The 57,671-nt window shown below is 36.7% G+C and carries 46 protein-coding genes, 3 tRNA genes and 3 pseudogenes (1 of these 52 running past the window's edge); 8 read left to right on the top strand and 44 right to left on the bottom strand.

All coding sequences use genetic code 11. The annotated features are described in order from the left end of the window. From ACFIMW_RS00005 to ACFIMW_RS00015, 3 genes and pseudogenes are all read right to left on the bottom strand, one after another. Positions 1-76 (bottom strand): annotated as a pseudogene (locus ACFIMW_RS00005) (elongation factor Tu); the annotation flags it as partial. A gap of 181 nt (positions 77-257) precedes the next feature. Continuing rightward, positions 258-331: transfer RNA gene (locus tag ACFIMW_RS00010), tRNA-Gly, on the bottom strand. 31 nt (positions 332-362) lie between these two features. Beyond that, positions 363-446: transfer RNA gene (locus tag ACFIMW_RS00015), tRNA-Tyr, on the bottom strand. Positions 447-651: 205 nt separating this feature from the next. Between ACFIMW_RS00015 and ACFIMW_RS00020 the strand changes: the two genes are divergently transcribed. Further along, positions 652-1,482 carry a TrmH family RNA methyltransferase gene (locus ACFIMW_RS00020; protein WP_375607649.1) on the top strand — a complete coding sequence of 277 codons (831 nt, stop codon included), beginning with the start codon at positions 652-654 and terminating at the stop codon, positions 1,480-1,482. On the opposite strand, the gene ACFIMW_RS00025 is transcribed toward ACFIMW_RS00020, so the two are convergent. The 6 genes from ACFIMW_RS00025 to ACFIMW_RS00050 all read right to left on the bottom strand — a co-directional run bounded on the left by ACFIMW_RS00025 (position 1,479) and on the right by ACFIMW_RS00050 (position 7,452). Then, on the bottom strand, positions 1,479-2,210 hold the full coding sequence (locus tag ACFIMW_RS00025) for a rhomboid family intramembrane serine protease (RefSeq protein ID WP_375606234.1): 732 nt from the start codon (positions 2,208-2,210) through the stop codon (positions 1,479-1,481). The genes ACFIMW_RS00020 and ACFIMW_RS00025 overlap by 4 nt on opposite strands. 872 nt (positions 2,211-3,082) lie before the next feature. Further along, entirely contained in the window at positions 3,083-3,508 is a 426-nt protein-coding gene (locus tag ACFIMW_RS00030) for a DUF2155 domain-containing protein (protein WP_375607827.1), read from the bottom strand. Positions 3,509-3,599: 91 nt separating this feature from the next. Then, entirely contained in the window at positions 3,600-3,998 is a 399-nt protein-coding gene (locus ACFIMW_RS00035) for an NADH:ubiquinone oxidoreductase subunit NDUFA12 (protein ID WP_375606235.1), read from the bottom strand. A 181-nt stretch (positions 3,999-4,179) separates the two neighbouring features. Next, positions 4,180-5,679 (bottom strand): Asp-tRNA(Asn)/Glu-tRNA(Gln) amidotransferase subunit GatB, encoded by a 1,500-nt coding sequence (gene gatB, locus ACFIMW_RS00040; RefSeq protein ID WP_375606236.1) that lies wholly within the window; start codon positions 5,677-5,679, stop codon positions 4,180-4,182. A 128-nt stretch (positions 5,680-5,807) separates the two neighbouring features. Further along, positions 5,808-7,235 carry a trigger factor gene (gene tig, locus ACFIMW_RS00045; protein WP_375607650.1) on the bottom strand — a complete coding sequence of 476 codons (1,428 nt, stop codon included), beginning with the start codon at positions 7,233-7,235 and terminating at the stop codon, positions 5,808-5,810. A 134-nt stretch (positions 7,236-7,369) separates the two neighbouring features. Beyond that, positions 7,370-7,452, bottom strand: a tRNA-Leu gene (locus tag ACFIMW_RS00050). Positions 7,453-7,585: 133 nt separating this feature from the next. Between ACFIMW_RS00050 and trmFO the strand changes: the two genes are divergently transcribed. Next, a complete protein-coding gene (gene trmFO / locus ACFIMW_RS00055; protein ID WP_375607651.1) occupies positions 7,586-8,995 on the top strand; it encodes a methylenetetrahydrofolate--tRNA-(uracil(54)-C(5))-methyltransferase (FADH(2)-oxidizing) TrmFO in 1,410 nt (469 codons plus the stop codon). 1,156 nt (positions 8,996-10,151) lie between these two features. Here trmFO and ACFIMW_RS00060 read toward each other — a convergent pair. From ACFIMW_RS00060 to ACFIMW_RS00095, 8 genes are all read right to left on the bottom strand, one after another. Next, the gene (locus ACFIMW_RS00060; protein ID WP_212112126.1) at positions 10,152-10,430 is read right to left on the bottom strand and encodes an HU family DNA-binding protein; all 279 of its coding nucleotides are present in this window, start codon (positions 10,428-10,430) and stop codon (positions 10,152-10,154) included. A gap of 233 nt (positions 10,431-10,663) precedes the next feature. Beyond that, complete coding sequence (lon, locus tag ACFIMW_RS00065; protein ID WP_375607652.1) at positions 10,664-13,090, bottom strand: endopeptidase La; 2,427 nt, start codon at positions 13,088-13,090, stop codon at positions 10,664-10,666. A gap of 183 nt (positions 13,091-13,273) precedes the next feature. Further along, positions 13,274-14,548: an ATP-dependent Clp protease ATP-binding subunit ClpX gene (gene clpX, locus ACFIMW_RS00070; protein WP_375607653.1), complete on the bottom strand. Its 1,275-nt coding sequence runs from the start codon at positions 14,546-14,548 to the stop codon at positions 13,274-13,276. A 183-nt stretch (positions 14,549-14,731) separates the two neighbouring features. Continuing rightward, on the bottom strand, positions 14,732-15,364 hold the full coding sequence (clpP, locus tag ACFIMW_RS00075) for an ATP-dependent Clp endopeptidase proteolytic subunit ClpP (RefSeq protein WP_375607654.1): 633 nt from the start codon (positions 15,362-15,364) through the stop codon (positions 14,732-14,734). 147 nt (positions 15,365-15,511) lie between these two features. Next, positions 15,512-16,321, bottom strand: coding sequence for a hypothetical protein (locus ACFIMW_RS00080; RefSeq protein ID WP_375607656.1), 810 nt, complete (start codon positions 16,319-16,321; stop codon positions 15,512-15,514). Positions 16,322-16,331: 10 nt separating this feature from the next. Next, complete coding sequence (trkA, locus tag ACFIMW_RS00085) at positions 16,332-17,708, bottom strand: Trk system potassium transporter TrkA (protein WP_375607657.1); 1,377 nt, start codon at positions 17,706-17,708, stop codon at positions 16,332-16,334. A 5-nt stretch (positions 17,709-17,713) separates the two neighbouring features. Then, on the bottom strand, positions 17,714-19,072 hold the full coding sequence (locus tag ACFIMW_RS00090) for a sigma-54-dependent transcriptional regulator (RefSeq protein WP_375607658.1): 1,359 nt from the start codon (positions 19,070-19,072) through the stop codon (positions 17,714-17,716). 1 nt (position 19,073) lies between these two features. Continuing rightward, a complete protein-coding gene (locus ACFIMW_RS00095) occupies positions 19,074-21,338 on the bottom strand; it encodes an ATP-binding protein (RefSeq protein WP_375607828.1) in 2,265 nt (754 codons plus the stop codon). Between the two features lie 177 nt (positions 21,339-21,515). On the opposite strand from ACFIMW_RS00095, the gene rirA reads away from it, so the two are divergent. The 3 genes from rirA to ACFIMW_RS00110 are packed head-to-tail and all read left to right on the top strand — an operon-like array spanning position 21,516 to position 23,662. Next, positions 21,516-21,959, top strand: a complete 444-nt coding sequence (gene rirA, locus ACFIMW_RS00100; RefSeq protein WP_375607659.1) for an iron-responsive transcriptional regulator RirA — start codon at positions 21,516-21,518, stop codon at positions 21,957-21,959. A gap of 27 nt (positions 21,960-21,986) precedes the next feature. Continuing rightward, positions 21,987-23,177 carry a bifunctional 2-C-methyl-D-erythritol 4-phosphate cytidylyltransferase/2-C-methyl-D-erythritol 2,4-cyclodiphosphate synthase gene (locus tag ACFIMW_RS00105; RefSeq protein ID WP_375607829.1) on the top strand — a complete coding sequence of 397 codons (1,191 nt, stop codon included), beginning with the start codon at positions 21,987-21,989 and terminating at the stop codon, positions 23,175-23,177. Next, positions 23,174-23,662 (top strand): CinA family protein, encoded by a 489-nt coding sequence (locus tag ACFIMW_RS00110; protein ID WP_375607660.1) that lies wholly within the window; start codon positions 23,174-23,176, stop codon positions 23,660-23,662. The genes ACFIMW_RS00105 and ACFIMW_RS00110 overlap by 4 nt, the downstream gene beginning before the upstream one ends. A 600-nt stretch (positions 23,663-24,262) precedes the next feature. Here ACFIMW_RS00110 and ACFIMW_RS00115 read toward each other — a convergent pair. The 14 genes and pseudogenes from ACFIMW_RS00115 to tpiA all read right to left on the bottom strand — a co-directional run bounded on the left by ACFIMW_RS00115 (position 24,263) and on the right by tpiA (position 38,473). Continuing rightward, positions 24,263-24,724 (bottom strand): type II toxin-antitoxin system RatA family toxin, encoded by a 462-nt coding sequence (locus tag ACFIMW_RS00115; RefSeq protein WP_375607661.1) that lies wholly within the window; start codon positions 24,722-24,724, stop codon positions 24,263-24,265. A 2-nt stretch (positions 24,725-24,726) separates the two neighbouring features. Next, on the bottom strand, positions 24,727-25,689 hold the full coding sequence (gene lipA / locus ACFIMW_RS00120; RefSeq protein ID WP_375607662.1) for a lipoyl synthase: 963 nt from the start codon (positions 25,687-25,689) through the stop codon (positions 24,727-24,729). A 67-nt stretch (positions 25,690-25,756) separates the two neighbouring features. Then, positions 25,757-27,217 (bottom strand): dihydrolipoyl dehydrogenase, encoded by a 1,461-nt coding sequence (gene lpdA / locus ACFIMW_RS00125; RefSeq protein ID WP_375607663.1) that lies wholly within the window; start codon positions 27,215-27,217, stop codon positions 25,757-25,759. 225 nt (positions 27,218-27,442) lie between these two features. Then, on the bottom strand, positions 27,443-28,786 hold the full coding sequence (locus ACFIMW_RS00130) for a pyruvate dehydrogenase complex dihydrolipoamide acetyltransferase (RefSeq protein ID WP_375607664.1): 1,344 nt from the start codon (positions 28,784-28,786) through the stop codon (positions 27,443-27,445). A gap of 14 nt (positions 28,787-28,800) precedes the next feature. Beyond that, positions 28,801-30,168 carry a pyruvate dehydrogenase complex E1 component subunit beta gene (locus tag ACFIMW_RS00135; RefSeq protein ID WP_375607665.1) on the bottom strand — a complete coding sequence of 456 codons (1,368 nt, stop codon included), beginning with the start codon at positions 30,166-30,168 and terminating at the stop codon, positions 28,801-28,803. A gap of 16 nt (positions 30,169-30,184) precedes the next feature. Continuing rightward, positions 30,185-31,225 (bottom strand): pyruvate dehydrogenase (acetyl-transferring) E1 component subunit alpha, encoded by a 1,041-nt coding sequence (gene pdhA, locus ACFIMW_RS00140; RefSeq protein ID WP_375607666.1) that lies wholly within the window; start codon positions 31,223-31,225, stop codon positions 30,185-30,187. A 136-nt stretch (positions 31,226-31,361) separates the two neighbouring features. Continuing rightward, positions 31,362-31,673 carry a septum formation initiator family protein gene (locus tag ACFIMW_RS00145; RefSeq protein ID WP_012754998.1) on the bottom strand — a complete coding sequence of 104 codons (312 nt, stop codon included), beginning with the start codon at positions 31,671-31,673 and terminating at the stop codon, positions 31,362-31,364. A 182-nt stretch (positions 31,674-31,855) separates the two neighbouring features. Continuing rightward, positions 31,856-32,298 (bottom strand): annotated as a pseudogene (locus ACFIMW_RS00150) (TM2 domain-containing protein). A 384-nt stretch (positions 32,299-32,682) separates the two neighbouring features. Continuing rightward, entirely contained in the window at positions 32,683-33,090 is a 408-nt protein-coding gene (locus ACFIMW_RS00155; protein WP_375607667.1) for an NINE protein, read from the bottom strand. Between the two features lie 115 nt (positions 33,091-33,205). Beyond that, positions 33,206-34,474 (bottom strand): phosphopyruvate hydratase, encoded by a 1,269-nt coding sequence (gene eno, locus ACFIMW_RS00160; RefSeq protein ID WP_375607668.1) that lies wholly within the window; start codon positions 34,472-34,474, stop codon positions 33,206-33,208. Between the two features lie 69 nt (positions 34,475-34,543). Further along, positions 34,544-35,380, bottom strand: a complete 837-nt coding sequence (kdsA, locus tag ACFIMW_RS00165) for a 3-deoxy-8-phosphooctulonate synthase (protein ID WP_375607669.1) — start codon at positions 35,378-35,380, stop codon at positions 34,544-34,546. 36 nt (positions 35,381-35,416) lie between these two features. Continuing rightward, positions 35,417-37,045, bottom strand: a complete 1,629-nt coding sequence (locus tag ACFIMW_RS00170) for a CTP synthase (RefSeq protein ID WP_375607670.1) — start codon at positions 37,043-37,045, stop codon at positions 35,417-35,419. A gap of 128 nt (positions 37,046-37,173) precedes the next feature. Beyond that, positions 37,174-37,626: a preprotein translocase subunit SecG gene (gene secG, locus ACFIMW_RS00175; protein WP_375607671.1), complete on the bottom strand. Its 453-nt coding sequence runs from the start codon at positions 37,624-37,626 to the stop codon at positions 37,174-37,176. An 82-nt stretch (positions 37,627-37,708) separates the two neighbouring features. Then, the gene (gene tpiA, locus ACFIMW_RS00180; RefSeq protein ID WP_375607672.1) at positions 37,709-38,473 is read right to left on the bottom strand and encodes a triose-phosphate isomerase; all 765 of its coding nucleotides are present in this window, start codon (positions 38,471-38,473) and stop codon (positions 37,709-37,711) included. 154 nt (positions 38,474-38,627) lie between these two features. Between tpiA and ACFIMW_RS00185 the strand changes: the two genes are divergently transcribed. Further along, positions 38,628-40,517 (top strand): peptidyl-prolyl cis-trans isomerase, encoded by a 1,890-nt coding sequence (locus tag ACFIMW_RS00185; protein ID WP_375607673.1) that lies wholly within the window; start codon positions 38,628-38,630, stop codon positions 40,515-40,517. Between the two features lie 1,207 nt (positions 40,518-41,724). Here ACFIMW_RS00185 and ACFIMW_RS00190 read toward each other — a convergent pair. The 13 genes and pseudogenes from ACFIMW_RS00190 to tatA all read right to left on the bottom strand — a co-directional run bounded on the left by ACFIMW_RS00190 (position 41,725) and on the right by tatA (position 54,547). Further along, entirely contained in the window at positions 41,725-42,585 is an 861-nt protein-coding gene (locus ACFIMW_RS00190; RefSeq protein ID WP_375607674.1) for a phytoene/squalene synthase family protein, read from the bottom strand. 644 nt (positions 42,586-43,229) lie between these two features. After that, on the bottom strand, positions 43,230-43,877 hold the full coding sequence (locus ACFIMW_RS00195) for a DUF6990 domain-containing protein (RefSeq protein WP_375607675.1): 648 nt from the start codon (positions 43,875-43,877) through the stop codon (positions 43,230-43,232). 81 nt (positions 43,878-43,958) lie between these two features. Continuing rightward, the gene (locus tag ACFIMW_RS00200) at positions 43,959-44,867 is read right to left on the bottom strand and encodes a DUF6990 domain-containing protein (protein ID WP_375607676.1); all 909 of its coding nucleotides are present in this window, start codon (positions 44,865-44,867) and stop codon (positions 43,959-43,961) included. A gap of 436 nt (positions 44,868-45,303) precedes the next feature. Further along, positions 45,304-45,876 (bottom strand): annotated as a pseudogene (locus ACFIMW_RS00205) (DUF6990 domain-containing protein); the annotation flags it as partial. Positions 45,877-46,023: 147 nt separating this feature from the next. After that, the gene (locus tag ACFIMW_RS00210; protein WP_375607677.1) at positions 46,024-46,491 is read right to left on the bottom strand and encodes an SMI1/KNR4 family protein; all 468 of its coding nucleotides are present in this window, start codon (positions 46,489-46,491) and stop codon (positions 46,024-46,026) included. Positions 46,492-47,488: 997 nt separating this feature from the next. Then, on the bottom strand, positions 47,489-47,875 hold the full coding sequence (locus tag ACFIMW_RS00215) for an Mth938-like domain-containing protein (protein ID WP_375607678.1): 387 nt from the start codon (positions 47,873-47,875) through the stop codon (positions 47,489-47,491). 463 nt (positions 47,876-48,338) lie between these two features. Then, the gene (gene yajC / locus ACFIMW_RS00220; RefSeq protein ID WP_375607679.1) at positions 48,339-48,800 is read right to left on the bottom strand and encodes a preprotein translocase subunit YajC; all 462 of its coding nucleotides are present in this window, start codon (positions 48,798-48,800) and stop codon (positions 48,339-48,341) included. A 681-nt stretch (positions 48,801-49,481) separates the two neighbouring features. Beyond that, entirely contained in the window at positions 49,482-50,663 is a 1,182-nt protein-coding gene (locus ACFIMW_RS00225) for a peptidoglycan DD-metalloendopeptidase family protein (RefSeq protein WP_375607680.1), read from the bottom strand. Between the two features lie 168 nt (positions 50,664-50,831). Further along, positions 50,832-51,491, bottom strand: a complete 660-nt coding sequence (locus ACFIMW_RS00230) for a protein-L-isoaspartate(D-aspartate) O-methyltransferase (RefSeq protein ID WP_375607681.1) — start codon at positions 51,489-51,491, stop codon at positions 50,832-50,834. A gap of 134 nt (positions 51,492-51,625) precedes the next feature. Next, on the bottom strand, positions 51,626-52,903 hold the full coding sequence (gene serS / locus ACFIMW_RS00235) for a serine--tRNA ligase (protein WP_375607682.1): 1,278 nt from the start codon (positions 52,901-52,903) through the stop codon (positions 51,626-51,628). Positions 52,904-52,964: 61 nt separating this feature from the next. Next, positions 52,965-53,747, bottom strand: a complete 783-nt coding sequence (gene tatC / locus ACFIMW_RS00240) for a twin-arginine translocase subunit TatC (protein WP_375607683.1) — start codon at positions 53,745-53,747, stop codon at positions 52,965-52,967. Beyond that, positions 53,744-54,181: a Sec-independent protein translocase protein TatB gene (tatB, locus tag ACFIMW_RS00245; protein ID WP_375607684.1), complete on the bottom strand. Its 438-nt coding sequence runs from the start codon at positions 54,179-54,181 to the stop codon at positions 53,744-53,746. The genes tatC and tatB overlap by 4 nt, the downstream gene beginning before the upstream one ends. 54 nt (positions 54,182-54,235) lie before the next feature. Continuing rightward, positions 54,236-54,547, bottom strand: a complete 312-nt coding sequence (gene tatA, locus ACFIMW_RS00250; RefSeq protein WP_375607685.1) for a twin-arginine translocase TatA/TatE family subunit — start codon at positions 54,545-54,547, stop codon at positions 54,236-54,238. A gap of 1,107 nt (positions 54,548-55,654) precedes the next feature. Here tatA and ACFIMW_RS00255 point away from each other — a divergent pair. Together ACFIMW_RS00255 and uvrC are read left to right on the top strand one after the other, a co-directional pair. Next, on the top strand, positions 55,655-56,518 hold the full coding sequence (locus tag ACFIMW_RS00255; RefSeq protein WP_375607686.1) for a 23S rRNA (adenine(2030)-N(6))-methyltransferase RlmJ: 864 nt from the start codon (positions 55,655-55,657) through the stop codon (positions 56,516-56,518). Between the two features lie 358 nt (positions 56,519-56,876). Further along, positions 56,877-57,671, top strand: the 5' end (the start) of a protein-coding gene (gene uvrC, locus ACFIMW_RS00260) for an excinuclease ABC subunit UvrC (protein WP_375607687.1). Its footprint extends 1,185 nt past the window's final position; 795 of the gene's 1,980 nt are visible here — the first part of the coding sequence; its start codon is at positions 56,877-56,879; the stop codon falls past the right edge of the window.

The raw sequence follows: 57,671 nt of genomic DNA on the forward strand, positions 1-57,671 counted from the left end.
TCTTCCCATGATCAACGTGACCAATCGTACCAATATTAACATGCGGTTTTGTTCGTTCAAACTTGCTCTTCGCCATTGCTATTAATCTCTTGTTTTATTCCCTATTTTTATTAGCACCTAGGGACAGTTCTGCAAAACTTAAATCTGACCAGACTGTAAACAGCCCAATCACCACAACTCTTAGACGGAAAACCCCACAAAATCTATAAATGGAATATCCTCCATCATACCTATTTGCCCAATCATCAACAACCATTTGGAGCGGGTAGCGGGAATCGAACCCGCATATTCAGCTTGGAAGGCTGCTGCTCTACCATTGAGCTATACCCGCATGACCCACGTACTAACTCTCCTTCGATGAATGGTGGAGGGGGTTGGATTCGAACCAACGTAGCATACGCAACGGATTTACAGTCCGCCCCCTTTAACCACTCGGGCACCCCTCCATTACACCGATAAAGTCGCGCAATGAGACATCACGACAACCATCTTGAATACCCATTCAATTCAATCTGATTGCGAAGTGGTTATGACGATTACTATTGTATCTGTCAACAGAATAAATACAATTCTGTACAAATTTCCTGCTCATAATTTTAAATCATAGATTTTTTCTCTCTATTTTTCTTATTAACACGTTATAAAGAAGCTATGAAAGAAAAAACATCACAAAATTCTCATTATGCTCGTTTGCGTCGCCGATATCGCGATACAAAAGGCTCTCCTTCTCAATCTTTTACATACCCAAAGAAGAAAGCTGCTTCTTTACAGCAAGAGATCATCCATCTTTATGGCATTCATTCTGTTCAGGCTGCTTTAGAAAACCCAAAAAGAATTTTAAAATGTCTTTACGTTACACAAAATGCCTTAAAACGATTAAATATATCCGAATCAGATTATCCTTGCTCTGTTACATTATGCACGCCCAAATATCTTGATTCGCTTGTTGGAAGTGAAGCAGTTCATCAAGGTGTTGTGTTGGAAACTCTCCCCCTCAAACCATGCAAACTGTCGGAACTAACCAATACTGATCTGGTCATTGTCATGGATCAAATTACCGATCCACATAATGTTGGCGCTATTATGCGCTCTGCAGTCGCATTGAAAGCTAAAGCGCTTATTACAACTTGCCGTCACTCTCCCCACGAAAGCGGTGTTCTTGCGAAAGCAGCATCTGGAGCTCTGGAAATGATTCATTATATTACCGTACGAAACCTTGCTGAAGCTCTTCAAGAACTTCATCAAACAGGTTTCACAAGCTTTGGTCTCGATTCAGAAGGTGAACAACCTCTAGAAACAGCATTAAAAGGAAATAAAATTGCTCTTGTTTTAGGAGCAGAAGGTAAAGGCTTGCGTAAAAAAACACGCGAAACCGTTTGCGCTTTAACACGCCTTGATATGCCTGGACATATTAAATCATTAAATGTTTCAAATGCAGCAACAATAGCTCTTTATGTGGCACATCAATATCTTAGATTCTAGTTTTTAATTTTTTGTGAAACATCAAAAAAACCAACCAACAAAAAACCCGCAAGAAATCCGCCAATATGAGCTTCCCATGCTATTGAGATGCCATTTTCTTCAAACAAAATAGAAGAAATACCTATGATAAAATCAGTCGTCAGCCATACACTCATATAAACAAGAACTCCCTTAGAACACAGAGCTTTTTTGACAGACAATAAAGGTCCCAAAAGTTTTTCGTTCTGCGCATTGACAGCTAGATTACCACTAGGAAAACCGTAACGTGCAATAGCACCCATCATTCCAGATACGGCACCTGACGCCCCAATAAGTGATATGGTACTTTCTTGATGAAATGTAAAATAAGTCAAAACAGAAATAACTGCCGTTAACACCCAAAAAATTAAAAAACGTAAAACACCAAAATGCCTTGCTAAAGGAGAGCCGAAAACCAAAAGCCAAACCATATTAAGAGCAACATGTTTAAAACTACTATGCATAAATGAATAACTTACCATGGTATAACAAAATGCTACAGGATGCCTCTTAAACAATGCTGGTATAAATGAAAAAAACTCAAGGCTTTCAACATAAACATGATGAGAAAAAAAATACTGAGAAATGCAATAAAGACAAAAACAAAATGCTATCAAAACAACTATAATAAATGGAACATTCAATAAGGGTTCTTTAGGTTGTTTCGGCAATCGGGAAACATCATTATGTTGGTGACTAGAAACTTTCATTGTATAAAATCTCGTATTTTTTAGAAAATGGGTTATTCTTTATACAAAATAAATATACCATTCCCAGTGATGCAGAATCTTCTCAACGCCTCCGAAGCCCCTTTTTAAATTTTCAATAGCTCTACATGAAAACACGTGTATTTTATACAAAAGATTTTAAAAAGTATGGATATCAAGAATATGATTTACAAACTTAGTGGTATCCTGCTTACTTAAATGTGAAATTACCATGCAATATACAAGAACTTACGAATAGACAAACTCACTTATGAGGTGGTGTATAATAAAAATATATAAACATTCTTTTCTTACTAGAAATATATTGATTATTGCATTTCTTAAACAAGCTATACCTCGATTGATAAACTTTAAAGAATCTTAAATCTCAATTTTTCCATTAATATGGCCTGCATTGCTTCTACGCTTTGAACGAAAAACGACATCTCTATGAGAAAAAATACCAATACAGCGTTCTCTAGATATAATAATTGGTGTTTCATGATGAATTACTTACTTGATAGTCTGTTTCCCTCATACATGCAAAAGCGTCAGTTCATCTCTTTAACAAATATAAACAAGCCTTTCATTTCAACCTTTAACAGATATAATTCAAGAACTATCTCTTATGAAACACTGAAAAAACATGTTGATTCTAATGATGCATCTTTGAATTTAAACAGTTCATGACGGAATTTTTTATTCCTTTCTCAGACAGTCTTATTGACACATCCGCCACTTGTAACGCGCAAGAGAATAGTTTGGATTATTTAATATAAAAAATTAAATGAGGTAATCATAGGAATTTGCTATTAAGTTGTAAAATGATAAAGGACTATTATAAATCAATGTATTATAAATAGATAACACACTAATTATTGAAGAGAACGATCTTGAGAACTCTGCTTGCAATCCTTTAACCACACATCATAAATAGGATGCTCAACAGCGTTCAAACCAGGACTATCTGCAAACATCCATCCTGTAAAAATACGCCGTATTTTTTTATCTAATGTTACTTCATTGACTTCAACAAAACCAGTTGTACGCGTGGGTTCATCTTTAGAACTCGTATAACATGCACGTGGTGTTACCTGTAATGCGCCGTACTGATAAATTTTACCAAGAGTAACTTCAAAACGTGTGGTCCGTCCCGTGATTTTGTCAAGACCTGCAAAAACAGCAATTCCATTGCTAATACGCTCAGCCCGCACTCCATTATTTAAGGATAAAAACACTAAAATTCCCATAAAAAAAATATATATAAAATGCTTCACCCCTAACAATAAAAAAAATCTCATCATATCAAAATCAATCGCACCTTAAAAAATAATTCTTTTCATAACATAGAGTCAAATAAGACAAAAATACACACGTACATTAAAAAACATGTTATTTTTTAGGTGACCAAGCATCATAATCTTCATGCACACAAGAATGCTCTCCATTGAAAGTGATAGCCCCCTTTGGTCGATAGCCCTCACTTGTTCCTGTCATATTTGCAACATGAGGCTTTTCCCATTCATAAGGATGATAATCCTCTTGTGTTGGTGGACACTCACAGCGATGATGAATCCAGCCGTGCCAACCTGGTGGAATAGTAGAGGCCTCAGAATAGTCTTTATAGATAACCCAACGATGCGGATAACCATCCTTATGAAGTCCTCCTTCATAATATATATTTCCAAACTGATCTTCCCCTATCCGCTTACCTTTGCGCCATGTGAAAAAACGCGTACCAATGGTATTGCCATTCCACCATGTGAAGATTTGCTTTAAAAAACGAGCCATCTGCTATTCCATTCATTTAGTGCGCTCATGAAATTAATCGTTTGAATAAAATTATTAACGATTGAAATTATCGAAAAAGTTACTAGTAAATTCAACTACAATTCCAATTGATAGGTTAACGTGCTATCCTTTAATTTCAAGAAGATATCATATGTATGGCTTCTTCTCCACCCCATAAAATTTAATCTATGCCAAGTTTCATCTTAACCAATTCATTAACAGCTTGGGGATTTGCCTTACCACCTGTTGCTTTCATTACCTGTCCAACAAACCAACTAGCTAAAGCAGGTTTGTGCTTTGCTTGCGCAACTTTATCAGAATTATTGGCAACGATCTCATCAACAGCTCTTTCAATAGCCATTGTATCCGTTACCTGCTTCATATTTCGCTCTTCTACAATTTGGCGTGCATCTCCCCCCTCATTCCAAATAATCTCAAAAAGATCTTTGGCAATTTTTCCAGAAATAACTCCTTCTTTTATAAGATCAATAATGCTTCCTAATTGATTTGGCGATACTGGTGACTCTTCAATCTCACGATTATCTTTATTTAAAGCCCCTAAAAGGTCGTTAATCACCCAATTGGCAACTATTTTTCCATCACGCCCACGCGCTACTTCTTCAAAATAATCAGCAATAGCCTTTTCTGTCACAAGAATGGAAGCATCATACACTGTCAATCCCATTTCCTTAACAAAACGTGCTTTTATAGCGTCAGGCAACTCTGGTAAGTCTGCTGCCAAAGCATCCACAAATGCTTGATCAAATTCTAATGGTAAAAGATCAGGATCAGGAAAATAACGATAGTCATGCGCTTCTTCCTTTGAGCGCATAGAGCGCGTTTCACCTTTAGCGGCATCAAAAAGCCGAGTCTCTTGATCTATGACGCCTCCATCTTCTAAAATTGCGATCTGACGACGCGCTTCATACTCAATTGCTTGGCCAATAAAGCGAATAGAATTAACATTTTTGATTTCACAACGCGTTCCAAACTTTTCACCAGGACGACGAACGGATACATTGACATCCGCACGCATAGAACCTTCATCCATATTACCATCGCAGGTGCCCAAATAACGAACAATTGTACGCAATTTTGTCATATAGGCTTTGGCTTCATCTGATGAGCGCATATCAGGCTTGGAAACAATTTCCATAAGAGCAACACCAGAACGATTAAGATCCACAAAAGACATCGTTGGATGTTGGTCGTGCATCGATTTTCCAGCATCCTGTTCAAGATGCAACCTCTCAATTCCCACTTCTATATCCTCAAATTGGCCATTCGAATCTGGACCAACAGATATGATAATCTTCCCCTCTCCTACAATGGGATAGTGAAACTGAGAAATCTGATATCCCTGCGGTAAATCTGGATAAAAATAATTTTTGCGATCAAAAACAGATTTTAAATTAATACGCGCCTTTAATCCTAACCCCGTTCGAATCGCTTGACGAACACACTCTTGATTAAGAACAGGCAACATACCTGGCATAGCTGCATCAATAAGGGATACATGATTGTTTGGCTCTGCTCCAAATTTGGTGGATGCTCCTGAAAAAAGTTTCGAATTTGATATGATTTGCGCATGAACCTCCATGCCAATTATGACTTCCCAATCACCTGTAACTCCAGAAATAAAACGCTTAGAATCAGGAATACGCGTATCAATGATGCTCATTGCCAATCCATTACCAATATTTAAAATTCACTCATGGCTTATCTAAAACCATTCTCAGTGCAATCCTAGGATATAAATCTTACAACACAAGCCCGATTTTTATCGGGCTTGTGTTGTTTGCATAAATATTAAGCTTTTTTAGGAGCCTTTTTCTTAACTGATGTTTTCTCTGCGGACTTTTCCTTCACTGCAGATTTTTTCTTTGCTGGCTTTTTTTCAATAACATCTGATTCGTCATATTCTTTCATCAACTCTTCAACCGTCACTTCTTTATCTATGACTTTTATCTGTGCCAATAAATGATCAATGACCTTTTCTTCAAAAATCGGAGCACGCAGATTTTCAACAGCTTCTGGCGTCTTACGGAAAAAATCCATAATTTCTTTCTCTTGTCCAGGATACTGGCGAACCTGATCAAAAACAGCTGCCTTTAGCTCATCCTCACTAACTTTAACACCAACCTTTACTCCAATTTCAGAAAGCACTAAACCAAGTCGAACACGACGCTGTGCAAGGACACGATATTCCTCCCTTGCCTTTTCTTCTGTAATACCTTCATCTTCAAAACTGCGCCCAGCCTTTTTCAAATCATCATTAACCTGAGCCCATATATTGCTAAACTCAATTTCTAAAAGCTCTTCAGGAATCTCAAAATTATAATCAGCATCTAAAGCATCAAGAATTTGACGCTTAATTTTTTGACGTGTCATTGAACCATATTGGCTTTCAATCTTTTCACGAATGACCTCACGTAAACGATCTAGAGATTCTAAACCAACTTTTTGCGCTGCTTCATCATCAACTTTTAATTCATCTGGTTTAAAAACAGCTTTAACAGTAATATCAAACTCTGCTTCTCTTCCCGCCAAATGTGCCGCACTGTAATTATCAGGAAATTTAACAGAAATCGTTTTTGCATCCCCAGCCTTCACACCGACCAATTGCTCTTCAAAGCCAGGAATAAATTGTTTTGACCCAAGAATCAGTTGTGAATCACTATCTGTCCCACCTTCAAATGGAACGCCTTCAAGCTTACCTTGATAATCTATGGTAATACGATCACCTTCTTCAGAAGCCCCCTCTTTTAGGGAATAATTACGTGTAGAAGAAAGGACGCGTTTGACTTGATCATCAATCTCCTGTTCAGGGATAGTTGCAATTTCACGGATAACTTCAATATGTTTAAAATCTTTAATGTCAATTTTTGGTAAAACTTCATACTTTAAACTAAAAGTAAAATCAGCCTTGCCATCTAGAATTTTTTCATCTTCATCTATGTCAATTTTTGGCTGCATCGCTGCACGTTCATTACGGTCCGCTAAAATAGAACTAGGCGCCTCACTGAGTATCTCATTGAGAATCTCCGCCATAAAGGATTTACCATACATTTTTCGCAAATGCCCACTAGGCACTTTACCCGGACGAAAACCATTAAGCTTGATTTTTCCCTTGGTATCATCCAACCGTTCATTCAACTTTTCTTCTAAATCTTTCGCTGGAACCACGATCTTAATTTCGCGCTTCAGTCCTTCATTAAGCGTCTCGGTAACCTGCATTAAACACCTTCATTTTTCTAAGGAGAGGGATATGCCCACTCTAATAATCATTACATTCTAACACTTCGAGTGTTACATTACCATGAAGCGGAATTCCAGACACGTAGAAATCCGTAGCACTTAAGGGATTGCTTTGGTGCGGATGGAGGGACTCGAACCCCCACGGTCTCCCGCCAGAACCTAAATCTGGTGCGTCTACCAATTTCGCCACATCCGCCAAACTGACAAGCTAATAACCTTATACAAGCGGCGTCTCTATACCATTAATTACAGAAAAAAAGCAAACAAATATATTAAAAAAAACAAAATCTACGCTTTTCATACACGGTTGCTTACGCTAAAAGTCGATTATGTTAAAAACATTTGATACTCCAATCCATATCATAGGTGGCGGCCTTGCAGGGTGTGAAGCAAGCTGGCAAATCGCTCAGTCAGGAATTTCTGTTATTTTGCATGAAATGCGACCCCTAAAAAAATCAGATGCCCATAAAACCGATCATTTAGCAGAACTAGTTTGTTCAAATTCATTTCGTTGCGATGATTCATCAACAAATGCCGTAGGACTTCTCCATGCTGAAATGCGATTAGCGAAATCATTAATTATAAAAGCTGCTGATACCAATAAAGTCCCTGCAGGGAGTGCTCTTGCCGTTGACCGTGATGGATTTTCAAAAACCGTCACAACAGCACTAGAAAACCACTCTCTTATAACAATCAAACGTGAAGAAGTTCAAAAAATTCCTAAAGCTTGGAAACATGTTATCATCGCAACAGGTCCCCTTACCTCATCTGCACTTGCTCAAGAATTACAAGCAATAACCGGAACAGAATCGCTCTCTTTTTTTGATGCTATTGCACCTATTATCCATACCGATAGTATTGATATGAATATTTGTTGGTATCAATCTCGCTATGATAAAATTGGTCCTGAAGGAACAGGAAAAGATTACCTTAATTGTCCCTTAAATAAAGAACAGTATGAAACATTCGTTCAAGCGTTAAAAAATGCCGACAAAACAGAGTTTCGTGACTTTGAAAAAACACCCTATTTTGATGGGTGCCTACCCATTGAAATTATGGCTGAACGCGGACTTGAAACTTTAAGACATGGACCTATGAAACCTATGGGCTTAACCAATGCCCATAACCCTACAGTTAAACCTTATGCTGTTGTTCAATTACGCCAAGATAATAAACTTGGAACGCTTTATAATATGGTCGGCTTTCAAACAAAACTGAAATATGGTGAACAAATTCGCATTTTTAGAACGATTCCCGGTCTTGAAAAAGCAGAGTTTGCGCGTCTTGGTGGTCTTCACCGCAATACCTACCTCAACTCGCCAATCATTCTTGATCAAACCCTTCGTTTAAAACAAAAAAAACAACTACGCTTTGCAGGGCAAATTACCGGATGTGAAGGTTATGTAGAATCAGCGGCAATAGGGCTTCTTGCTGGACGTTTTGCTGCTGCCGAATATCATCATAACTGTCCTTGCCTCCCCCCACAAACCACTGCATTTGGTGCCCTTTTGCATCATATTACGGGGGGGCATATTGTAATAGAAGAAACAGAAAGACAATCCTTTCAGCCAATGAATATCAATTTCGGACTCTTTCCCCCTATTACTTCTATTAAACATTCAGAAAAACGCTTACCAAGTAAAGAAAAAAAATTAGCAAAAAAGCAAGTTATAACAGCGAGAGCCCTCAATGATTGTATTCAGTGGTTAGCAAATAAAGAATCAAAGAGCTTCTGTTGATCAAAAACACACGATTCGCCTCTCTAATAAATCTCTATGACTCTCATGAAAAAGTCATTCTAAAGTCTTTTACTGTCTTCTCCAATCCATGAATACTTCTCTATGTTTCGTTATTTATTCTATAACGTAGATGCTATAAAAAACTTTCTCGCTATAAACGATTTACTATGATTCAATGACTAAAAATAAAATAATTATATAAAATATATTATAGTAATAAAGAATAAATAGATAGAAAATACGCAAATAAAGCTGTGATTTTATAACTATTAATAACTTTATACTATATAATATATATTATTTGATAACAGAAGTTTTCTGTTTTGTAACTTCCTCCCTCAAAATTTGTGATATTCTCTCATTTTAACTCCTGTATGATGAAGAAAAAACGCTCGCCTGCATATCACAAGTAAAATAAAGACAGGAAGAAAAAATATTTTAAGACAGAGCCCAATCTCTCTTTCATTTCAAGCACCAAGAAAAATCACAATATTAAAAACGAAAAAGAATGATGATGCTACTTTATCAATTTACAATGAATTGATTTATAATAATAATTTGTATCTTTCTATATTGCATGAAAAACCTGAATATCGTAAAATTCTTTTATTTCAAACTCATCTTATAGTAAAACAATGAAAATCATCCGCTTGGTGCTTCACAAGCGAAGTTAGTGTGTAAATAAAGAACTATGAAAAAATGAATAAAACTACTCCTTGTGAATTCATCTTAAATGCGGAAAGCTCGTCATAACAGTATAGAAACTGAAAAATAGCATGATGACACCAACCTTACTCTTTTATTAAGCGTAAAAATGGTTCTACATAATAGCTTTTATACACTTCATAGAGCTTTGTGTCTTACTCTATTTACAGGTCTTTATTTTTAAATAAAGACCAAGCACTTTAAGTATAATAAAAGCTCCCATCACATTTTATAAACGATACAGTACTCTATTCCATTAAAAATGGCTAAAAACAATCCACTCCAAATCTACGGTATTTTACGCAATATTTAAAATCATTTAAAAATACCAAAATATATAAATAAGAAAAATACCGCAAAGATTCAGAATTTTTATATGAAAAACGCGCATAATATACGCGTTAAAAAAACCCGCTTATAAATAAATCGGGTTTTTTAAATGTCATTTAAATTATTTTTTATTAACTGCTTCTTTAAGGCTTTTTCCTGCAGAAAATTTTGGGACAGAACGCGCTGGAATATTGATTTCAGCACCAGTTGAAGGATTACGCCCCTTCGTAGCAGCACGATGAGAAACTTCAAAAGAGCCAAAACCTGGAAGACGAACATCTCCCCCTGAAGCCAAAGCTTCTGTTACAGAAGCCATAAAAGCATCAACAACAGCACCAGCTTGCGCTTTCGAAACGCCTGCCTTTTCAGCAACGGAGCTAACCAATTCACTTTTATTCATAGAACATTTCCTTTCCCTATATTACCTGACAACATGACTTAATCATGTTATTAGTCAGTTTATTGAAAAGTACAGCAAACAGAAGTCTTATTTTTATACAAAACATTGTTTTTTTAGCAATAATCACAGTTATTCACGGATTTTTTCACTTTTTTCAACAAAAAACGGAATCACAACCACGACAACGCCTTCTGCTACTTTAAAAAATGCACTCAATAAATGAGACGAATGAATCAGTGCGCAATCTGTATTCCTTCACTATCGCTGCCCTCTGATCTGATGGGGACAGCCACTGCAGAAGGCTCCTTCCATTCAATAGTATCAGGAAAATGAACCAAAGCGTGTTTCAAAACTTCACTCACATGACTTACCGGAATAATTTCCATGTTATTTTTGACATCATCAGGAATGTCAACCAAATCTTTTGCGTTTTCTTCAGGAATAAGGACTTTTTTTATCCCTCCTCGAAGAGCTGCTAAGAGTTTTTCTTTTAATCCACCAATTGGTAAAACACGTCCACGTAAAGTAATTTCACCAGTCATTGCAATATCTTTATGCACCGCTATACCTGTAAGTACAGAAACAATTGCTGTCACCATTGCAATCCCAGCAGATGGGCCATCTTTGGGTGTCGCCCCCTCTGGAACATGAACATGGATATCGCGTTTTTCAAAAAGTGGAGGTTCAATACCAAAATCAATAGCACGAGAACGTACATAAGATGCTGCCGCTGAAATGGACTCTTTCATAATATCACGTAAATTTCCAGTTACAGTCATCTTACCTTTTCCAGACATCATGACCCCTTCAATGGTCAATAACTCTCCACCAACTTCTGTCCACGCAAGGCCTGTCACAACACCAATTTGATTTTCTCCTTCAATCTGATTATAGTGGTAACGTTTAACACCCAAAAAATCATTGATATTATTTTCTGTAACTTTTACAGATTTTTGATTTGTTTTGAGAATTTTTGTAACAGATTTACGGGCAACTTTCATGAGTTCACGCTCAAGGTTACGAACTCCTGCTTCACGTGTGTAAAACTGAATAATCGACCTGAGCGCTCCATCAGAAATGCTGAGTTCTTTTTTAGACAAACAGTGATCTTTTAGTGCCTTTGGTAAAAGATGCTGTTTAACAATTTCCATTTTCTCACATTCAGTATAACCCGCAATACGAATAATTTCCATTCGATCCATTAATGGACCTGGAATATTAAGCGTATTTGCCGTCGTGATAAACATGACATCAGAAAGATCATATTCAACTTCCAAATAGTGATCAATGAATGTACCATTTTGTTCAGGATCAAGAACTTCTAATAAAGCGGATGAAGGATCTCCCCGAAAATCTTGTCCCATTTTATCAATTTCATCAAGCAAGAAAAGCGGATTAGATTTTTTTGCTTTTTTCATAGACTGGATAATTTTTCCAGGCATCGAACCAATATATGTTCGGCGATGTCCGCGAATTTCTGCTTCATCCCGTACACCTCCCAACGAAATACGAACATATTCACGCCCTGTTGCCTTTGCAATAGAGCGAGCCAATGATGTTTTCCCCACACCAGGAGGACCTAACAAACAAATAATGGGACCTTTTATCTTTGATGCGCGACTTTGTACAGCCAAATACTCAATAATTCGCTCCTTAATTTTTTCAAGACCGAAATGTTCATTATTCATGATCTTTTCAGCAAAATCTAAATTGTTTTTAATCTTAGATTTTTTACCCCAAGGCATTGCTAATAACCAATCAAGATAATTACGTACAACTGTCGCTTCTGCAGACATAGGAGACATATTCCGTAATTTTCTCAATTCTGTTCCAGCTTTTTCTTGTGCCTCCTTGGAAAGTTTCGTATTCTTTATACGTTCTTCTAATTCAGAGAGCTCATCTCGACTATCATCACCGGCTCCTAACTCTTTTTGAATAGCCTTCATCTGCTCATTGAGATAATATTCTCGTTGGTTTTTTTCCATTTGTCGTTTAACGTGTGAACGAATACGTTTTTCAACCTGTAAAACGGAAATTTCCCCTTCCATGAAGGACAAAATACGTTCAAGACGGGCTCGTACAGGTAAAAGCTCTAGTATCTCCTGTTTTTCTCCAAGTTTAATCATCAAATGAGAGGTAATCGTATCTGCAAGCTTAGAAGGATTATCAATCTGGCCAATTGCATTAACAATTTCAGGAGAGATTTTTTTATTAAGCTTTACATAATTTTCAAAATAAGCAATCACTGACCTTGAAAGAGCCTCAATCTCAACGTCACTCTCTCTAGGTTCTTCTATAACAGTTGCAAAAGCCTGATGATAATCTTCACTTAAAGCAAATTGACTAATTTTTGCACGTGCAGTTCCTTCAACCAAAACCTTTACAGTACCATCAGGAAGCTTTAAAAGTTGAAGAATATTAGCAAATGTACCAATATGATAAATATCCTCTGATTTTGGATCGTCATCAGAAGCATTTTTTTGTGTCACCAAGAGTATTTGCTTGTCAACAACCATCGTTTCTTCAAGAGCACGAATTGATTTTTCACGGCCCACAAAAAGCGGAACAATCATATGGGGGAAAACAACAATATCACGAAGAGGTAAAACAGCATAAACCCCATCTCTTATTTCATCTGTCTTTTCATCAATATATTGCATAACTCTCCTTTCTGGAGCCTATGAGCTATCTACAACAATTAGCCCACCTTTAGAAAATCTCAGCTCTTCACTGTACATGAAGTGGTAATTACTCATACATAAATCAAGCATTATAATGATATTATTAGAAACACCTATCAAATACCGTTCATTACCACCTTTTATATTGTGCATCGCACAATGTCATGCTGATACATTTTCTTTATCTTCTGCACGTTCTGAGTAAATATAAAGAGGACGCGCTTTCCCATCAACGACATCACTCGAAATAACCACTTTTTGAACGCCTTCAAGAGCCGGTAGCTCAAACATCGTCTCAAGAAGGATCTTCTCCATAATTGAACGTAAACCACGAGCACCAGTTTTACGTTCAATTGCTTTCTTTGCAATAACACGTAAAGCATCTTCATGAAATGCTAACTCAACATTCTCCATTTCAAAAAGACGCTGATATTGCTTTACTAACGCATTTTTAGGTTGAGATAAAATTTGCATGAGGGCGTCAACATCTAAATCCTCTAAGGTGGCGACTATAGGAAGCCGCCCAATAAACTCTGGTATTAAACCAAATTTTATAAGATCTTCAGGTTCTAAATCACGAAAAATTTCACCGACACAACGCTCATCCGGAGCCTTAACAGTCGCAGAAAAACCAATAGAAGTTTTTTCACCACGCCCTGAAATAATCCGTTCTAAACCTGCAAAAGCTCCCCCACAAATGAATAAGATGTTTGTGGTATCAACCTGAAGAAACTCTTGTTGCGGATGTTTACGTCCACCTTGTGGAGGAACAGAAGCAATCGTTCCTTCCATAATCTTTAATAACGCTTGCTGAACTCCTTCTCCCGAAACATCTCTTGTAATAGAAGGATTATCTGCTTTACGAGAAATCTTATCGACCTCATCAATATAAACAATACCACGCTGCGCACGTTCAACATTATAATCTGCTGCTTGAAGAAGCTTTAAAATAATATTTTCAACATCTTCACCCACATAGCCTGCTTCAGTCAAAGTGGTCGCATCCGCCATCGTAAAAGGCACATCAATAATACGTGCTAATGTTTGTGCGAGATAAGTTTTACCACAGCCCGTAGGACCAACAAGAAGAATATTTGATTTAGCCAACTCAATATCATTGCTTTTAGACTGATGCGCCAACCGTTTATAATGATTATGAACAGCGACAGAAAGAACACGCTTTGCGTGCTGTTGACCAATAACATAATCATCAAGAACTGTTATAATTTCCTGTGGCGTAGGAACACCATCACGCACCTTAACCCCAGAAGACTTATTTTCTTCCCGAATAATATCCATGCAAAGCTCTACACATTCATCACAGATAAATACAGTAGGCCCCGCAATGAGCTTACGCACCTCATGCTGACTCTTGCCGCAGAACGAGCAATAGAGAGTATTTTTTGATTCGTTCCCACTATTGCTAATTTTGCTCATTTTTCTTTCCTTTCACCACAATATATGAACACTTTGCCTTTTCAAAGGAAGCTTTTCATCATGAAAACTAAAAGACATATAGAAAACCATGCATGTCTCAATATTTTTAGGTGTTTTTCTAAACTTTGCGATATTTTTATAAAACTCTTTATTTTAAAGTAGCTATTTTTTCTATAAAAATTCTTAATCTTTTTCTTCTTTTTCAGTTTCTGCACGGTATTGTATAACATCATCAACTAAGCCAAACGCTTTGGCTTCTTCCGCTGTCATAAAATGATCACGATCGAGAGTTCTCTCTATAACCTCATAATCTTGACTCGTATGTTGAACATAAATTTCATTTAAACGCCGTTTCATCTTTATAATATCTTGCGCATGTCGCTCAATATCTGAAGCTTGACCTTGAAAACCACCAGATGGCTGATGCACCATAATACGTGCGTTTGGCAATGTAAAACGATGCCCCTTTGCTCCAGCTGTTAACAATAAAGACCCCATAGATGCCGCCTGCCCCATGCACAGCGTAGAAACAGGAGGACGAATAAACTGCATAGTATCATAAATAGCCATACCAGACGTCACAACACCACCTGGAGAATTAATATAAAGATTAATTTCTTTTTTAGGATTTTCCGCTTCCAAGAAAAGCAATTGTGCACAAACAAGCATTGCCATACCATCTTCAACAGGACCATTAATAAAAATAATCCGCTCCTTTAAAAGACGGGAAAAAATATCATAGGCCCGTTCACCACGATTGGTTTGTTCAATAACCATAGGAACAAGGCTTAATGTTGTTTTCATTGGATCACTCATATTTTTACTTTCCGTTCATATAACAATCGCTCTTTACACATTCAATGTTTTTATCCATAGGCTAACATTACTCTCTTGTGCAAGCTACAATCAAAAGCTGTTTAGGATAGATTAAAATCCCAATTATTAAAAATAGCAATAATAACTCTACCTAAAAAAATCATGAATATCAGGAATGCGAGATACCGCCCAATGGTAAAAACTTCCTTCCTGAGGTTTTTGCGTCGTCTTTGTCTTTCTGTGAATATGAAATCCTATCAAGCGTGAATCGGTAAGCGGTTTTACACCAAAAGCTGGTTCAAAGATATATTCAGACTTTCGCCCAGTCCAATAATAAAAAGTTTCTTTTTCCTTTGCTTCATGAAAAAAACCATATCTTTTTGCTAATCGTGAAATACCATCATTACCAAATATCGTAACGCCAAGATTTCCTGGTAAAATCGGCATTTTTTTCCTCTTTAGCCAGAACGGCCTCCAAACACGACGCTTAAACCCAAGCCAATAAGGAATAATTTCTGTACCTGCCCAATAATCTTCAAATACTTTTATAATAGGGTTATCGGGCGGAAAATAAAGTGCAGAAACACCCACTCTTATATTATTTTCTCTTGCCAACCAAACCTTATTCGTATCTGGATGAAATTGTTTAACAAGGTAAACATCTGTATCTAACCAAACACCTTGTTGATATTTCATCAGCATAACACGAAAAAAATCCGAGAACTGAACAATTGTACATCCTAGTTTATCATCAAAAAAATTGGGATCAAGGCGATAAATTGCTGAGCGTGGTACAATTGATTCGGCTTCATGCAACTCAACACCAGCAGGCAGATTATCTATGTCTTTATCATAACTAAAAAGCTTAACGCGCTGTCCAGTTTTAACCATTGAGGACAAACAAAGCCTATCCACCAATCTTAATTGCCCACTATACCAAAAAGTACAAATATCCATAGATCATATATCAAAAATATTCTAAGCTTACACGAAATAGTTGTTCAACATCGCGAACACACTCCGCAAGAGCGAAAATCACTATTCTATCACCGGACAAAATACGCATATCCGCCGAAAGCTGTATGATTGTTTTATTGCGATAAATTGCACCAATTCTCAAACCATCTGATAAATTGAGCTCTGATAATGACTTCCCAACCAATGAAGATGTTTGCATCACCTCAGCTTCAATAATTTCTGCGCGACCATTAAAAACCGAATGAACAGAGCGAATACGCCCACGGCGCATTTGCTGCAAAATTCTCGATATTGTAACGCTATGGGGATTAAGATAGGCATCCACACCAACAGCACGACTAAATTCTTGGTAGGCAACATTATTAATCAATACCATATTAGCTTTGCAGCCCAACCTTTTAGCAATAATAGCGCTTAAGAGATTAACCTGATCTTGATTGGTCAATGTAATCATTAAATCGGCTTGATCAATTCCTGCATCTTGAAGAATGACTGGATCTAACACATTACCATATAAAACAGTTGTTTTTTCAAGCTGATCAGCAATTGTGAGAGCTCTTTCTCTATGCGATTCTATAATCTTCAATTTTAATTTATGGAGACGCTTTTCAATAGCCTGAGCAACATAAAGACCAATGTGCCCCCCCCCTGCAATAATCATGCGGTGAGCATCTTGTTCTTTATGACCAAAAAGCCCAACAGCACGACGCATCTGTTCACGAGCAACAACAAGATAGGTTATATCACCGACACGTAATTGCGTTTCTGAATGTGCAATCAATAATTCCGAGCCGCGTTTAATAGCGGTAACTGTTGTTTGAAGATCTGGAAAAAGCTCTGTTAATTGACGCAAAGGTGTATTAATAACTGGACAATCTTCCATGCATTCCAAGGCTAACGCAACAATATCATCATTACAAAAATAAAGAACATCTATTGCACCAGGTAAAGCAATACGGCGTAAAACCATTTCTCCAACTTCAACTTCTGGTGAAATAACTACATCAATGGGAATATTTTCTCTAGAAAAAAGCGTCTTATAACGCGGTTCTAAATAAGATTGTGAGCGAATACGAGCAATTTTTGTGGGAACATTAAATAATGAATGTGCCACTTGGCAAGCAACCATATTCACTTCATCAAACAAAGTGACAGCAATCAACATATCAGCTTTGTCTGCATCTGCAGCCAAAAGAACTTCAGGCCGTGAACCATGACCAACAAAACCTCTCACATCCAATGTATCGCGAATCTTTTCAATTAATCTTGTTTCAATATCAATAACAGTAACATCGTGATTTTCAGCAGCAAGACGCTCTGCTATCCCATAACCAACCTGTCCTGCTCCACAAATAATAACACGCATAGGCTTTAAGAAACTCCAAGCGCTTTAAGTTTACGGTGCAAAGCTGAACGCTCCATGCCTATAAATTCAGCAGTACGCGATATATTTCCACCCAAACGTCCAATCTGCGCCACTAAATATCTCTTTTCAAACAATTCTCGTGCTTCACGCAACGGTAAATCCATTATACTCTCATCCGAATCCATTTGAAGACGTGGCAAAGAATCATTCACTTCACTGGGAAGAAAATCCGCTGTTATAGGACCATCCCCATCCCGCACAAGAATAAGAAGACGCTCAATATTATTACGTAATTGTCTTACATTACCCGGCCAAGCATGCGTTTGCAAAATAGCAATCACATCATCACTGATTTCACGTGGCTTAATCCCAACCTGCTGTGATATTGTTTTTACAAAATGATGAACAAGTTCTGGAATATCTTCACGACGAGCAGAAAGGGGCGGAACAGTAATGGGAACAACGGAAAGACGGTGGAAAAGATCTTCTCTAAAGCGCCCGTCAGAAATGAGGCTTTCAAGATTTTGCGCTGTCGAAGAAATGATACGAACATCTACTTTAACACGTTTTGTACCGCCAACTCTCTCAAATGTTTGCCCCGTTAACACCCTAAGAATCTTACCTTGAGTCTCACGTGGCATATCAGCAATTTCATCAAGATAAAGTATTCCGCCATGGGCTTCCTCCAAGGCACCGATCTTGCGCTCTCTTCCCTCCATTTCGCTGCCAAACAACTCTATTTCCATTCTTTCCGGAGTAATCATTGCTGCATTTATTGTAACAAATGGCCCATTTGAACGTGTTGAGAATGCATGAATAGCTCGTGCAACAGTCTCTTTTCCCGCTCCTGAAGGACCTGTTATCATGATGCGACTATTGGTTGGCGCTACTTTTTCTATGATTTGACGCAAGTTTCTTATAACTGCTGATTTTCCAAGCAGCTCCAATGTCTCGTTTGAACGTTTTCGCAATTCTAAAAGCTCACGTTTTAAATTTGAGTTTTCAAGTGTTCTCTCTGCAACCAATACAAGTCTATCAGCTTTAAAAGGTTTTTCAATGAAATCATAGGCCCCTCGCTTTATAGCAGAAACGGCAGTCTCAATATTACCATGACCAGAGATCATAACGACCGGAAGAGCTGGATAGTGCGTTTTAATTTCATCAAGCAACGCTAAACCATCGAGGCGACTCCCCTGTAACCAAATATCTAAAAAAATGAGCTTTGGAATACGCTCACTAATTTGAGCTAATGCTTCATCAGAGTTACAAGCAACACGCGTTTCATAGCCTTCATCATCCAAAATACCAGCAACAAGTTCACGAATATCCGCTTCATCATCAACAATCAAGATATCTGATACCATACTATTCCCCTATCTTATGATTTATAGCTTGTATAATACTACCCTGCTTACCCCCAACCGTCGGAAACATCAAACGGATCATCGCACCACGACCTTCATAAAAACTCTCCGGTGCATCATGAAGCTCCATGGAACCACCGTGATCTTCAATAACTTTGCGCACAATGGCCAACCCGAGTCCTGTCCCTTTCTCCCGTGTTGTTATATAAGGTTCTAATAACTTTTGTCTTTGCTCTTTAGGAAGTCCTTTCCCGTTATCAACAACATCCACAACCACCCATTCTTCTTGATGATAAGAACGGACAAGAATATGACCGTGAATATTTTCCTCTCGCATAACCGAATCTATGGATTCGCTCGCGTTTTTGATCACGTTGCAAAAAGCCTGTACAATGAGACGGTTATCAAATGCACCCATAAGTGGTAGAGTTCCTAAGTCTTGCTCAAAATGAATATCATGTCGTGTCACTTCTATCAAGAAGCACGCTTCACGCAACAATTCACGTATATCTAAAACATGCATTTGTGGTTTGGGCATACGTGCAAAAGAAGAAAACTCATCAACCATACGCCCAATATCTCCAACCTGTCGAATAATTGTATCAATACACCGCTCAAAGACCTCTCTATCTTGTGTAATAACTTTGTTATAACGTTTACGAATACGTTCAGCGGATAATTGAATAGGTGTGAGGGGATTTTTAATTTCGTGTGCAATACGCCGTGCAATATCCGCCCATGCCGCTGTACGTTGCGCTGCAACAAGGTCTGTAATATCATCAATTGTTAGAACCCAAGATCGCCCCTGTCCATCATCTTCCTCCATCGTAACTTGGACATTACAGACACGCTCTTTTCCTGCAACGTTTAAAGTGACCTGTTCACGGTGATTTTTACGATCCAATGAACGCGCAAACTGAAAAACCTGCCAAATTTCAGCACTTAAAGATAAAAGACTTTGTCCAACAACATGTTCAGAGCGAATATCAAACATCGCTTCAATAGACCGATTGATAATGGTGATATCACCATTATCATCTATTCCTGCTACTCCCGCCGTTACACCCGATAACACAGCTTCAGAAAAACGCCTTCTCTCATCAATTTGATCACGCACTGCAATCAACTCATTGCGCCGACTTTTCAATTCACTAACCATATAATTAAAAGTTTTAGATAATTGCCCAATATCGCCATCTTTTGCTCGTACTGGCACGAAAATTTCCATATTTCCAGACGCAACATCATCAGCAGCACTAATGAGAAGACGAATAGGACGTACTAAGCGATCAGCCACAGCAATAGCAGCCCAAATAGCTGATAAGAATAAACTAAAAAAAAGACATAAATAAAGCATACCAAATGCAATTTGTGTCAGAAGGCGATTTTCATTTAAATCACGATAACGATCCGTATTGACTTCTGTCAAACGCAAAGCAGATAAAACACCTTTATCAACGTCACGCACCAAATATAAAAATGTGTTTGGAATATTGGTAAATTTTAAAATAATACCGAAATAATCATGAACGCCTGGTTGAAAAGAAAAAGGCCTTGCACTGGTTGCACGCTCAATAAGATTGGAAGGAGGAATTGGCAGTTTATCCTCATCACCAAGAGCACTCGATACGAAAATAGTTCCACTAGAACTTAACAAAAATGCACCACGTAAATTGCGTCCCATAGCATGACGCGTCAATTGCATCCGATATTCAGCTGGATTACGTTCTAAAAGTTTTTTATTATCAAGTGCAAATGCCATAGCGTAGGATAAATTTTTTAAATTTTGAAGCATTTCATCTGCATAAGCATTTGCTAAATCAATAGAAGAACCCACAATTTGCCGTGTTGTTGTATCAAACCATCGATCAAGTCCTAAATTCAGTGCTGGCCCTGACACAAGAGCTACAGCAACAGCTGGCATTGTTGCAACAAGTGCAAACAATGAAATAAGGCGCACATGAAGACGTGAGCCTGCACGCCTTGAACGCCAAGCACGAATGATCGGAACCATCTCATAAAAAACGATGATAACAAGCCCTAAAACCCAAAAACTATTAATCCCTATAAGAATAAGGGTTACTGTTCTACTGGGAACAACAGGAGTTAAGCCAATAAGAATAATGAACGAAACAGAGGCTGTAAGTAAAGCCAACACAATAATTGTAATACCTAAAAAGATATATATCTTACTTAAACGATACAACTCATCATTAAAAGTATTTTTATCTATGTCTTGAAGATTCGTCACAGATGTTACATTCATCATAAGCTTACATACCCTTATTCCCATTATCCTCATATAATCTTTTGTAACAAAAATTGACAATAATAATACTACATTTAAAATAGAGCAAATATAGTCAATGAGAAAGAACTTCTGCATTTTGCAAAATATCTTTAAAATAAAATACGTTCGACGATACTTTACAAAGGAAATGAGATGCGATTAACAAAACAAACAAATTATGCTCTTCGGATGCTCATGTATTGTGCAGATAATCAGGAAACTCTCAGTCGTGTTCCAGAAATTGCTAAGGCATATGCCGTTTCAGAACTTTTTTTATTTAAAATCCTTCAACCGCTTGTTCAAGCAGGTTTTATCCAAACAGTGCGTGGACGCAATGGTGGTGTTAAATTGGCTAAACCTGCAGCAGAGATTTCAGTCGCTGATGTTGTGAAAGTAACAGAGGATAACTTTTCCCTAGCAGAATGTTTCGATACTGCAGAACCAACTTGCCCATTGATAGATTTTTGTGGTTTAAATACCGCACTTCAAAAAGCATTAAATGCTTTTTTTGAGGTATTATCAGTGATATCCTTGGCTGATTTACAACGATCAACCTTTCAAAATCATTTTAAAATTAATGATAAAAGAGTAAACTGAGGTTATAATAATATAAGGAGATTAAGTATTTCTATTGCAGCAATAATATTAGCCGCTGGACGCGGTGAAAGAGCGAGATCTTCACAAAAAATTCCAAAACAATATCGGCTTCTAGGACAAAAGCCGATTATTTATCATACCGTGCATTGTTTTTTGCAGCATCCAGCCATCACAACGATTATTCTCGTTATCCATCCAGAAGATCGTCAAATCTGTGAAAAAGCTATCGCCGACTTTAAAGAAAGCCTTATTATCATTGAAGGAGGCGATACACGTCAAATCTCTACCTTACATGGACTTAAAGCTCTCAGAAAATTTAATCCACAATATGTGCATATTCATGATGGTGTTCGCCCCTTTATCGAAAATGAGCTCCTTGATCACATTCATACCACCGTTACTCCTCAAGAAGGTGTTCTTCCTGTTCTGCCCATCGCGGATACCCTTAAACGTGTAAATAATCAGCATGTTTTAGAAACAATTCCACGCACCCATCTTTATAGTGCACAAACCCCACAGTGTTTTCCCTTTGAACATATCTTAGCGGCCCATAAACAAGCAAAACAAGCTTGCAAACAAGAATTCACTGACGATTCTGCAATTGCCGAATGGTTTGGAATTCCTATTCTTACTGTTCCAGGTGATCCTAACAACATAAAAATTACATGGCTCAAAGATTTTGATACCGCCCATTTATATCTCCAGAAAAAAATGCAAATGTTTCCTGATATCCGTACTGGTAATGGTTATGATGTTCATTCTTTCGAAGAAGGAGATTTTCTTATATTATGTGGTATCAAAATCCCTTTTTATAAAAAATTAAATGGACACTCCGATGCGGATGTCGCTCTTCATGCATTAACAGATGCCCTTCTTGCTACGCAAGGTGCAGGAGATATCGGTACCTATTTTCCTCCCTCTGATCTTCAATGGAAAAATGTATCATCAGAAATTTTTCTCCGTCATGCTCTTGATATTCTAAAACAAGCAGGTGGTCGCATTGCTAATGTTGATATCACAATTATCGCTGAAAATCCTAAAATTGGTCCTTATCGTCATGCCATGACAGAAAATCTTATGACAATACTTGCAATTACGCCTGATCGAATCTCTATCAAAGCAACAACAAATGAAAAGCTCGGATTTATTGGTCGTGGTGAAGGGATTGCTGCTCTTGCAACAGCGTGCGTTCTTTATCCAGGAGAAATTCCCCAATGACATATTTTTGTGAAAAACAAGCGCGTAAAGTCCTTAATACCTGTTGCCAAAAAGGTTTGCTGTTAACAACTGTAGAGTCTTGTACAGGAGGGCTCATTGCTGCAAACCTTACAAATATTGCGGGATCGTCAAATGTTCTGGATTGTGGATTTGTTGTTTATTCAAATGAATCCAAAACACGCCTTGTTGGCGTGTGTGCTGAACTTATAAAAACCTATGGTGCCGTTTCAAAAGAAGTTGCTCTTGCAATGGCTGAAGGCGGATTAAAACATTCACAAGCTGATATTGCAATTTCTGTAACAGGCGTTGCAGGACCAGGAGGCGCAAGTCTCAATAAACCTATAGGACTTGTGCATTGCGCAGTTGCTTACAAAAATCACTCCTCCCTACACAAAGAAATGCACTTTGGTCATCTTAATCGCAATGCTATCCGCCATGCAACAGTTGAAAATGCTTTTAAAATGATTCTGGAATTGCTTCACTGAATTCTCCCCACCAATTTTAAAACTCTCTATTCCACGTTGAGTCTATAATCATCAACCTCTTGAAAAAATAATTTATTGTATCATAAGTTGGAAATGAAAGATCTGAATAGTGTAAAGTTATCTCACTTTAGTTCTGTGTAGGTTGAATTAATCAAATTTATTTACTTGCACCCCACAAGAGAAAAAAATGTATAAATAAAATGATCAAAGAAAGGGACACTTGTACCTCTCTCTCAGGTGCTAAGAGCTGGCATAACATCTTGAGAGATAGCAAATAAATGGTGCAGACTGACTTCTTCATAAGTGTACAGATATAGATTTTATATACTTTTACGAGAATCTATCCTATTTATTATGAGCACTATTATGAAATGGATATATGCAAGCATGCTCTATTTGGGCGTTTTGTTTAACAAATGTGCATCCATTAAAAAAGAGAGAAACAAAAGCGTGAAGCTGTGCATCATCTTCATCATTTAAAGTGATATTCCTTCAGTATGTTTTGAAAGCTGCATTAAAAATAAATCGTAAAGATGAAAATCAGTTTTCATCTTTACACTTTTATAAACAATGTGTATTGTTAAAAAATAACAGAGTAAATTATGCTATTGTCGAGCCATAAATCTGATGTGCACGTTTTTCAAAGGCATCGGTAAATTTACGAAACGCAATATCAAACATTGAACCCATCACGCGTCCCAGCATTTTACTTTTAAATTCATAATCAATAAAAAACTCTACATTACATGCATTGGTATTTTCAATATTATGAAATACCCAACGATTTTCAAGATATTTAAATGGACCATCAATATAGTTAACCTCTATCAAACTTTTCTTCGGCTGAAGAAAAACCTGGGTCGTAAAAGTTTCTCGAATAACTTTATAACCAACTGTCATATCCGCAAGAAGCAATGTCTTTTCGTCACATTCCTTGCGAGAACGTATTATTAAAGCCTCACACATTGGTAAAAACTCAGGATAACGTTCAATATCTGACACAAGATCAAACATCTCATGAGCACTATGGGCAACTTGCCGATGTGTTGAAAAAGTTGGCATAATTATCTCTGTAAGGCAAATTTTTCATCACGCGCTTTTTGCAAAATGGCAAAATCATCTCCTGCATGATGAGATGAACGCGTTAGAGGATTGGAGGCCATATGTAAAAATCCTTTTACTTTACCAATCTTGGCAAAAGACTCAAATTCTTCAGGAGGCACAAAACGAACAACTGGATGATGTTTTCGTGTAGGCTGCAAATATTGTCCAATTGTCATAAAGTCAACATCAGCAGCGCGCAAATCATCCATCAATTGCAAAACTTCATTTCGCTCCTCCCCAAGACCAACCATAATTCCCGATTTTGTAAAAATTGTTGGATCAAGTTCTTTAACACGTTGTAATAAACGAATTGAATGAAAATAACGTGCCCCTGGACGGACTTTCAAATATTTAGAAGGAACTGTTTCTAAGTTATGATTAAAAACATCAGGCTTAGCAGCAACAACAACTTCTAAAGCGCCATCCTTATGACGAAAATCAGGTGTAAGAACTTCAATTGTTGTTTTAGGAGTTTTTTGACGAATAGCATAAATAACTTTTGCAAAATGCTCAGCACCACCATCAGCAAGATCATCACGATCAACAGATGTAATGACAACATGTTTTAATTCCATCCGTGCAACAGCATCAGCAACACGTTCTGGCTCATTATGATCAACGGCAAGTGGAATACCTGTTGCAACGTTACAAAAAGCACAAGCACGCGTACATATTTCACCTAAAATCATAAAGCTAGCATGCCTCTGGCTCCAACATTCGCCAATATTAGGACAACCAGCTTCTTCACATACAGTCACTAACTTATGCGTACGTACAATACCATGTGTTTCCTTATAAATTGGTGATGTTGGCGCTTTTACACGAATCCAATCCGGCTTTTTTTGAACGCTTGTATCCGGACGATGCGCCTTTTCAGGATGGCGCAAACGTCTATTCGTAACTCTATCAACAACCGTAACCATTTAAGCCTTTGCCTTATAAATACGAAGGAGCAATGAAAAATTTAAGATCTTTCATACAATCTAATCATCAAGCGTTTAAAACTTGATCATATGCATCCAATACACTTTCTTTCATCATTTCCGATAAAGTCGGATGTGGAAAAACAGTATGCATTAATTCTTCCTCTGTTGTTTCAAGATTCATGGCAATGACAAACCCCTGTATTAGTTCTGTTACCTCAGCTCCTACCATATGGGCCCCAAGAAGCTGTCCTGTTTTTTTATCAAAAATTGTTTTTACTAACCCTTGATCTTCACCCAGAGCAATCGCTTTTCCATTCGCGGAAAAAGAATAACGACCAATACGTATATCATACCCTGCTTCTTTTGCTGTTGCTTCTGAAAGCCCTACAGAAGCAACTTGCGGTGTGCAATAGGTGCATCCTGGAATTTTTTTCTTATCAAGCGGATGAACATTCTTTAAACCAGCAAGATGTTCAATACATATTACGCCTTCTTCTTCTGCTTTATGGGCTAACATAGGAGGGCCTGCCACATCACCGATAGCATAAATACCCGCAACTCCTGTCCAACTCCATTCATCAGTTACAATACACCCACGATCGGTTTTTATTCCCAAAGCTTCTAATCCAAGATTCTCAATATTACCCTGCACCCCAACAGCAGAAATCAATCGATCAACAGTCATTGTCTCTTTTTTACCTTGAATATCAATATGTACAGTTACAGAATCGGAAGATTTTTCAACCCTTGTTACTTTTGCTTGACGAAGAACACGTAAACCTTTTTTCTCTAATTGTTTACAAACAAATGTTGAAATTTCAATATCTTCAGCAGGCATAATGTGGGGCATTATTTCAACAACAGTGACTGTCGCCCCCATATCATGATAAAAAGAGGCAAATTCAATGCCTATAGCCCCAGACCCTATGACCAAAAGCGATTTTGGCATTTCTGGCGGTATCATAGCTTCAAAATAAGTCCAAATGAGATTTCCATCTGGCTCAATACCAGGAAGGACACGAGGACGTGCACCCGTTGCAATAATGATATGCTTTGCTTGGTAAATTCCCTCTCCCAAAGTCCCTTTAGGGACTGGATTTTGTGGTTGCATAACCGGTTTGGAAGATGAAGAAACCATAATTTCCGCAGGCTGGCTTCCCTTTGCTTCTTTAGTAAGCTTTGCTTCACCCCAGATAATATCAATTTTATTTTTTTTCATTAAAAAAGCAACACCAGCATTTAAACGTGCTGAAACACCGCGTGAACGTGCCACAACATTTTTGATGTTTGCCTCAATTGAACCATTAATTTTTAGTCCATAATCTTTTGCATGTTCAGCAAAATGTTTCATTTCCGCTGAACGTAAAAGAGCCTTTGTTGGAATACATCCCCAATTTAAACAAATCCCTCCCAAATGTTCACGTTCAACAATCGCAGTCTTAAAGCCACATTGCGCTGCACGAATTGCGGTTACATATCCGCCTGGACCTGATCCAATCACAATTACATCATAAAGATTTGCCACAGTAATTCCTCCATGGATATATATATAAAATGGATATGCATTTTTTGAACTTAAGACTGAAAATGAACATAACAGAATTATCTTATGTCTTTATACTCTAAGCTTTCTATAAATGCTTTACCCAAACTATAAACAGCAATACCTCTGCTCTTCAAACTCTTTAAATTTGTTTTTAGTCTCTTAAATACACTCTCTCACAATTTACGTGAAGAACTGTTAAACAGTTCAAACCAACATTGCTAATGGATTTTCAATCATCTTCTTAAAAGTCCGCGCGAGCTCTGCTGCTAAAGCACCATCGACAGCACGATGATCCGCAGAAATTGTAACTGACATAACTGTCGCAATGGCTAATGCATCATTTTTAACAACAGCACGTTGCTCCCCTGCACCAATCGCAAAAATTGTCGCATGCGGTGGATTAAGAATAGCAGAAAAACTTTTCACACCATACATCCCCATATTGGATACAGCTGTTGTTCCACCCTGATATTCTTCCATTTTTAACTTGCCCTCACGCGCACGCTTTGCAAAATCCTTCATCTCTTTGGAAATAAGCGATAACGGCTTTTCCTCTGCATGGCGAATAATCGGCGTAATTAATCCATTGGGAATAGAAACAGCAACCCCAACATCACAATGTTTATGATGAAGCATTCCACCTTCAAGCCAAGAGACATTCGCATCAGGAACCGCTTTCAAAGAAAGTGCGACAGCTTTGATCACCATATCATTAACAGAAATCTTATAAGTAGGCTTAGCTTCTTCCTGCATCTTAACCATTGGTGCAGCAACATTCAATTGTGTACGCAGCGCTAATAGCGCATCAAGTTCACAATCTACCGTTACATAAAAATGTGGGACTTTCTGTTTTGATTCCACCAAACGTGTCGCGATTGTTTTACGCATATTATTATGGGGTGTGAAAACATATTCATCCTCTTTGAAGAGTTTCAATATCTGTTTCTCAGAAGCACCTGCGGCTACTGGCTCTCCTGTCTGTGACGAATAAGAAATCTTAGAAATATCACCGCTCATAACTTTTTCTACATCACGCTTAATAATACGCCCATGCGGCCCACTCCCAGAAATAAGGGATAAATCAAGACCTGCCTGAGATGCTAATCGCCGCGCTAAGGGAGAAGCAAAAAGACGAGCTCCCTTTTTATCTTGCTGTATTAATTGCCCAGTTGATGATTCATGAGACATTTTTATTCCCTTTGAGTCCGTCTGTTTCAGAGAATCTGTCTGTTTGATACCCTCTAGTTTTTGTCTTGTAGAAGAAGAGATTTCTTCTGTAACTTTTGCAGCTTCAGCTAAATCTTCACCTTCTTCTGCTAAAACAACAATTAAAGCATTTACTTTAACGCCTTGTGTTCCAGCAGGAACAACAATTTTAGCAACCCTACCTTCATCAACAGCTTCGACTTCCATCGTCGCTTTATCCGTCTCAATCTCAGCAATAACATCACCAGAGGAAACCTTATCTCCCTCCTTAATATTCCATTTTGTTAAATTTCCCTCTTCCATCGTAGGGGAAAGCGCTGGCATTGTAATTTTAATGGGCATTATGCTTTCCTCCGTTATGCTCTGTATGTCACAGCCTTAACGGCCTCAATAATTTCAGCAGTATTAGGCAAAGCCAACTTCTCAAGATTAGCGGCATAAGGCATCGGAACATCTTTGCCAGAAATCGTAGCAATTGGCGCATCAAGATAATCAAAAGCCTGCTGCATAACACGCGTTGCGATTTCAGTTCCCACAGATGACTGAGGAAATCCCTCTTCAATTGTAACCAAACGACCTGTTTTTTTAACTGAAGAAAGAATTGTTGGAAGATCCATCGGACGAATGGTCCGTAAATCAATTAATTCAACATCAATACCAAGTTTTTCAATTTCAGATAAAGCTTCAACCACGTAATGCATTCCAATCCCACATGCAACAATTGTCACATCTTGTCCAGACTTATGAATACGCGCCTTACCAATAGGTAAAACAAAATCATCGAGTTGAGGAACATCAAATTGATGCCCGTACAAAATCTCATTTTCAAGGAAAACAACAGGATTATCATCACGAATAGCAGCTTTCAGCAAACCTTTTGCATCTGCAGCGCTATAAGGCATAACAACTTTCAGACCTGGTATATGACTATACCATGCTGCATAACATTGAGAATGTTGAGCACCAACACGGGCAGCCGCGCCATTGGGACCTCGGAAAACCATAGGAGCGGTCATTTGTCCACCAGACATATAACGTGTTTTGGCTGCTGAGTTAATAATTTGGTCCATCGCCTGCATCGCAAAATTAAAGGTCATAAACTCGACAATAGGACGTAACCCACCAAAAGCAGCCCCGACAGCCAGCCCAGCAAAGCCGTGCTCTGTAATTGGGGTATCAATAACTCGGCGTTCTCCGAATTCTTCCAACAAACCTTGACTAACCTTATAGGCACCTTGATATTGCGCGACTTCTTCCCCCATAAGAAAAACTGTTTCATCACGCCGCATTTCTTCAGCCAAAGCCTGATTAAGCGCTTCACGAACTGTCATTGTAACCATTTGTGTTCCCGCTGGAATATCAAAATTAAGAGATGTATCAAAAGTAGGAGCAGCCTGCGGAACTGACAAAGGCAGAGAAAGAGAAGATTCTTTAGGTTTTTGTGCTGCATCAGTAGGTTGCGAAATATCCTCAGCACGCTCACCTTCTTCTAACAAAATCGCAATAACAGTGTTAACCTTCACGCCTTCAGAACCTTCAGGCACAAAAATTTTACCAAGAGTACCTTCATCAACGGCCTCTACTTCCATTGTAGCCTTATCCGTTTCAATTTCAGCAATAACATCGCCAGAGCTAACCTTATCACCTTCTTTTTTGAGCCATTTAGACAGTTTACCTTCTTCCATAGTTGGTGAAAGCGCCGGCATCAAAATATCAATAGACATACTTGCTTCCCTCGCATCAAACTAAAATATCAGTATAGAGCTCAGAAGCATCTGGCTCTTGATCACTTTGTGCAAAATCTGCCGCATCAGCAACAATTGCACGGACCTCTTTCTCAATAGATTTTAAATCGTCCTCGCTCGCCCAATTTTTTTTAAGAATCCGACTTTTTACTTGATCAATCGGATCGTGTTCCTCTTTTATTTTTTGGACTTCTTCCTTTGAACGATATTTCGCTGGATCAGACATAGAATGACCACGATAGCGATAGGTTTGCATATCAAGAATGATCGGCCCTTTACCTGAGCGTGCCCAAGAAATTGCTTCATCAGCAGCTCCTTTTACTGATCGAACATCCATACCGTCAACAACAATACCTGGAATTTCAAAAGAAAGACCACGACGGGAAAAATCAGTTTCTGCAGATGCACGTGAAACGGACGTTCCCATAGCATACTGATTGTTTTCAATAATATAAACAACAGGCAGCTTCCAAAGTGAAGCCATATTAAAACTCTCGTAAACCTGCCCCTGATTTGCAGCACCATCACCAAAATAAACCAATGTCACATTATCTTTACCAAGATATTGATTCGAAAATGCCAAGCCTGAACCAATGGGAACCTGCGCCCCAACAATACCATGTCCCCCATAAAAGTTTTTTTCTTTAGAGAACATATGCATCGAGCCACCTTTTCCTTTGGAAAAGCCCCCTTGGCGCCCCGTTAATTCTGCCATAACACCACGCGGGCTCATCCCAACCGCTAACATATGTCCATGATCACGGTAAGACGTAATAACCTGATCACCTTCTTTTGCCGCTTTCAATGTTCCAACAACAACGGCTTCTTGCCCAATATAAAGGTGACAAAATCCCCCAATAAGCCCCATGCCATAAAGTTGTCCTGCTTTTTCTTCAAAACGGCGAATTAAAAGCATTTCACGATAGGCAACAATTTCTTCCTCTTTTGTAAAATCTGCTATTGGTGCTTTCTTTGTGGTGCTTGATAATGCAGTGCACGCCGCCGACGCAGAATTTTTTTTAAGTCGTTCTGCCATATTAAACTCCCTTTTATGATTATTTAGGAATAACCTTTACGAACAAAAGTTACAAGCCTTATCAATCGGCTTAAACAATATCATTGCTGATTGTTGTTTAAATTAAGCGATTTTTCATTTACCTTTAGTATCAATTTCAAGGTATTAAGATTGTCAGTTCATTTGGCTTAGAGAAGTTCAAATTCTTTCGGACATACTCATCCAACATATCTTTTTCTATATGCCCGTTGCGTAAAAGAGAAATACGCTTTTCCATGAATATCCGCTCAGCTTCTATTTTATGAAGCTCCTTTTCTAATTCACTAATATGCTGATTAACTTCACTGCGTGAATACAATCCATACTCACCATGATAAATGTGATAACTGAAATAGCTTAAGACTCCCACCGTCATAAGAGGTAGTACAAAGCGTACTTTGATTGATCGACGTTTCTGCTTTGTCCACATAAAATAGCACAGTCTTTATAGCACAAATTTCTTAATATTTTGCCCAACTATGCATGATTTTGATTAATACCTCATTACCAAATATACACCAAAATAATTTGTTATTTCAATTTATCCCTCCTCAAGACAATCAAAGTAAGCTGAATGCCCCACTTTTTGTATTACAAATATTGGATGTCCCACTAACTTGTGATTTTACACCCATCTTTGTCTTTAAAATTTCCTGTTAAAATAACTATAAAATCAATCAATACCCAAGGTGTAATTATAAAAAAATCCCTATAAGCCCTACCCCAAAAAGTGGTATAGTTATTATACTTAGTATAGTTATAAGAAGCATTACGATGCCAGTTCCAACTTTACCAACCATAAAACGATGAATTCCTAGTCCACCTAGAAAAAAACAAACGACCGCTAACGTCACTTTTGATTGCTGTGACTGACCTTCAGTCAAGATAGGTAAAATAGATTTAATGGTATCCCCTTCACACACAAAATTAACGACGTCACCAATTTTCGGCGGCATTTTTCCTGACCAATCCCAATTCGCAAATTGATAGCGCTTACCATCAGCCCCTGAAATAAAATAATCTCCTTGATCATGACCAATAATCTTACCTTTCATCCTTGCCCACCTATAAAGCTTCTCCTCATGTGTTATTCATAAAGAGATTATTTCTAATTCGATAATATGCGGATTAACCTCACGGTATAAATAAAACGCATAAAAACCATAATAAATGTGTAATTTGGATAGTTTTGCCCCCCCCAAATAACTAATGTTTTCCCTGCTATAAGCAGCAACCTAAAGTACGCTGTAATTGATTTGCGCTTTTGTTTTACCTATATAAAATAGCACAGTTTTTTCAATATTTTTGTTCAACTGTGCATAGCCTTTCAATATTTTACATTAAAGACATGTAATACAATAACGCAGAGCTATTATGAACTTAATATATTGATAAAAATAAAAAGCGGGCTAAATTACCTCCTTTTTATTATAAGATTTTTACAAGTCTGTGATCTGATTCCCATCTTTATCCGTAAATTTTCCAGCAACAATGAGTATAAAATCAACTATTGCCCAAATACCGGTAATCATCAATCCAAAAACTGATAAAGATAAAACGAGCATTAAAGTACCCGTCCGAACTCTCCCAACCATAAAACGATGAACACCAAAGATACCTGCAACCCAACAAAGAAGTGCAAACATTATCTTTGAGTTCTCTGTACTTGATCTCAACAACGGAAAAACAGAACTAACCACACCGCCTTCATAGACAAAATCAACAGTATCACCAATCCTTGGTGGTTTCTTTCCCAACCAATCCCAAGTCGCAAACTGATAACGCTTACCGTCATCACCCGAAACGAGATACATTCCTTGATCTTGAGTAATAATTATACCTCTCATCTTAATCCCTATAAATTTAAATACCTATAAAATTACTGCGTATATGTCTTTGATAAGAAATCTCAATTTCATAATCTAAATAATATCATACTATCACACTTTGTGCTCACAACTATCAACGATATACATCACCAGCATAACGCGCTTGGGCTCCTAGCATTTCTTCAATACGAATAAGTTGATTGTATTTTGCTAATCTATCCGAACGTGCAAGAGAACCTGTTTTAATTTGTCCACAATTCGTTGCAACCGCAAGATCTGCAATAAAAGAATCCTCTGTTTCGCCTGAACGATGAGATATAATAGTACGATAACCTGCTTTATGTGCTACTTCTACAGCATCAAGTGTCTCACTTAATGTACCAATTTGATTCACTTTTATGAGGATAGAATTGCCTACCCCCATTTTAATACCATCACGCAAACGTGCTGAATTTGTTACAAACAAATCATCGCCAACAAGCTGACATTTTTCTCCAATTGTATCCGTGAGTAGCTTCCAACCTTCCCAATCATCCTCTGCCATTCCATCTTCAATTGTAACAATAGGATAACTTTTCACAAGTTGCACTAAATACTCTACCTGTTCTTGGATGTCACGGCATTTCCCCTCACCTTTATAAAAATATGAACCATTTTTATAAAATTCGGTTGAAGCACAGTCTAAACCAATGGCAATCTGCTCCCCTGGTTTATAACCACATGTTATGATAGATTCCATAATAAAATCAATTACTTGATCAGCACTTTTAAATTGAGGTGCAAAACCACCTTCATCACCAACATTGGTATTATAACCTGCACCCTTTAAACGCTTTTTCAAGGCATGAAAAATTTCAGCACCATAACGTATTGCTTCTCTAACGGTAGGCGCTCCTATAGGAATAATCATAAACTCTTGAAAATCAATCAAGTTATCAGCATGAACGCCACCATTAATAATGTTCATCATAGGTGTTGGAAGAATATGCGCTTGTGTACCCCCAATATAACGATACAAAGGTAAATTTAATGAAGCCGCAGCTGCTTTTGCAACAGCTAATGAAACACCAAGAAGTGCATTGGCACCAAGACGGGCTTTGTTTGGCGTTCCATCCAAAGCAATCATGGCTTGATCAATAGCGATTTGATTTGTTGCATCCCGACCACCAAGTTCTTCAAGAATTTCGCCATTGACTGCAGCAACTGCTTTTTCAACACCTTTTCCTTGATAGCGCAAACCACCATCACGAAGTTCTATAGCCTCGTGTGCTCCCGTTGAAGCTCCCGAAGGAACCATAGCACGACCAAACGCACCATTTTCCAAATGAACATCAACTTCTACCGTTGGATTACCACGGCTATCAAGAACTTCACGTCCAATGATATCGACAATTATAGTCATATGTATTTCCTTACCCGATAAAAGTCGCGATTCATTTCTAACAACCTATTAATGAAATACTTTTTCTTCTCAATTCAGTTTCTTTGACAGATAATCGAATTCCATTAAAGTCTCAAGCAATCTTTGTAAATCATCAATTTTAATCATATTGGGTCCATCAGAAGGCGCATTATCTGGATCTTGATGCGTTTCTAAAAAAATACCTGCGACCCCAACAGAAACAGCCGCACGCGCTAAAATTTCAACAAATTGACGCTGTCCACCAGATGAAGAACCATGACCACCCGGCTCTTGAACAGAATGTGTTGCATCAAAAATAACAGGAGCACCCAATGAACGCAAAATAGGCAACGAACGCATATCAGAAATAAGTCGGTTGTAACCAAATGACGTGCCTCGCTCACAAAGCAAGACATTCGAATTACCACTGTAAACAACCTTTTTTAAAACATTCTCCATGTCCCACGGAGCTAAAAACTGACCTTTTTTAATGTTAATAACACATTCTGTTTTGGCAGCTGCTACCAAAAGATCTGTTTGACGACATAAAAAAGCCGGTATTTGTAAAATATCAACCGTAGAAGAAACAATTGTACATTGCTCTTCCGTATGCACATCAGTTAATATGGGACAATCAAACTCCTTTTTTAAATCAGAAAAAATAGCCATTGCTTTTTCAAGACCAATACCACGTGCCGCACTCAAAGAGGTTCTGTTGGCTTTATCGTAACTTGATTTATAAACAAACCCCATACCAACTTGATCGGTAATTGTTTTAATACGACCAGCCATTTCAAAAGCATGATCTCGACTTTCCATCTGACACGGACCCGCAATTAATGAAAGAGGCATTTCATTTGAAAAAATAATATTTCCAACTTTCACAGTGGCATTTGGTTTAGACATTTTATTCCTCAAAAGCAAAGTAGCCAAATTTATATATTAAACTAATCGACTTTGTTCTACAGCGGCTTCAATAAAAGAAGAAAAAAGCGGATGTGGATCAAAAGGACGTGATTTTAATTCTGGATGATATTGAACACCAATGAACCATGGATGATCTACATACTCTATCGTTTCTGGTAAAATACCATCAGGAGACATACCAGAAAAAATCAAACCACACTGTTCTAACTTATCCTTATAATCGATATTGACCTCATAACGATGACGATGCCGCTCGACAATCTTTGTCATCCCATAAATTTTGGCAATATGACTCCCTTCTTTTAATTCAGCCGCAAAGGCACCAAGACGCATCGAACCGCCGAGGTCACCATTTCTTGTACGTTTTTCAAGAACATCGCCTTTGAGCCATTCTGTCATTAAACCTACAATTGGATTTTCTGTTTCACAAAATTCACTTGATGAAGCATTCTCAATCTGAGCAATATTACGCGCAACTTCTATACAAGCTAATTGCATTCCAAAACAAATCCCTAAAAATGGAACTTTACGCTCTCGTGCAAATCGAATTGCTCGAATCTTCCCTTCAGACCCTCGTGCACCAAAAGCACCTGGAACCAAAATGCCATGGGCTTTTTGTAAAGCTGAGACAGAATCTTCTTTTTCAAAAAGTTCCGAATCAATCCACTCAATATTAACCTTCACTTTATTCGCTAAACCACCATGCGCAATCGCTTCGATAAGGGATTTATAAGCATCCTTTAAGCCCGTATATTTTCCTACAACAGCAATCGTAACTTCTCCTTCAGGATGATGAATGCGATGCGTAATATCTTTCCAACGATCCATCTGAGGAGAAAGTGCCGAATCGATTCCAAAAGCGCAAAGAACTTCAGAGTCTAAACCCTCCTTATGATATGCCATAGGAACATCATAAATTGTTGGCACATCTAATGCCTGAATAACTGCATTGGAGCGAACATTGCAAAAAAGTGATAATTTGTACCGCTCTGTTTCTGGAATAGATCGATCTGCACGCACAAGCAAAATATCAGGAGAAATACCAATTGATTGTAATTCTTTGACAGAATGTTGTGTTGGTTTCGTTTTTAATTCACCTGCGGAAGGAATATAAGGCATTAAGGTGAGATGGACATAAACGACATTTTGTCTCGGTAGATCATTACGAAGCTGACGAATCGCTTCTAGAAAAGGCATTGCTTCAATATCACCAACCGTCCCACCTATTTCACACAAAACAAAATCAAATTCTTCATTTCCCGTCGTAATGAATCTCTTAATTTCATCCGTAACATGAGGAATAACTTGGACTGTTGCCCCCAAATAATCACCACGCCGCTCTCGTTCAATGATATTGCGATAAATACGCCCTGTTGTAATATTATCTTGGCTATTTGCAGAACGCCCAGTAAAACGCTCATAATGACCAAGATCAAGATCCGTTTCTGCACCATCATCGGTCACAAATACTTCACCATGTTGATAAGGTGACATCGTACCTGGATCAACATTTAAATAAGGATCAAGTTTGCGAAGACGTACGCGATAGCCACGAGCCTGTAATAACGCTGCTAACGCCGCTGCTGCGATGCCTTTTCCAAGGGAAGAAACCACACCACCAGTAATAAAAACATAACGTGCCATGGGCTTATGGTGATAAGCAATTTATAATGATTTTTCCAGCAAAAAATGCAAAAAGAAACAATTTTTCTTCTAAAATAAAAAAGGTGAAAAAATCACCTTTTTTAAAAAGTCTATATTTTCTTAAAAAACTATTTTGTACTGTTATCCGGAACTGTATTTTCAAGAACCGGTGGAACTGGGCTTTCTGCTTCAGGATTTGTGGACTGTTTCTGTTCCTGCGGAGAATTCGAAGGACCTCCTAGCTGCTCAAGAATAGAAGGGGAAGACTCACCATCTGATGATGGGACTAATCCTGAGCCTTTATCGGTAGAATTCTGCTCTGAATTAACCGGTATACGCTTTAAAATATCAGAACTAGAATTTGATATATTACTCACCACGGTAAGTCCAATAGACACAACAAAAAAACAACAGGCTAAAATAGCAGTCAAACGTGTTAAAGGGTTTCGAGATCCACGAGTTTTCATCAACCCTGAGCTATTACTCACACCGAGCCCACCACCTTCTGAAGGTTGGATTAATATAACGCCAACCAAAGTAATCACAATCAATAAATGAATAACAATAAGTACTGTTTGCATAAACCCTGCTCTTCAAATAACTCTTTCATGGTTATTTACACATAAATAATACACAATCCAAGGGGTAACTCAAATTTCTCCGCTATAATTTACGATAAACATCGCAAATAGTTAAAAAATCAATCGCTTTTAAACTTGCTCCACCTATCAAAGCACCATTAACATGAGCAATGCTTAAAAGCTCAAATGCATTGGATGGTTTTACTGATCCACCATAAAGAAGGCGCATATTATTCCCTTCCTCCCCAAAACGAGAGCACATCTCATCACGAATGAAATGATGCACTTTTGCAATATCTTCTACAGTTGCTGTATTGCCGGTGCCTATCGCCCAAACAGGTTCATAAGCGATAATGATATTCTCTGCTGTTGCATCATCTGGTAAAGATCCCTCAAGCTGCTGTGCGAGAACATCCAGCACTTTATTATTGTTGCGTTCTTCCAATGTTTCACCAATACATACAAGAGCCACAAGCCCTGCTCGCCACGCTGCTTGCACTTTGGCGCAAACAATAGCATCATTTTCCTGATACACTGTACGACGTTCTGAATGCCCGATAATAACATGACTTGCTCCCGCTTCTTTAATCATAAAAGCTGAAATATCTCCTGTATAAGGGCCATAATCATCAAAGTGACAATTTTGTCCTCCTAAAAGGAGATTTTCACCATCCAGCGTATCAGAAGCACGCGATAAAAGCGTTGCTGGAACACAAATTAAAGCTTCAAACAAATGATCTAGATCAGAGCTAACGCCTGTAGCAATAGCACGCAACTCTCCAAGCGATTCACTCGTTCCATTCATTTTCCAATTTCCAGCAAGAAAAGGCCGAATATTTGGAGACATATTTTCACCTCAAGAGCTATTATAATATATTATTTATCTGTAAGTACCAAATTATAAAATGAAAGCAAGTCTTTAAAGCTTGCATCTTTCGTGTCTTTGTTGCAAATTCCGTTACTGCTTTGATAATAACTCATGTTAAAAGTGGAATTAAACAATGCTTGACATCGTAAGAAATGCTGCAAATTCTTGGATTGCCAGAATTTTCCTTGCTATTTTACTCTTATGCTTCATTCTTTTATGGGGGATACCACAGTTACACACCAAAAATGAAAGAGGCCTTATTACTTCTGGAAAATCCACAGTAACTGTCGATGATTATCGTCTCGCTCTTGCCGATCAAAGCGCACGTTTAGCACATGCCGCTCATCTTGGACGAATGTTTACGCCAAATGAAATGCAGCAATACCAAATTCCCGCTTTTGTGTTTAATCAATTACAACAAAATACACTGCTTGATGAACAAGCCCGTAAAATGAAAATAAGTCTTTCAAAAGATACAATAGCGCGTATGATTGGAACTGATAATATGTTCCAAATAAATGGCACTTTTGATAAAAATTTATTTTATAACTATCTTCAGCATTTACGTATCAGTGAAAGTGCTTTTCTTAATTATTACACCAGAAAAGAAAAGCGTAACCAAATTATTTCAGCTTTATTCTCTGATATGAAAGCACCAGATCTCTTCTATAAAGCACTTGCTCTTTATCAAGGAGAAATGCGTATCGCAGATTATCTCATGATTGATCTAAAAGAAAAGGAAATAACGGCTGATCCTGATGACGAAACACTGCAAAAATGGTTTGAAACACATCAAAATGAATTTCGTACTCCAGAATACCGCACTGTCTCTTTATTATCTATGGAACTTAATGATTTCGTAAAACCTAAAGATATCCCAACAGATGAGGCAAAAGCTTATTATACCCAAAATGCTTCACGTTTTGTAACCCCTGAAAAGCGTACATTCGAAGAACTGCGATTCCCCTCACGCGAAGAAGCCGATAATGCAGCAAAAAAAATAGCCGATGGATTGAGTTTTGATGAACTGGTAAAAGCTGAAAAAAAGACTCTTAATGACATACAAAAAGGGCCTCTCGCAGAAAATGAACTTCCTAGCCATCTAGCATCCGAAATTTTTGAACTCCAACAAGGGAAAGTCAGTGCTGTAATCAATGACTTACAGGGACCTGTTATCATTCGCATCACACATATTGAACCCTCAAGCTCTCTTCCTTTTGAAAGTGTAGAAGAAAATATTCGCCAAATACTTGCCAAAAATCGTGCTACGGATGATATCCGTAACAATTATGTAGCCATTGAAAATGCTCGTTTTGAGGGTGCTTCTCTCAAAGAGTTAGCTGACCAATACAAGTTATCTTTGCGCACAATTACCATTGATAAAACGGGAAAAACGCTTGAAGGTGCAATACTCACGGATTTACCTCAAAAAGATATTTTACTGAATGCCATCTATCAATCAAACGAAGGTGTCGATCTTGATCCTCTCTCTTTTCAAAATGGTGGGTATCTCTGGTATAAGGTCGATAAAATTATTCCTGCCCGCGATAAGACACTTGAAGAAGCTAAGCTAGATGTTCTTTCTCAATGGAAAAATGAGGAAATCCAACGTCTTCTTGATGAAAAAGCCAAAAATGCTCTCAAACAGCTCACGGAAGGAAAAAGTCTTGTTGCTCTTGCTCATACCCTTGGTGTTACAAAACAAACAACACCAGCCCTCCGGCGTCAAGATTCATCTGAAGTCCTTGGTGCTGAAGGTGTTAAAGCCTTGTTTTCTGGTCCCAAAGGTCATTATGGTGTCATAAAAGGACCGGTTGCAACAAACCGTATCATTTATCAAATAAAGACTGTAACAATGCCTAAAGATATCACGTCTCATACTCTTTCAACTAAGGTCCGCGCCAATATAGATATGATGATAAGAGAAGATCTTAAGCTAGAAATGCTACAAGTTGCCAATAAAGAACATCCTTTGGAAATTAATAGCACGAATTATAATCAGATCTTTAACGCTCTCCAGTAAAAAGAGTGTGCATAATTTAAAGGGCTTATTTGATAAAGTGTCTATCGCTCTTCGTTTATCATTAAAGAGGTAAGATAGATCTTTTATTTGCTTATATCTTAGAAGCAGCATTTGTATAATGATTAATTTTCTCGCAAATCAGTACATGTATAGATTTGCGAGAAAATGCTAAATGGAATGTAGAATCGTTTTTTCAACGCATGAAGAAATATTACCCATCCAAAGGCTGTAAATGTTGTCGCTAATTAAGCTATATATCCCTCCTGTCATTTATTGACAATGTACTGATTTATAATGATAATTTACTGTTTTGTATATTGAATGAGAGTCCCGAATATTGTAAGATTCTCTCATTTCAAATCTGTGTATATTGAATCAATTAAAACCACTTGCTTGCATATAAAAGCGGGATGCGTGTGTGGATAAAAATTGTTAAAAAAGGACTGAAAGTAGCTCTTATGAACCGTCTTAAAGCCAAGAGCTGTAGCCCCCCAAGCTAGCCAATATAATGATGGTGCCGGCTTTCTTCTCCATAAGCATAAAAATGGAGGAACTCAATAGATTTACTATTATATCATCGACTGCTACTCTTAATATTCATTCATAAGGAGCCTATTGCTTCTTCTTAAATGACTTTCATTGATATACGTCTTATGATATATATAAAATATTTTTAAAATTCATTATAAAAGTAATTTAAAATGAAGAAATCCTTTTCTATTCAAGATTCTCATTCAATATGAGAAAAAAATGAGTTCTCAATCAATATGTTCGCATATCACAATAATTATCAATTATAGCTTCACACTTTCTCAAAAATTAGAGTTTTTTCTAGAGACTTAATAGGCTGTTAAGATAACTTTTCTCAATAATAAAATAGAAATTGTATTTCATTTATAAATGAGATGCGACCAATACATTCAGACTACTCAATATCAAAAGTTCTTCACCAAACGAACGAATGTATTAAACTTTATCTCATATTTTGCCTTCTCTGCATCTCCCCTATCCAATACACGAATAAAATATATTACTTGATGAGAAAATATACTGTTTTTTCAAGATTATAAAATTTCTTATTCTTTTGCACTCATAGCCACCAACACATCACCGTTTCTTGATAATAAAGAAATGATTTGAAAGCACCATATCTCCTTCTTTCTTCAATACGAAAAAATCGGTTTAATTTCGACGTAACAATGTTCTTTTACAATGTTTTTGGAAAATTACCACTTATTGCTGTCCTTGTTATCAACCAATAGCGATGTATCAATGGCAAAGTTGCATTTTCTTGAAAAATTTCCGCCCCCAGCTGAAGAGCTTTTTGAAGAGAAGCCGGTATAATTACCAATGGAAGAAATGCTGGCTTAAAAGCTCTAGGTAAAACACGAGAATACGTGTAAAATTTGCTATAATGATCGCGTGATAATGCTACCATAGATTCAACAATGCAGCCCTTTTGTTTATCACTGAAACGATGAGATTCTAAATCTTCCCTCTTCACCCCTACAGCCTTCAACATATCAGTAGGTAAATAATAATGATATCGTGATTGCATGAATGATAAAAGGCGTAATACACCGCTTAATCCTTGAGCAATCCCTCCATGTTCATAGATATCTGTAAAATCTTGTGCAACATTAGGATCTAATATCTGACAAGAAAGCTGTAAAATGATACTTGCTGTCTCACCATAATAATGCTCAAGCTCATGAAGCGTTTCTATTGGATTGTGATAAAGATCTAAAATTTGTGCATCGCAATAACGTAAAAAAGCGGTCTTAGGTAAATTAAAAAGAGTCATTGCTGTCAATAGATCAGTCAAAATCGGATTATTTCCACTCGTTTGCATTTCACCATGAACAATAGAATCATACCACCAACGTAACCGTATTTCTCCTATGCGTGGGTCATGTACATTTTCGCGAATACGAGAAACTTCAGCATTAAATGCGTAAAGAGCAGCCAATGCTTTGCGCTTTTTTTTAGGCGCAAATAAAACCGATATATAGCGGTCACGATCTATGGTCCGTAAAATATCAAGACAATAAGGAAGAGAACCTATCATGCTATGAACCTATTAACGTTCCTTCTTTAGCAATTAAATTAATATTCTTTTTTATTCACTATTAAAAAATAAGAGAGTCAGAAAATACAGCTTAGAAATAAGATTTTTAAATGTGTCTCTTAATGTATTATAAGTTAAGGATTCTTTTCTAAGTACTTTTCTTAACCGCACCAAACATCCAAAATATTTTATTTTTTTAAAAGTTGGTTTTGCACTAAAATAGTACCACCCTATGAGAGAGAGTATTCTCAAAAGCATAATAAAATCAAGAAACTCTATTTGTTTTTACCTTTTTCTTTGCAGAATCAATTACACCACGCCAATACGCTTAACAACAGACTTTCTGCTATAAAATATAATGGGTATTTTTAGAATAAAAATTAATAAATAAAGCAACCCTCACGAAAGCTTATTATTCGCCCTTATATTTTCACTAAAATAAAAAACAGGTAATAAGCATCTTAAAGCATATATGAACAACGGAAATATACTTTTAATTGGACTCCTTGCCAATCTCTACGGTGGAGCTCCCCCCCTTTTACGGCATATAAATGCACTCGATGAAAGCATCTTTAATGTCAATAGATATTCTTTGTTATTATTTGCGTCAGAAGTTATTTTTTAACCAAAATAGAATGCAATCTCTAAGCAGCTAGAAAACTCTTTTCCATCTTCTTAATCAAATCGTAGCTTGGTTGCTTTACCTTTGCTATTTTTTTTGCCATAACCATTGCACGTTCAAGATGGTGCTTTTGAGTATTATTATCAAAACCTAAATGTTCTCTTTCCACAAAGCTTTTGTGATAAGATTGTAAGGACTCAATATTATTCAAAAAAGCAAGCGTACCAATATGAAGTAAACTATAATGTGCATTGTCACACTCATCAATTTTGCTCATTTGCCAAGGGGGTATACCATACCTAAAACCAATACGCTGAAGAAGATCTATACTTTCCATTGCCCATTCTAAAGTATAATCAAGCTCTAACTCTAGGCGACTTGCATTAATCTTTTCTTCAACAATTTTCAGCCCATTTTTATTAAAATAAAGTTGTAGATCCGGTAAACTTTGAGAATTTATGGAATCAATTGCTCTACAAACAGCAGAAAGAATGCCTGTAGTAACCGAAAACCCAACATCAAATCGCGGAGAAGCTGTTGTAATTTCGTCATTGTATAAAATTTGCACCTCGCGATCTGGCAATTGGTAGATTGCTAGAAAATTCTCTTTTCCCTCAATTCCATAAACAAACCAACCTAAACTTATGAAAAGCGTTCTTGTACTTTTCATGGTTAAAAAAGTCTCTTCTTCTGTAAAAAGCATTATTTTAGCATCAAGATTCAAAGGTGAAAAAGACTCTTTGAAACCTAATCAATAACGTCGTGCAAGAATAAGGACACGATTCATAAGATCTTTCGTAATCTCTTCAGAAAAATCTAAATGCTTTCCTACTCTAAAACTCTCTTTATAAAATTTGAGCGTTTTAACATCCCCCATGAGAATAAGGGCAACAAGGTGGCGCTCTGCAAGATCAGCTTCATTATTTGGTGATAAAACTGCATAATCAGAGATAATTTTTTGTACATTTTGCTGATGAGTCCACTCAAAAATGTCTGCACAAACCTGTTTCAATTTTCCTTGCTTCATAGCAATATCAGAGATTGTATATATATCTTCCGCCTCTTTAATGGACGTATATTGAGATCTCGTTGGAAAAATATCTCGATAAATAGTAGAGAAGCTAAGCGTTGAAAGTGAAGCTTTGAATGTGATAATCAACTCTTTGCCTTCCCTCTCAAGACTATATACTATGTTGATAAGCCGGTCTTTGCTTATAAAGTAAGCATTATAATTGTAGTTTTTATCGCGGTAAGTTGTCCAACCCATCGTTTTTAATTGTTCAACAATGGTATTAAGAACAATCCAATCTTGCGAACCTATAATATCCTTTACCTTTTGTTCATTTGAATTTTTCATCTGCCCAAATCGTAATACTCTCGAAATAAAGCTTTCTCGTGCTTTTGACCGAATCCAACTGACCATGTGCAAAAATGCTTTTGTAATCAAGGTGAAAGGTTTTATTATCACTCGATAAAGCAAAGGCGATACCATGAAGTAAAACATCATCCGCCCTATAAAATTTGCTTTTTCACTAGGTCCACACGGAATAAAATGTTCTTCAGCAAATTCAACAGCGCGATTAACACAGCTAAAGAGAGAATAGCTTGTCGCATATTGAGCAACCTTGTTTGTTTCAAGAAAATTTTGATAAGATTTCAAGGCCTCAATCTTACCCGTCGACGCTAAGCAAGCCAAATGCCAGATCATATGGGAGCAAGAACTAGATGCTTGAAGATATGTTGAATAGGCACTCTTTTTTTTATTTCTGCCTCAAAATCCTGAGTACGAGCCCACTGAATTACCCGCTCAGAAATGTTGATAAGTTCTCGCTTTGTGGGTGTATCAAAATAAATATTAAGACCTTTTCCAAGACTGGTAAAAGTTGGATAAATATTCTCAGGTCATACAAGTTCGTAAGCTTTACCATAATGAATATACCAGCAGGCTCTAGAAAGCTCTTCTGTAGACGTTATGGCACTAATATAGACATTTAATTTATCATTGAGATACCACAAATCAAAATGAAATTTAACAAAACGGTCAGGTAAAACTAACCACATTTTCCCAGGGGCTGTTGCAATCCAACCATGAACTTTTAAAATATTGGTACCGTTGTTAGGCTCGTTAGCCGCTTTTGAGGTGTTATACACACCAAAATATCATCCAACTCGCCCTTTTTATAGGCTTGTGCAAAAAGAAGAAGACGCTCAACCCATGTTGTTGTTTTGTAACCAGAAAATTCTAATATATTCAAATTTGATGTAGGACTACAAGACTTTAATGACTCTCTATCACCGAGCAAAACTCGAGCAACCGCAGAGCTTTTAGAGCTACCATTGGAAACTTCTTGGTGTAATTTTTGTTCAATATTTTGTGTTTTTGCCCATGTGATTATCTTGTTTAAGGACTCCTGAATACGATTTTCAGAAAGGTCTTTCATTTTAACATCAAAATATCTATCTTCTGAAAAAAGTATACTTTCAAAGCAAAATCTCTTACCCCTAATATATTCCCAAGCAAGAATATAGGGGATAGTGCTGAGATTTGCTACTAGCATAAGCTTTCTATCCCTCCACCCATATTTTACCTCGTAGTCGATGCTTACAAAACGATCAGATAAATAATAAAAAGCATGGTGACGACCGATATCATCGCGATAGGGTGCCCAACCAAGTTTTTTTTAAATTTTTGTTACATCTTTGGTTTGCATCATGACACACTTCTATTCTCAACGAATTCAATGATGAAAGAGCGCATACCAATCAATCTCCCCCATTTTTTATTCAACAGCTGTTTTCAACCTCAATTTAAAAAATTATTCAAAATTAACCTTAATTCTTTTATAGAGAAACTCATAAAAATTGCTGGCGTAATAATATGAAGCACCAGCTGGAAACCTGAAATAAAGTAGACATTCACCGTCTTGAAATTGAGAGTAATCAAAGTAAAGTATCTCACAAAAAGTATTTTCACAAACAATAAGCTGCTGTGGCCTAGCTAAACCATTTTTTATATCGAGTAAGTGGTGATAAACAATATCACCAGCAGTAACACAATCAGTAGGAGACCCTACACTATCCTCATAAACGGTCAATATTTCATCACAACCAATTTCTGAAATTCCCAAACTTTTCAGGCAGTTTTTGTAAGAGGTTGTAAATGGCAAACCAATAGTTTCTTCAGCCTTTTTAATCTGTATATCATCAATGGTAGGGCCAAAATCGATACGATCACTATATTTATCAATTAATTTTTCGAGATCAGATAATATAAAATTTTTCATGAACTCCCCCCAATTATTATTCTCTAATATGTTTTAACTTTTTTCTAATAATGATAATATTCACATTTTTTAAGTAACGGAAAAACAGTAACTTAGTGTTTATAATTTTTTAAATAAAACCAATACACAAAAAAACTATTTCACATGAACTTTAATTATTTTTTCGCAAAATTCATAAAAATTACTTGCGTCATAAAGAATATCTTGAAATAGTGTGAACATTCACCATCCTGAAGTTGAAAGTCATCAAAAGAAAATTTCACACCCAAATTAGCTCTACTGATAACAAGCTACTGTAGTTTTGCTAAACCATTTCCTCTATCTGTTAAATTATAGTCAACAAAAATCCCTACACAATCCTTATAAAGGCTAAATATTTCCTCGCCATCAATTTCTGTTTTTTCAAAAAATCTTTATAAAAAATTATAAACTGCGAGCCAATAATTTCTTTAGATTCTTTATTCGTATATCACCAATCATAGCCTTTAAAGTGCGAAACTTAATAATATTACTATAGTAATCAAATAATTCTGTAAAATCGGATAAAGTATAATTTTTACAGATTTTTCTACATAAATCATATCACATTTTGCTAATATTAATGTGATCGTTATAAATACTTATCTGTTCATAGCTAATGGTATTGCTTTACATTTCTCCAAATAATAAAAGCATTTTTATTGATATCATTCTTTCATTATTTGCTCCAATTACTTTTTTCTTTTCAGAAAGAAATTTTTAAAAATTAAATAAATAACTTTTTTGATAAAATTTGTCTTATCGGACTTAAAACTTTCATTCGTAGTAAAAACAGCTAAAAACTAACCGTAACATGCACAGTAAAACTTAGAACAACAAACAACGCAAAACACTTCTTGATTGAATGGATGACAATGCTATCTTTTTATAGAAAATGCACTGATCATAAAATTCATCCAATTAATAATTATGCAAACTTTTCATAATGAACTAGAGCAATTTATTATTAAATAACACTTTATTCTACCGCAAATAATAACGCAGCAACAGCGCGATCTTCAGCCAATAAAACATTAAATGTACGTACAGCCGCTCCCGTACTCATTGTATCAGATGAAATACGTTTTTCCCATAAAAGAACCCGTAACTCTTCAGGTAATCGCAATAATTCAATTCCAGTACCTATTAATAAAACTTCGATTTCAGATGCTTCTTCTAAAACACGAGATATATCCCCTTGAGTAGGAATAGGTCCTGCCATATCAATGCCATAAATACCTGATGGGACACAAATAATAGAACCTCTATGAGACATATCAGCAAAACGAAACCCACCATTTCCATAAGCATCAATAGGTGCACGACTTGGAAAATGCGCCTCACGAATTTGAATTGCATCGAACATGAATAAGCACCCTTTATTTTTGATAAGTCCAACTGCCTTTTACCTCCCACAAAAATTAATGGAAGGTTGATACAAACATTGATATGTTAACCCTCGCTTATAAGAGCATTGAGATTAGAAATTTTTATATACTCCCTAATCTTCTCCTACAACAAATAGATGAAAATTTGACAACAAACCGCGATTAAATGCTATATGTTCAAATAAATCTACCTTTTAAAAAATTTCCTCAGCTTATTTACTCGAAAATAAAAAATATCTCTTTATAAAAATAATGATGTTGCTTAAAGGACAGGAAAATTTTCCGTAATCTTCTATAAATAAAACAACTATTTTAATAATTTAAAGAAAAAAACCATCTTCTGTAACGACTATAAAAGCTACTCCTTCAATGAAACTATCTTTATATTTCAATACTTTTTATAAAAATGCTTTAAAAAATGTAATAAACTACAACTCCACCTTAAGATGCATTTTCCTTATTTTCCTTTGATATAGCTTTTTTTTCTTTAGATACACTCACATTTTCTTTCGCTGTTGTTTTAGATTTAGACTTTTGTGGTGTTTTTGTTTTAGTATGAAGCTTTGATTTTTTTTCTGCAATTGGTTCACCTTTAACGCGTACATCAGACAATGTTGAGCGAAGAACACGAATATTCATACTCTCACCAATTTCAACCTCTAATTCGCCACTTTCATCGTGAACCTTCGTAACTTTGCCGATAATGCCACCACCCGTTATAACTGTATCACCACGACGTATTGCATTAAGCATTTCTTGTCGTTTTTTCATTTGTGCACGCTGTGGACGAATTATAAAAAAATACATAATTGCAAAAATTAAAATGAACGGGACAGCACTAACAAATGAAAATCCACCGGGAACATCGCCTGCAACTTGAGCATAAGCGTTTGTAATAAACATTTTTATCTCCTATAGTTAAACTTCAGGTATTTCCCCCTCTATTAAAATAAAACTCCGATCCAGAAAATTTTTCCTAAAGAATTTATCATAAAAAGTAATGACCACATGATGGAATCTCAGCTTTATCAAAATGCAATAAATCCTTAAGAGACAGAATACAACAAGAAAAATCTTAAAAAAAACAGATTTATTTCCCTCTATTATATATTCTACAATATAAACCTTCTCACTAACTCAATAAATGATACAAACCAATTTTTCCAAGGAAAAAACCTTTAATTATAGAGATAATTCATCGTTTTTGATATCAAATGAAAGACTTAAATACAGTAAAACTCTCTCATTTTATCCCCTTTGAATTCATCAAAATGATTTTCTTGTACGTTACACACGTGAAATGAACCTGTAGATAAAAACTATTTAAGAAAAGCGTAAAATCCCCCTTCTCATTCTCGTACCCCCTATAAATGCAAGAGCAGTTAGAACATTGAGAAGCTGAAAACAGTATGATACTATCACCTTATCTCTTCATAAACACAAAGATGATAATATCTAATAAACTCAACAAACGGCTTCCCTTAAACCAGTGATTTTTTCTGCTACAGTATTATTTTACGTAAAAAAATCAATTTTTTCATGAAATTTCTATAAACTATAAAATTTCTCAAATTAATCCATAAATTAGTTTTCTAAATATTTAAGAGGATCAACAGGTAATGAATTCTTACGCATCTCAAAATAGACACGTGGCGTTTTAACATTTCCTGAAACACCAGATTTAGCAATCTCATCACCGCGTCTTATTCTTTGTCCTTTGTTAACAACAAGCTTACTATTACATCCATAAATAGTGATAATATCATTTTCATGTCGAATCATAACAACATTACCAAGCTCTTTTAATCCATCTCCCGCATAGATAACGACACCATTTTCCGCTGCCTTTACCGATGACCCCTCAGGCACTGCAATATCTATTCCTCGATTCATTATTGTTCCTTTTTTTTGACCAAACTGGCTTAATAAACGCCCTCGTACTGGCCAACGCATCTTAGAAATTCCTGTACCCTGCGGTGTCATAATATTATCTGTATTCGTAACAGTACTTGATAAACCAGTCTCATGGTCCAATCGCATCATCTGTGTAGAAGAATTTTTCTCAGAGCTTGATCTGTTCATCTTTGCAGAAGGGGACATTGTTACAGGAGCTTTATATACAGAAGAAGCCTTTTTGTGTTTTACAGAGGACGTAACTTGAGATTGGAATGAAGATTCTGCTGTTGACGCCGCCCAATCATTATTATTGCGCGTATTTGAAGTTGCGAATGTACGCCTACTTGGAACCACAAGGACTTGACCAATATAAATGGAATTGCTGTTTATGCCATTTGCTAATTTTAATGCCTCAACACTAACCCCTATTTGTCGTGCAATACTGAGTAGTGTATCTCCACTCTGGACAATATAAGAATTCCGCCGGAAAACAGGAGAGTTATCCATTTGTGAACGAGAAAGTGTTCCAAGATTACGCGGAGGTGCCCCCATAACGCGACCATCCAAAGAAGCTGTCCTACCTTGCTGTGGAGAATTATAAGGAGAACTGTCATCTCGCCAAGAATCATCGCTTGGTTCCACAGGTGGCAATTCAGTACTCTGTATCATATCACCACCGTCCGATAGCATTCGCGGATCTGTAGGTATAGTGCTAGATATATTTGATTGATGAGATAACATACGATGAGAGGACACAGTGGAAAAACGTTGCGTACCAGAACTACAACCAGCAACAATAGTTACCACCGCTAAAAAAGTTATTCTCTGAAATTTATGCCGGAAAATATTATCCAAAGCTCTTAAACACATAGTTTTGCCCACTCATCAATACTCAACTCATTCTATTAAAGCTTTTTAAAATTACCGAAGAGTTAAAATGAGATATTTTATTCATAAATATCTCTACATGATATCAAAATGAATTTAACGTAAAATAAAAAGGTGAAATAATTTGCGCTATTTCTTAAATTTTAAAATTTAAAGTATCTCCGCAATACCTTTAATAAAAGGTTGATAACGCACTTGAAAAAGTTCTAAACACTCAAATCGACTCCCAATTTTTGTATAGCGCGTCACCGTTTGTACCCCTTCATCAGGCCCTATAGCCTGAATGAGAATGCCATTTTCAGCTAAGAGTTCTAAAAATTCCTTGGGTTCATCAGAACGCGATGGCCAAATAAGAATACGGTCAAATGACCCCAAACCTGTCACACTATGACTTCCATCAATTTGCCGTACAACAATATTTTCAATTCCCAAAGCTTGAAATTTTTGGCCTGCCAAATCAACAAGCGTTTTATAACGATCAATCGTCGTTACACGGTCACTCAAACAGGCTATAAGAGCCGTACAAAAACCAGATCCCGTACCGATTTCTAAGACACGATGCTTTTTTTTCAACGATAATGCTGAAAGAATTAAGAGTTGTTCTTCCAAACGTTCCATATATTCACCACACTCAAGGGGAATAACTTTATTATCATAAGCACTATTAAACCAAGGGGCAGAAACAAACTGTTGACGTGGAACTTTTTCTAATGCCGAAAAAAATCGCACGTCATCAATGCCTTTTCTACGCATTTTCAGTACAAGAGCGGCTAACTCTTCACGAAATTGTAAAATACCATTTTGCCCCATAGTATTTATTCAATCTCTAACAGAAGTGCACTTTTATCATCCCTACAAACCACTTCCTTTAAAATGGCTAAGCCTTGCATTTGCATACCATCACCTCTTGGCAATAAATGCATATTGTCTTTCCTTTCGCAAAATTAAGCAGTAATACAACGCATGCCTCCCATATAGGGTTGTAAAACATCTGGAACAATAATGGATCCATCAGCTTGTTGATAATTTTCAAGCACTGCAATAAGACAACGGCCAACAGCCGTACCAGAACCATTAAGACTATGAACAAAATGCAATTTTTTATCACCTTCTGTACGATAGCGAGCATTCATACGACGACCTTGAAAATCTCCACAAACTGAACAGCTAGAAATTTCACGATAACATTCTTGACCAGGAAGCCAAACCTCGATGTCATAGGTTTTACGTGCTGCAAACCCCATATCTCCGGTAGAAAGAACCACTGTACGAAAAGGCAAATCAAGCCGTTTTAATATATCTTCTGCACATTCCGTCATACGTTCCAATTCAATTAAAGACTGATCTTCACTGGTAATCGAGACCATTTCCACCTTCCAAAATTGGTGCTGACGCAACATACCGCGCGTATCACGACCGGCTGCTCCCGCCTCTGAACGAAAACAAGGAGATAAAGAAGAAAATCGCAGTGGTAAATCTGATATTTCAAGAATTTCATCGTTAACCAAATTAGTTAATGGTACTTCTGCAGTAGAAATAAGCCATCGACCATCTGTTGTCTGAAAAAGATCCTCTGCAAACTTCGGCAATTGTGCTGCTCCGTAAACAATCTCATCACGAACAAGAAGAGGTACTGAGACTTCTGTATAACCATGCTCATTCACATGCACATCAAGCATAAATTGTCCTAATGCTCGTTCTAGCCGTGCTAACGCCCCTGAAAGCACTGTAAAACGTGTTCCAGACAAACGACTAGCTCGCTCAAAATTCATCTGCTTAAGATCTTGACCAAGATCAAAATGCTCCTTTGGTGTAAAATTAAATGTTGGAGGTGTACCAAAATGTCGAATGACGACATTATCACTTTCATCTTTACCTTCCGGAACATCATCCAATGGAATATTTGGAAGAGCTGAAAGAATTTTCTCAAGACTCTCCGTCAGCTGTTTTTCTTCCGCTGTTGCAGAAGAAAGAAAGACTTTAATCTCTTCAACTTCAGCTTTAAAGCCTTCAGCCATTTGTTGATCAGATACAGCTAAAGCTTGTCCTATTTCCTTTGAAATAGCATTGCGACGTTCCTGCGCCAATTGTACTTTAGCAACATGCGACCGACGTGCAAGATCAAGTTGTATTAACCTTTCAGATTGTGGTTCAAGACCTCTGTTTACAAGTGCTTTATCTAATTTCTCAGGATTTTCACGAATCCACTTAATATCAAGCATCAAAATTCCTCATTTATATTGTTTTTATTCATTTGTTATCGCATAAGATTATACAATTCTCTTAAGCGGATTTTCTTCTCTTTTCTATACCGTAAGCAATTAAAATTGAGATCTCGTAAAGTGCTATCGTTGGTAAAGCCACTGCAAACATCGTAAAAAAATCCGAAGGGGTTACTATTGCCGCAATAATAAAAGAAAGCAAGATAGCCCATTTTCGTTTTGATACCAAATCACGAGATGTTAAAAATCCAACTTTTGTTAAAAGACTGATGATAAGAGGTAATTGAAAAATCAAACCAAAAACTAGGATAAATGATGTCATAAAGCTCAAATAATCGGAAATACGCACTATAAAATCTATTCTTAAATGAACATCTGGAAGAAATTGTTGTGAAAGACTAAACCATAGTATTATTGGTGCCAATAGAGCATAAACAAACGCTCCCCCAATACAAAATAAAATAGGACCACCAATGAGAAAGGGTAAAAAAGCCATACGTTCATTTTTATAAAGCCCTGGTGCAATAAAACTATAAAACTGAAAAGCCGTATAGGGAAAAGATAAAATAATCCCCCCAAAAGCCGCGAGTTTCATCTTTGTTAAAAAAGTTTCCCATACTTGTGTCGATTGCAAACGAATACTCTCAGGATTACTCCCTGCTATTTTCATTGCCCACTGATACGGCCATAGTAAAAAACTTAAGATATAATCTTTAACAAAAAAACACATCATAAAAGTGATCAAAAATACAACCAAGGTAGCAATAATTCGCTGACGAAGTTCAATTAAATGTTCTATAAGTGTTGCCATATTGGCATCAACTTCATCTTTCTTAACATTCATGATACATCTTCTTTATCTTTAGAAACGACAAAAATGCTTTCAGAATGATAGGGTGTAATAGATATCACATCTGTATTGGTTGTCTTTTGATCACACGCCCAAAGTTCTTCATCTTTTTCTAATTTATGATGTGTTGCCTTAACATCAGAATTATCATGGATATCCTCTACTGCATCCTGTATGGGATCAAAAGTCTCTGTCAACTTCTTACTTGGATTAAGATCATTAATATCTGAACATGTTTTTTGCAAATTATCGAGCTCAATTTGTCTTATTGCATCATCAAACTGGTAACGAAGTTCATTTACTGTTGAACATACATAAGCTCTTACCTTTGCTATTGCCTTTAGTATTTTAGGTAAATCTTTCGGTCCAATGACAATAATGAGAACAAGTAAGATTACAACAAACTCCGACCCATCAATCCCAAACATCTCTTAACTCGACTTCCCCGTAAAAAATAATGCACAATGATGATAACGTTTTTGTTATTTGACACGCTGTTTTTTAGTAATAGATGCCTTGCCTCTTTTAGAGGCAGAAGAAGCCTTTTTGCGTGCGGTTACATGTTTCACCGATAATGGCTGAGATTGTTGAGGTTCTATATCAATCATTTGAGAAGGAGCTGCCATTTCAACTTTATCCTCAATGCTGTCATCGTCTTCCTTCATATTCTTTTTGAAAGCCTTAATTCCCTTAGCAACATCACCCATTAATTCAGAAATTTTACCGCGCCCGAAAAGCACAAATATAATCAGTAAAATTACAATTAAATGCGTTGGTGAAAAAATATTACCCATTTTTTTAACTCTATGCTTTTAAATTTGATTTCATTTGTGCATGCTTACTCTGAAGTAATATATCAAATACCATGTATTTTACTTATATATTTTTTTCTCAACTTAAAAGCAATCACACGCCTTTTAGTGCAAAAGAACCTTTTATCCTCTCATCCCTTTTAGGGCATTATAATATAAACCATTCAAAAATTATAAACCACTTCCTATAAAGTTCAAAAGGCTTAAAAACTTTTCTAAAGAAACTTCATATGATCTCTTGGACGGCTCATCTTCCTGCAAATATTGTATCCAATGTCTTTCCTTTTAAAAACGGTATCATACATGAAATTGTGAATATCTCTCCCTAATCAACTTTACCAATGAGAATAATATCATAACCTTCTATAAAAAATTTACATGTATCTAAAATTTTCCGAAAGTATATTCCCTGCAAGAGCTTTTTTTGACACATCATCTAACATTAAAGGTTCCTTAAAACCTATCTCTTACGAATAATATTTTCAATAACTCTTTGCGTTGCAGGAATCCTGATATCAATTTTTCATAAGCAATATGATCAATGATCGTCGTCAATCAATCAGTCAAATTTTTAAAAGGTGCAACATCATACTTTTCTAAACATTAAGTGTGATACCGCAATATGGGCTCACTCAAAATGCATATGAGGCAACATTTGTGCACGTGATCATATCTGGGAATATGTTTTATTAACGCATAAAATATATTCATTTATAAAAATCACTCACTTGCACATCATAAACAAGGTTAGCATAGAGAGATAAAAACTATTAAAATAGCCCTTATAGACCAGCTCAAGTGTCAAGAGCGCTAGTAAATAAGTCACAATATTAGGAATATGACGATGCCCGCTTTCATCTTTATTCAATAGAGAGATTCCAGTGAAATGTTCACCCTCTTACTATCCAACTTTCATATAAAAGATTTAAAATCCTAATGAATAAATGCCTCCATGATATTAATATTTTATGCGTACAATTTTTTAATGAGAGTCTTATTTGATTTCTACAAGAAAATTTTTATGGATATCAATTCTATTATTCTATGCTAATAATCTGATATAGTTATCCATATTATAGAGTTTCTTCAATGAATTATAGGCATATTTATCATGCTGGGAATTTTGCTGATGTTTTTAAACACATTATTGTCACTCGCATTGTAGAATATCTCAAACGCAAAGAAAAAGCTTTTCGCGTTATAGACACACATGCAGGAATCGGCATTTATGACCTCTCTTCTTTAGAAGCACATAAAACAGGAGAGTGGCGTGAAGGTGTTCAACGCATTTTTTCAACTCCTATCCCAAAAGATTTAAGAGCACTTCTTGATCCGTGGTATGATATCATTAATGTCCTCAATAAAGGGGAAAAAGAAATTGTATTTTATCCTGGATCTCCCGTTCTTATTCGCCAATTATTACGGAAACAAGATCGCCTCACTGCGATAGAATTGCATAATGAAGATTATCACATTTTAGCAAAAAACTTTGCCGGCGATTATCAGACAAAAGTTCTGCATTTAGATGGTTGGCTTTCCTTAAATGCTCATTTACCACCAAAAGAAAAACGTGGGTTTATCCTTGTTGACCCTCCCTTTGAAAAAACTGGAGAATTTTCCCGCCTTATTGAGGGATTAATGAAAGCCTATCGCCGTTTTTCTGGAGGGATCTACGCTTTATGGTATCCTGTTAAATATGACAAAGAAATTGAAAGTTTTCTTCATGCGCTTTATCAAACAGGAATTCCTAAAATTCTCCAGCTTGAAATGCGTATCCGAAAAAAATCAACATCACCTACAATGAATGGAAGCGGTATGATTATTATTAACCCTCCCTATCTTTTGGAAGAAGAAATGAAAAAACTCACCCCCTTTCTTATCAATCGTCTTGGTCAAGATGAAAATGCCCAAATAACGCATAAGTGGATTCAAAAAGAACATCTGTTATGTTAGATTTTTCCCTATATTTCCCTTAAATGAAAATATCGTGATTAAGATACAAAGGTATTAAATGCTATAACTCTTTGATTTTTTTAGATTATATAAACATATAATAATGATAAACGAATAACGATTAGCGTGAATTAATTTTTTCTCTTTTTGAGAAAGTTTATGCTCTTATCATGATGGATTTTCTATTTTGACCATTTTAACGAATAAATTGAGTGAATTCATAAATCTGTCTTAAATAACACCCCTCATATTTTATGAAAAATAGGTACTCTAAAGTCATATTCTTATGCTATAATGCGCTATTTATAGAAAAGAATATTTTATATATTAAACAAAAAACATATTCTTAATAAACGGAATGGTCCTAAAAAATAATATAAATTGTTCGCAAAATGAACGAGAAAAACTTTCTTTTCTCTCTAACATTACGTGGAATAATGCCAATCAAAGTAATGAGAAAAATCAATTCCAAGGTGTCAAATTCATACAAGAGTTTGTTAGACACCTTCCGCATAAGCCAGGGATTTACCGGATGATTGGTGAAAATGGTGATATTCTCTATGTTGGCAAAGCCCGTAATCTCAAAAAACGTGTTTCAAACTATACACGTGAACAAAGACATAATAATCGTATTACTCGCATGATTCGTGCAACATATCATATGGAATTTATTGTCACCCACACTGAAACAGAAGCTCTTCTTTTAGAAGCCAATCTGATCAAAAGATTGCGTCCACATTTTAATGTACTCCTGCGTGATGATAAAAGTTTCCCTTATATTATGATTACAGATGATCATCGAGCACCTGCACTTTATAAACATCGTGGTGCTCGAACACGAAAAGCCCATTATTTTGGTCCTTTTGCCTCTGCTGGTGCGGTAACACAAACACTTCATGTTTTACAACGCGCTTTTTTATTACGGACCTGTACCGATGCAGTGTTTGAAAACCGTACACGCCCCTGTTTGCTTTATCAAATTAAGCGATGTTCTGCACCTTGTACACATGAAATTAGTGACAGTGATTATAAAGAACTGGTAAAAGGAGCAAAAGCATTCCTTTCGGGAAAAGATCAATCTGTTAAAAACGATATGGTTCAAGCTATGCATAAAGCCGCAGAAAATCTTGATTTTGAACAAGCAGCTTCCTAT

Origin of the sequence: Bartonella sp. AC329YNZD (assembly GCF_042196685.1) — a bacterium.
Classification (GTDB): Bacteria; Pseudomonadota; Alphaproteobacteria; order Rhizobiales; family Rhizobiaceae; genus Bartonella.

Bases quoted from the DNA above. Each gene is read 5' to 3' on its own strand.
- ACFIMW_RS00195 (WP_375607675.1), bottom strand. From the start codon at position 43,877: ATGAAAAGTACAAGAACGCTTTTCATAAGTTTAGGTTGGTTTGTTTAT.
- clpP (WP_375607654.1), bottom strand. From the start codon at position 15,364: ATGAGTGATCCAATGAAAACAACATTAAGCCTTGTTCCTATGGTTATT.
- lon (WP_375607652.1), bottom strand. From the start codon at position 13,090: ATGCAATATATTGATGAAAAGACAGATGAAATAAGAGATGGGGTTTAT.
- ACFIMW_RS00210 (WP_375607677.1), bottom strand. From the start codon at position 46,491: ATGAAAAATTTTATATTATCTGATCTCGAAAAATTAATTGATAAATAT.
- ACFIMW_RS00060 (WP_212112126.1), bottom strand. From the start codon at position 10,430: ATGAATAAAAGTGAATTGGTTAGCTCCGTTGCTGAAAAGGCAGGCGTT.
- ACFIMW_RS00230 (WP_375607681.1), bottom strand. From the start codon at position 51,491: ATGGGGCAAAATGGTATTTTACAATTTCGTGAAGAGTTAGCCGCTCTT.
- secG (WP_375607671.1), bottom strand. From the start codon at position 37,626: ATGCAAACAGTACTTATTGTTATTCATTTATTGATTGTGATTACTTTG.
- yajC (WP_375607679.1), bottom strand. From the start codon at position 48,800: ATGTTTATTACAAACGCTTATGCTCAAGTTGCAGGCGATGTTCCCGGT.
- ACFIMW_RS00110 (WP_375607660.1), top strand. From the start codon at position 23,174: ATGACATATTTTTGTGAAAAACAAGCGCGTAAAGTCCTTAATACCTGT.
- clpX (WP_375607653.1), bottom strand. From the start codon at position 14,548: ATGAGCAAAATTAGCAATAGTGGGAACGAATCAAAAAATACTCTCTAT.
- tatA (WP_375607685.1), bottom strand. From the start codon at position 54,547: ATGGGTAATATTTTTTCACCAACGCATTTAATTGTAATTTTACTGATT.
- ACFIMW_RS00145 (WP_012754998.1), bottom strand. From the start codon at position 31,673: ATGTGGACAAAGCAGAAACGTCGATCAATCAAAGTACGCTTTGTACTA.
- ACFIMW_RS00035 (WP_375606235.1), bottom strand. From the start codon at position 3,998: ATGGCTCGTTTTTTAAAGCAAATCTTCACATGGTGGAATGGCAATACC.
- tpiA (WP_375607672.1), bottom strand. From the start codon at position 38,473: ATGTCTCCAAATATTCGGCCTTTTCTTGCTGGAAATTGGAAAATGAAT.
- tig (WP_375607650.1), bottom strand. From the start codon at position 7,235: ATGCAGGTTACCGAGACGCTTAATGAAGGACTGAAGCGCGAAATTAAG.
- tatB (WP_375607684.1), bottom strand. From the start codon at position 54,181: ATGTTTGGGATTGATGGGTCGGAGTTTGTTGTAATCTTACTTGTTCTC.
- ACFIMW_RS00020 (WP_375607649.1), top strand. From the start codon at position 652: ATGAAAGAAAAAACATCACAAAATTCTCATTATGCTCGTTTGCGTCGC.
- ACFIMW_RS00095 (WP_375607828.1), bottom strand. From the start codon at position 21,338: ATGAATGTAACATCTGTGACGAATCTTCAAGACATAGATAAAAATACT.
- ACFIMW_RS00155 (WP_375607667.1), bottom strand. From the start codon at position 33,090: ATGAGAGGTATAATTATTACTCAAGATCAAGGAATGTATCTCGTTTCG.
- tatC (WP_375607683.1), bottom strand. From the start codon at position 53,747: ATGAATGTTAAGAAAGATGAAGTTGATGCCAATATGGCAACACTTATA.
- serS (WP_375607682.1), bottom strand. From the start codon at position 52,903: ATGCTTGATATTAAGTGGATTCGTGAAAATCCTGAGAAATTAGATAAA.
- ACFIMW_RS00255 (WP_375607686.1), top strand. From the start codon at position 55,655: ATGAATTATAGGCATATTTATCATGCTGGGAATTTTGCTGATGTTTTT.
- trkA (WP_375607657.1), bottom strand. From the start codon at position 17,708: ATGCGTGTTATTATTTGTGGAGCAGGACAGGTTGGTTATGGGATAGCA.
- ACFIMW_RS00080 (WP_375607656.1), bottom strand. From the start codon at position 16,321: ATGGATATTTGTACTTTTTGGTATAGTGGGCAATTAAGATTGGTGGAT.
- ACFIMW_RS00185 (WP_375607673.1), top strand. From the start codon at position 38,628: ATGCTTGACATCGTAAGAAATGCTGCAAATTCTTGGATTGCCAGAATT.
- trmFO (WP_375607651.1), top strand. From the start codon at position 7,586: ATGTTAAAAACATTTGATACTCCAATCCATATCATAGGTGGCGGCCTT.
- ACFIMW_RS00130 (WP_375607664.1), bottom strand. From the start codon at position 28,786: ATGCCCATTAAAATTACAATGCCAGCGCTTTCCCCTACGATGGAAGAG.
- rirA (WP_375607659.1), top strand. From the start codon at position 21,516: ATGCGATTAACAAAACAAACAAATTATGCTCTTCGGATGCTCATGTAT.
- ACFIMW_RS00190 (WP_375607674.1), bottom strand. From the start codon at position 42,585: ATGATAGGTTCTCTTCCTTATTGTCTTGATATTTTACGGACCATAGAT.
- kdsA (WP_375607669.1), bottom strand. From the start codon at position 35,380: ATGTCTAAACCAAATGCCACTGTGAAAGTTGGAAATATTATTTTTTCA.
- ACFIMW_RS00115 (WP_375607661.1), bottom strand. From the start codon at position 24,724: ATGCCAACTTTTTCAACACATCGGCAAGTTGCCCATAGTGCTCATGAG.
- ACFIMW_RS00225 (WP_375607680.1), bottom strand. From the start codon at position 50,663: ATGTGTTTAAGAGCTTTGGATAATATTTTCCGGCATAAATTTCAGAGA.
- ACFIMW_RS00215 (WP_375607678.1), bottom strand. From the start codon at position 47,875: ATGTTCGATGCAATTCAAATTCGTGAGGCGCATTTTCCAAGTCGTGCA.
- ACFIMW_RS00030 (WP_375607827.1), bottom strand. From the start codon at position 3,508: ATGAGATTTTTTTTATTGTTAGGGGTGAAGCATTTTATATATATTTTT.
- ACFIMW_RS00025 (WP_375606234.1), bottom strand. From the start codon at position 2,210: ATGAAAGTTTCTAGTCACCAACATAATGATGTTTCCCGATTGCCGAAA.
- lipA (WP_375607662.1), bottom strand. From the start codon at position 25,689: ATGGTTACGGTTGTTGATAGAGTTACGAATAGACGTTTGCGCCATCCT.
- ACFIMW_RS00090 (WP_375607658.1), bottom strand. From the start codon at position 19,072: ATGGTATCAGATATCTTGATTGTTGATGATGAAGCGGATATTCGTGAA.
- eno (WP_375607668.1), bottom strand. From the start codon at position 34,474: ATGACTATAATTGTCGATATCATTGGACGTGAAGTTCTTGATAGCCGT.
- pdhA (WP_375607666.1), bottom strand. From the start codon at position 31,225: ATGGCAGAACGACTTAAAAAAAATTCTGCGTCGGCGGCGTGCACTGCA.
- gatB (WP_375606236.1), bottom strand. From the start codon at position 5,679: ATGAGCATCATTGATACGCGTATTCCTGATTCTAAGCGTTTTATTTCT.
- ACFIMW_RS00135 (WP_375607665.1), bottom strand. From the start codon at position 30,168: ATGTCTATTGATATTTTGATGCCGGCGCTTTCACCAACTATGGAAGAA.
- ACFIMW_RS00170 (WP_375607670.1), bottom strand. From the start codon at position 37,045: ATGGCACGTTATGTTTTTATTACTGGTGGTGTGGTTTCTTCCCTTGGA.